General features: G+C 63.7%; 54 protein-coding genes and 1 riboswitch (2 of these 55 running past the window's edge). Of the genes, 35 read left to right on the top strand and 19 right to left on the bottom strand.

The features are described 5' to 3' along the window. The 20 genes from pbpC to IG169_RS08055 all read left to right on the top strand — a co-directional run. Window positions 1-805, top strand: the 3' end of a protein-coding gene (pbpC, locus tag IG169_RS08150; protein WP_428982240.1) for a penicillin-binding protein 1C. Its footprint begins 1283 nt before the window's first position; 805 of the gene's 2088 nt are visible here — the last part of the coding sequence; the start codon falls outside the window, past its left edge; it ends in the stop codon at window positions 803-805. A 442-nt stretch (window positions 806-1247) separates the two neighbouring features. After that, window positions 1248-2372: a transporter substrate-binding protein gene (locus IG169_RS08145; protein WP_193175681.1), complete on the top strand. Its 1125-nt coding sequence runs from the start codon at window positions 1248-1250 to the stop codon at window positions 2370-2372. Next, window positions 2369-2974, top strand: a complete 606-nt coding sequence (locus tag IG169_RS08140; protein ID WP_193175680.1) for an ANTAR domain-containing response regulator — start codon at window positions 2369-2371, stop codon at window positions 2972-2974. Before IG169_RS08145 ends, IG169_RS08140 begins: the two co-directional genes overlap by 4 nt. Further along, on the top strand, window positions 2964-3857 hold the full coding sequence (locus IG169_RS08135; RefSeq protein ID WP_343225624.1) for an ABC transporter permease: 894 nt from the start codon (window positions 2964-2966) through the stop codon (window positions 3855-3857). Before IG169_RS08140 ends, IG169_RS08135 begins: the two co-directional genes overlap by 11 nt. Continuing rightward, window positions 3857-4777 carry an ABC transporter permease subunit gene (locus tag IG169_RS08130; RefSeq protein WP_193175678.1) on the top strand — a complete coding sequence of 307 codons (921 nt, stop codon included), beginning with the start codon at window positions 3857-3859 and terminating at the stop codon, window positions 4775-4777. Before IG169_RS08135 ends, IG169_RS08130 begins: the two co-directional genes overlap by 1 nt. Window positions 4778-4814: 37 nt before the next feature. After that, the gene (locus tag IG169_RS08125) at window positions 4815-6455 is read left to right on the top strand and encodes an ABC transporter substrate-binding protein (RefSeq protein ID WP_193175677.1); all 1641 of its coding nucleotides are present in this window, start codon (window positions 4815-4817) and stop codon (window positions 6453-6455) included. Between the two features lie 3 nt (window positions 6456-6458). Beyond that, window positions 6459-7403 (top strand): acetamidase/formamidase family protein, encoded by a 945-nt coding sequence (locus tag IG169_RS08120; protein WP_193175676.1) that lies wholly within the window; start codon window positions 6459-6461, stop codon window positions 7401-7403. 62 nt (window positions 7404-7465) lie between these two features. Next, window positions 7466-9211, top strand: a complete 1746-nt coding sequence (locus IG169_RS08115) for an ABC transporter ATP-binding protein (RefSeq protein WP_210325912.1) — start codon at window positions 7466-7468, stop codon at window positions 9209-9211. Between the two features lie 69 nt (window positions 9212-9280). Further along, on the top strand, window positions 9281-10447 hold the full coding sequence (locus IG169_RS08110) for an NnrS family protein (protein WP_193175674.1): 1167 nt from the start codon (window positions 9281-9283) through the stop codon (window positions 10445-10447). A 190-nt stretch (window positions 10448-10637) separates the two neighbouring features. Then, complete coding sequence (locus tag IG169_RS08105) at window positions 10638-11687, top strand: bifunctional enoyl-CoA hydratase/phosphate acetyltransferase (RefSeq protein WP_193175673.1); 1050 nt, start codon at window positions 10638-10640, stop codon at window positions 11685-11687. Then, window positions 11684-12814 (top strand): alpha/beta fold hydrolase, encoded by a 1131-nt coding sequence (locus tag IG169_RS08100; RefSeq protein ID WP_193175672.1) that lies wholly within the window; start codon window positions 11684-11686, stop codon window positions 12812-12814. The genes IG169_RS08105 and IG169_RS08100 overlap by 4 nt, the downstream gene beginning before the upstream one ends. A 37-nt stretch (window positions 12815-12851) precedes the next feature. After that, the gene (locus tag IG169_RS08095; RefSeq protein ID WP_193175671.1) at window positions 12852-15299 is read left to right on the top strand and encodes a plasma-membrane proton-efflux P-type ATPase; all 2448 of its coding nucleotides are present in this window, start codon (window positions 12852-12854) and stop codon (window positions 15297-15299) included. A gap of 148 nt (window positions 15300-15447) precedes the next feature. Further along, window positions 15448-16152: an HAD family hydrolase gene (locus tag IG169_RS08090; protein WP_193175670.1), complete on the top strand. Its 705-nt coding sequence runs from the start codon at window positions 15448-15450 to the stop codon at window positions 16150-16152. Beyond that, window positions 16145-17101, top strand: coding sequence for a sugar-binding transcriptional regulator (locus IG169_RS08085; RefSeq protein ID WP_193175669.1), 957 nt, complete (start codon window positions 16145-16147; stop codon window positions 17099-17101). Before IG169_RS08090 ends, IG169_RS08085 begins: the two co-directional genes overlap by 8 nt. Before the next feature lie 169 nt (window positions 17102-17270). Further along, complete coding sequence (locus IG169_RS08080; protein WP_193175668.1) at window positions 17271-18578, top strand: ABC transporter substrate-binding protein; 1308 nt, start codon at window positions 17271-17273, stop codon at window positions 18576-18578. Between the two features lie 147 nt (window positions 18579-18725). Beyond that, window positions 18726-19595: a carbohydrate ABC transporter permease gene (locus tag IG169_RS08075; protein ID WP_193175667.1), complete on the top strand. Its 870-nt coding sequence runs from the start codon at window positions 18726-18728 to the stop codon at window positions 19593-19595. Window positions 19596-19608: 13 nt separating this feature from the next. Then, entirely contained in the window at window positions 19609-20439 is an 831-nt protein-coding gene (locus IG169_RS08070) for a carbohydrate ABC transporter permease (protein WP_193175666.1), read from the top strand. 9 nt (window positions 20440-20448) lie between these two features. Continuing rightward, window positions 20449-21453: an ABC transporter ATP-binding protein gene (locus IG169_RS08065; protein WP_193175665.1), complete on the top strand. Its 1005-nt coding sequence runs from the start codon at window positions 20449-20451 to the stop codon at window positions 21451-21453. After that, window positions 21450-22223, top strand: a complete 774-nt coding sequence (locus IG169_RS08060) for an L-iditol 2-dehydrogenase (RefSeq protein WP_193175664.1) — start codon at window positions 21450-21452, stop codon at window positions 22221-22223. Before IG169_RS08065 ends, IG169_RS08060 begins: the two co-directional genes overlap by 4 nt. Window positions 22224-22228: 5 nt before the next feature. Continuing rightward, complete coding sequence (locus IG169_RS08055) at window positions 22229-23707, top strand: mannitol dehydrogenase family protein (protein WP_193175663.1); 1479 nt, start codon at window positions 22229-22231, stop codon at window positions 23705-23707. Between the two features lies 1 nt (window position 23708). Here the strand turns inward: IG169_RS08055 and IG169_RS08050 are convergent, their stop codons facing one another. The 9 genes from IG169_RS08050 to IG169_RS08010 all read right to left on the bottom strand — a co-directional run bounded on the left by IG169_RS08050 (window position 23709) and on the right by IG169_RS08010 (window position 32250). Beyond that, window positions 23709-23957: a hypothetical protein gene (locus IG169_RS08050; RefSeq protein WP_193175662.1), complete on the bottom strand. Its 249-nt coding sequence runs from the start codon at window positions 23955-23957 to the stop codon at window positions 23709-23711. A gap of 193 nt (window positions 23958-24150) precedes the next feature. Continuing rightward, on the bottom strand, window positions 24151-25296 hold the full coding sequence (locus tag IG169_RS08045; RefSeq protein WP_193175661.1) for an iron-containing alcohol dehydrogenase: 1146 nt from the start codon (window positions 25294-25296) through the stop codon (window positions 24151-24153). Then, entirely contained in the window at window positions 25293-26678 is a 1386-nt protein-coding gene (locus IG169_RS08040; protein WP_193175660.1) for an aldehyde dehydrogenase family protein, read from the bottom strand. The genes IG169_RS08045 and IG169_RS08040 overlap by 4 nt, the downstream gene beginning before the upstream one ends. Then, entirely contained in the window at window positions 26671-27039 is a 369-nt protein-coding gene (locus IG169_RS08035) for a VOC family protein (protein WP_193175659.1), read from the bottom strand. The genes IG169_RS08040 and IG169_RS08035 overlap by 8 nt, the downstream gene beginning before the upstream one ends. 2 nt (window positions 27040-27041) lie before the next feature. Then, on the bottom strand, window positions 27042-28418 hold the full coding sequence (locus IG169_RS08030; RefSeq protein WP_193175658.1) for a glutamine synthetase family protein: 1377 nt from the start codon (window positions 28416-28418) through the stop codon (window positions 27042-27044). A gap of 71 nt (window positions 28419-28489) precedes the next feature. Continuing rightward, on the bottom strand, window positions 28490-29530 hold the full coding sequence (locus tag IG169_RS08025; RefSeq protein ID WP_193175657.1) for a TRAP transporter substrate-binding protein: 1041 nt from the start codon (window positions 29528-29530) through the stop codon (window positions 28490-28492). Window positions 29531-29606: 76 nt separating this feature from the next. Beyond that, the gene (locus tag IG169_RS08020; protein ID WP_193175656.1) at window positions 29607-30932 is read right to left on the bottom strand and encodes a TRAP transporter large permease; all 1326 of its coding nucleotides are present in this window, start codon (window positions 30930-30932) and stop codon (window positions 29607-29609) included. After that, window positions 30932-31438 carry a TRAP transporter small permease subunit gene (locus tag IG169_RS08015; protein WP_193175655.1) on the bottom strand — a complete coding sequence of 169 codons (507 nt, stop codon included), beginning with the start codon at window positions 31436-31438 and terminating at the stop codon, window positions 30932-30934. The genes IG169_RS08020 and IG169_RS08015 overlap by 1 nt, the downstream gene beginning before the upstream one ends. Further along, complete coding sequence (locus tag IG169_RS08010) at window positions 31435-32250, bottom strand: N-formylglutamate amidohydrolase (RefSeq protein ID WP_193175654.1); 816 nt, start codon at window positions 32248-32250, stop codon at window positions 31435-31437. Before IG169_RS08010 ends, IG169_RS08015 begins: the two co-directional genes overlap by 4 nt. A gap of 126 nt (window positions 32251-32376) precedes the next feature. On the opposite strand from IG169_RS08010, the gene IG169_RS08005 reads away from it, so the two are divergent. Then, entirely contained in the window at window positions 32377-33222 is an 846-nt protein-coding gene (locus IG169_RS08005; protein WP_193175700.1) for a MurR/RpiR family transcriptional regulator, read from the top strand. A 13-nt stretch (window positions 33223-33235) separates the two neighbouring features. Here IG169_RS08005 and IG169_RS08000 read toward each other — a convergent pair whose 3' ends face one another. From IG169_RS08000 to gcvT, 5 genes are all read right to left on the bottom strand, one after another. Further along, on the bottom strand, window positions 33236-34174 hold the full coding sequence (locus IG169_RS08000) for a carbon-nitrogen hydrolase family protein (protein WP_193175653.1): 939 nt from the start codon (window positions 34172-34174) through the stop codon (window positions 33236-33238). A 65-nt stretch (window positions 34175-34239) separates the two neighbouring features. Next, window positions 34240-34623, bottom strand: a complete 384-nt coding sequence (locus IG169_RS07995; protein ID WP_193175652.1) for a DUF423 domain-containing protein — start codon at window positions 34621-34623, stop codon at window positions 34240-34242. 104 nt (window positions 34624-34727) lie between these two features. Next, the gene (gcvP, locus tag IG169_RS07990) at window positions 34728-37529 is read right to left on the bottom strand and encodes an aminomethyl-transferring glycine dehydrogenase (RefSeq protein ID WP_193175651.1); all 2802 of its coding nucleotides are present in this window, start codon (window positions 37527-37529) and stop codon (window positions 34728-34730) included. Between the two features lie 7 nt (window positions 37530-37536). Then, window positions 37537-37905: a glycine cleavage system protein GcvH gene (gcvH, locus tag IG169_RS07985; protein ID WP_193175650.1), complete on the bottom strand. Its 369-nt coding sequence runs from the start codon at window positions 37903-37905 to the stop codon at window positions 37537-37539. Window positions 37906-37910: 5 nt separating this feature from the next. Beyond that, window positions 37911-39014 carry a glycine cleavage system aminomethyltransferase GcvT gene (gene gcvT / locus IG169_RS07980; RefSeq protein ID WP_193175649.1) on the bottom strand — a complete coding sequence of 368 codons (1104 nt, stop codon included), beginning with the start codon at window positions 39012-39014 and terminating at the stop codon, window positions 37911-37913. A 155-nt stretch (window positions 39015-39169) separates the two neighbouring features. After that, window positions 39170-39253, bottom strand: a riboswitch (glycine riboswitch). Between the two features lie 1060 nt (window positions 39254-40313). On the opposite strand from gcvT, the gene IG169_RS07975 reads away from it, so the two are divergent. After that, on the top strand, window positions 40314-41492 hold the full coding sequence (locus tag IG169_RS07975) for a porin (protein WP_193175648.1): 1179 nt from the start codon (window positions 40314-40316) through the stop codon (window positions 41490-41492). A 244-nt stretch (window positions 41493-41736) separates the two neighbouring features. On the opposite strand, the gene IG169_RS07970 is transcribed toward IG169_RS07975, so the two are convergent. Continuing rightward, window positions 41737-42633 carry an alpha/beta fold hydrolase gene (locus IG169_RS07970; RefSeq protein WP_193175647.1) on the bottom strand — a complete coding sequence of 299 codons (897 nt, stop codon included), beginning with the start codon at window positions 42631-42633 and terminating at the stop codon, window positions 41737-41739. Between the two features lie 18 nt (window positions 42634-42651). Then, entirely contained in the window at window positions 42652-43248 is a 597-nt protein-coding gene (locus IG169_RS07965; protein ID WP_193175646.1) for a cyclic nucleotide-binding domain-containing protein, read from the bottom strand. A gap of 77 nt (window positions 43249-43325) precedes the next feature. Here IG169_RS07965 and IG169_RS07960 point away from each other — a divergent pair, with 77 nt between their 5' ends. Next, window positions 43326-43910, top strand: a complete 585-nt coding sequence (locus tag IG169_RS07960) for a hypothetical protein (protein WP_193175645.1) — start codon at window positions 43326-43328, stop codon at window positions 43908-43910. 35 nt (window positions 43911-43945) lie between these two features. Here the strand turns inward: IG169_RS07960 and IG169_RS07955 are convergent, their stop codons facing one another. Next, window positions 43946-45964, bottom strand: a complete 2019-nt coding sequence (locus IG169_RS07955) for a lytic transglycosylase domain-containing protein (protein WP_193175644.1) — start codon at window positions 45962-45964, stop codon at window positions 43946-43948. A 198-nt stretch (window positions 45965-46162) separates the two neighbouring features. Between IG169_RS07955 and dapA the strand changes: the two genes are divergently transcribed. Then, window positions 46163-47059 (top strand): 4-hydroxy-tetrahydrodipicolinate synthase, encoded by an 897-nt coding sequence (gene dapA, locus IG169_RS07950; RefSeq protein ID WP_193175643.1) that lies wholly within the window; start codon window positions 46163-46165, stop codon window positions 47057-47059. A gap of 25 nt (window positions 47060-47084) precedes the next feature. Then, the gene (gene smpB / locus IG169_RS07945) at window positions 47085-47564 is read left to right on the top strand and encodes an SsrA-binding protein SmpB (protein ID WP_193175642.1); all 480 of its coding nucleotides are present in this window, start codon (window positions 47085-47087) and stop codon (window positions 47562-47564) included. A 65-nt stretch (window positions 47565-47629) separates the two neighbouring features. Here the strand turns inward: smpB and IG169_RS07940 are convergent, their stop codons facing one another. Together IG169_RS07940 and IG169_RS07935 are read right to left on the bottom strand one after the other, a co-directional pair. Further along, window positions 47630-48286, bottom strand: a complete 657-nt coding sequence (locus IG169_RS07940) for a uracil-DNA glycosylase family protein (protein WP_193175641.1) — start codon at window positions 48284-48286, stop codon at window positions 47630-47632. Between the two features lie 13 nt (window positions 48287-48299). Next, the gene (locus IG169_RS07935; protein WP_193175640.1) at window positions 48300-48896 is read right to left on the bottom strand and encodes a LabA-like NYN domain-containing protein; all 597 of its coding nucleotides are present in this window, start codon (window positions 48894-48896) and stop codon (window positions 48300-48302) included. A 254-nt stretch (window positions 48897-49150) separates the two neighbouring features. On the opposite strand from IG169_RS07935, the gene rpoZ reads away from it, so the two are divergent. The 10 genes from rpoZ to IG169_RS07885 all read left to right on the top strand — a co-directional run. Next, window positions 49151-49531, top strand: coding sequence for a DNA-directed RNA polymerase subunit omega (gene rpoZ / locus IG169_RS07930; protein WP_193175639.1), 381 nt, complete (start codon window positions 49151-49153; stop codon window positions 49529-49531). Window positions 49532-49624: 93 nt separating this feature from the next. Further along, a complete protein-coding gene (locus tag IG169_RS07925) occupies window positions 49625-51889 on the top strand; it encodes a RelA/SpoT family protein (protein ID WP_193175638.1) in 2265 nt (754 codons plus the stop codon). A 25-nt stretch (window positions 51890-51914) separates the two neighbouring features. Next, window positions 51915-52493: an orotate phosphoribosyltransferase gene (pyrE, locus tag IG169_RS07920; protein ID WP_193175699.1), complete on the top strand. Its 579-nt coding sequence runs from the start codon at window positions 51915-51917 to the stop codon at window positions 52491-52493. A 121-nt stretch (window positions 52494-52614) separates the two neighbouring features. After that, window positions 52615-53193 (top strand): DUF2062 domain-containing protein, encoded by a 579-nt coding sequence (locus IG169_RS07915; protein ID WP_193175637.1) that lies wholly within the window; start codon window positions 52615-52617, stop codon window positions 53191-53193. Continuing rightward, a complete protein-coding gene (gene acpS, locus IG169_RS07910) occupies window positions 53190-53588 on the top strand; it encodes a holo-ACP synthase (protein WP_193175636.1) in 399 nt (132 codons plus the stop codon). Before IG169_RS07915 ends, acpS begins: the two co-directional genes overlap by 4 nt. 104 nt (window positions 53589-53692) lie before the next feature. Further along, window positions 53693-54436 carry a signal peptidase I gene (gene lepB / locus IG169_RS07905; protein WP_193175635.1) on the top strand — a complete coding sequence of 248 codons (744 nt, stop codon included), beginning with the start codon at window positions 53693-53695 and terminating at the stop codon, window positions 54434-54436. Next, window positions 54433-55152 carry a ribonuclease III gene (rnc, locus tag IG169_RS07900; RefSeq protein ID WP_193175634.1) on the top strand — a complete coding sequence of 240 codons (720 nt, stop codon included), beginning with the start codon at window positions 54433-54435 and terminating at the stop codon, window positions 55150-55152. Before lepB ends, rnc begins: the two co-directional genes overlap by 4 nt. Then, the gene (gene era, locus IG169_RS07895; RefSeq protein WP_193175633.1) at window positions 55145-56059 is read left to right on the top strand and encodes a GTPase Era; all 915 of its coding nucleotides are present in this window, start codon (window positions 55145-55147) and stop codon (window positions 56057-56059) included. The genes rnc and era overlap by 8 nt, the downstream gene beginning before the upstream one ends. Window positions 56060-56074: 15 nt before the next feature. Then, window positions 56075-56821, top strand: a complete 747-nt coding sequence (gene recO / locus IG169_RS07890; RefSeq protein ID WP_193175632.1) for a DNA repair protein RecO — start codon at window positions 56075-56077, stop codon at window positions 56819-56821. Then, window positions 56821-57171: the 5' portion of a hotdog fold thioesterase gene (locus tag IG169_RS07885; RefSeq protein ID WP_193175631.1), read on the top strand. Its footprint extends 177 nt past the window's final position; the window shows 351 of its 528 coding nt (coding positions 1-351); its start codon is at window positions 56821-56823; the stop codon falls past the right edge of the window. Before recO ends, IG169_RS07885 begins: the two co-directional genes overlap by 1 nt.

Below are 57171 nucleotides of genomic sequence, written 5' to 3'. Positions count from 1 at the left end.
GGTCTTGCCGAAGCAGGAGAAGCCGGGACTGGCGATAGGCCTCGGAGGCGTCGGCCTGTCGCTGGCCGATCTGGTGCAGGCCTATGCGGCGCTCGCCAATGGCGGCAACGCGGTGACGCTGACTGACGGCGTCAACGGGACGCGCGCGCCTTACCGGCTGCGACCGGTGCTGTCCGCAAAGGCGGCCTGGCAGGTGGGCGACATCCTGAGGGGCGTTCCCGCGCCGGCGGCCTCGGCGGCCCGGACCATCGCCTACAAGACCGGCACGTCCTACGGCTATCGCGATGCCTGGTCGATCGGTTTCGACGGGCGCTACGTGCTCGGTGTCTGGGTCGGCCGCGCCGATAATGGCGCCGTGCCCGGCTCGACCGGCGGCGGCACGGCCGCGCCGATCCTTTTCGAGGCCTTCGCGCGCTCCGGGCTTGACCCGGTGTCCTTCGCCGGTCCTCCGCCTGGAACACGGGCGATCGCCAGCGCCGACCTGCCGGAAGGGCTGAAGCGATTTGTGCCGAAGAGCGCGCAACTGGTTCCGGTCGTCGGAACGACAACCGGACCGGAGATCGTCTATCCGCCGCAGGGCGCGCAGGTGGAACTGGCCGGCGCGGCGGGCGAGGGGTTTTCGCCGCTGGTGCTGAAGCTGCAGGGCGGCAAGGCGCCGTTTCGCTGGATCGCCAACGGCAAGCCGCTGGAGGCGCTGTACCGTCGCCGGACAGCAACCTGGACGCCTGACGGCAAGGGCTTCTCCAAGCTGACCGTCATCGACGCGGCGGGCAAGGCGACCACCGTGGACGTCGTGATCCGGTAGAGACGATGTCGCTGCGCTCGGATGATGGCGCTCGGGCTTCGGCCGGTTTTCAATGATTTCGGCGCACTGCTGAACCTTGGAAATTGTTGGCGAAAGAGCCCGCGGCGACAGCCCCGCGCGCATTTCGCGCTCCGCTTTTCCGCAGTGGGTTCAGATAGTTCCCTGAAATTCCTCAATCGACAGCCTGCGCTTTTGCATATCGTTCATTGCGCGGGCGAAATTGCGGAATCGTACTGATAGTGCACGCTCAATTCCGGCACGGATGCACGACATGCAATTTTCTTGGGCATGAACAAAAAACGCGCATGCCCGCTTGACTCCTCCGTTCCATCCAATACGCTGAGTGCAAATACCGGACGTCGTCCGGATGGCATTTGCGCCTCGAATCCGTGCCGGAATACCGGCAGCCGGTTCGGGGCGTTTTCATTTTCAGGAGCGGCGTTTGAGGCAGCTGGTCGAAGTCGGGATTCTCTATTCGCGGTCGGGCGGATACGCCCTGATCTCCAATGCGTGCCGCGACGGCGCCATCGCCGCGATCGCCGATGTGAACGCGGACCCGGATTCGCCGATCCTGTTCCAGGCCGTCGAACGCGACCCGGAAGGCAATGTGGACCGCTATGCGCCGCTCGCCGAGGATATCCTTCGCAACAGCTCTGCGCGCCACATCGTCGGCTGCGTGACCTCGTGGAGCCGGAAGGAAACCATCCCGGTCCTCGAAAAGCTCGGCGGAACGCTCTGGTATGCCTGTCCCTATGAGGGCTTCGAGGCCAACGACCGGGTCGTCTACACCCATGCCTGTCCGAACCAGCATCTGGTGCCCCTCATCGCGTGGGTGGTGCCGCGCCACGGCCCGAATGGCTTTCTGCTCGGCTCGAACTATATCTGGGGCTGGGAAACCAATCGCGTGGCGCGCGACCTGATCGCCGACGCCAATGGCGAGGTCTTCGGCGAACGCTACCTGCCGCTCGGCGAAACGGACGTGACGCGTCTGATTGACGAAATCCGCGCCACCCGCCCGTCCTTCATTCTCAACAATCTGATCGGGCCGTCATCCTATGCGTTCCTGTCTGCCTATGCCGATCTGGCCAGGCAGGATCCGTATTTCGCGCCGGAATCCTGTCCCGTCCTGTCGTGCAACCTGACCGAGTGCGAACTGCCCGCATTAAATGGCAATGCCGATGGTCACCTCGTGGTCGGGCCCTATTTCCGCAACGTGGCCGAAGATCTGGGCTGGCCGCTGGCAGGGGCGCGCCGCTGCGCTTCGTCCTTCGAGGCGGCAGCCTATTCTTCGGTTCGGATCCTGGCCGAGGTCCTGGCGAATGCCGGCGGCGGCGAGGACACCGATTTTTCGGGCGCATTTGCCGGCCATGCATTCAGCACGCCGTGCGGTCCGGTCCGGATCGACCCGCGTACCCATCACGCCTCGCTGCCGGTCGTGATCGGGCGCATCGCCGGCAATGATGTCGACATGCTCGAGGTGCGCGAAAGCGTCGAGCCTGATCCTTACCTTTCGCGCTACGACCGGACGAAAACATTCGGGCGGCCCGCGCTCAGGGTGGTGTCATGAGGCGCAGCTTCCGGATACCCAATCTCGGCGGCGCGACGGCGCTGATCCTGCATCGTCCGCACCCGACGGTTACATCCATCGCCCGGCAACTGGCGGCGATCGACATCACTGCCCGGGAATGCTGGCCGGACCTGCCGCCGGACGGTATTGCCGCCGATTTCATCTTCTTCGACGCCGATCTCGGTCACGACGAGCAATTCCCGTGGAAGCCCGGCGAGGCGCAGATGCCGATGATCGCGCTGATCGGATCGGAGGCGCCCGGCCGCATCGAGTGGGCGCTGCACCAGAACGCCGACGCTCATCTTCTCAAGCCGGTCGGCAATTCCGGCGTCTATAGCGCGCTCCTGATCGCGCGCCGCACCTTCGACGCTCGCCGTCGCCAGAGCGCGGAAATCGACGAGTTGCGAAGCCGTGTCAGCGCGCGGCAAACGATCGTGCGTGCGGTGACGTTGCTGGCCCAGCGCGGCATCGACGAAGAGCAAGCCTATGCGCAACTGCGCCAGCTCGCGATGACCTGGCAGATGAGCATGGAGGACGCGGCGCACCACATCGTCAAATGGTCGCGGGAAGGGAAAGCCGGTGAGCGAACCGATATCGCCTGACCTTGCCGCACCGGTCGTATCGGCGCCGCGCTACGACAGCGCATGGTCGCGTTTGCTGCGCCGGCCGCTGGCGATCCTGGGGCTTGTCATCATCCTGGCGACAGTTCTTGGCGCCGTGTTCGCTCCCTGGCTGACGGCCTTCGAACCCGACGCGCAAATGTTCGACGGGCTGACGATCGAGGGAGCGCCGCTGCCGCCTGACGGCAAGTTCTGGCTCGGGACCGACCTTCTCGGCCGCGATCTTCTGACCCGTATCCTTTATGGCGCGCGCACCTCGCTGGTCATCGGAATTGCCGCGAACGGCACGGCGCTGATTATCGGCACCCTGATCGGCGTCACGGCCGGATTCTTCCGCGGTTTTGTCGGTGCGGTCCTGATGCGGTTCACCGATCTGATGATGGCTTTTCCCGCGCTGCTCCTGGCGATCTGTCTCGCCGCGATTTTCCAGCCCAGCCTGTGGATCGTCGCCATGGTGATCGCGCTGGTAAACTGGGTCCAGACGGCGCGCGTCATCTTTACCCAGACGAGTTCGCTGGCCGAGCGCGAATTCATCGACGCCGAACGCACGCTTGGCGCCGGCAGCGTGCGCATCCTGTTCCGCCACATCCTGCCGCATCTCGTGCCGACGATCATCGTGTGGGGCACGCTCGGCATTTCCACGACCGTGCTGCTGGAAGCGACGCTCAGCTATCTCGGCGTCGGCGTGCAGCCGCCGACACCGTCTTGGGGCAACATCATCTTCGAGAACCAGACCTATTTCCAGGCCGCGCCGTGGCTGGTCTTCTTCCCGGGCATGGCGATCCTCGCCCTTGCGCTCGGCTTCAACCTCGTTGGCGACGCCCTGCGTGACATCCTCGATCCGACGCAGCGGGGGAGGGAGTAGTGGCGGCCTATCTGGTACGACGTCTTTTCCAGGCGATATTCATTCTTCTGGGCGTTTCCGTCATCACCTTCGCGCTGCTCTATTTGTTGCCGGCCGATCCGGTCCGCCAGATCGCAGGCCGCAGCGCCACCGCGCAGACGGTGGAAAACATCCGCCACCAACTCGGCCTCGACCAGCCCTTCATCGTCCAGTACTGGCGTTATCTGACGGGGCTGGTGCAGGGCGATCTCGGCCGCTCCTATCTGCAACGGTCCGAGGTCAGCGAACTCATCGCCGCCCGCCTGCCGGCAAGCCTGCTGCTGATGGCCGGCGCGATCGCCTGCGAACTGGCGATCGGCCTGACCATGGGGCTCGTCGCCGCCGTCCGGCGCGGCACCGTTACCGACCAGACGCTGATGATCGCCTCCTTCGTCGGGGTCTCGGCGCCGCAATTCGTCGTCGGTCTGCTGCTGCTCTACTTCTTCGCCGTCCAACTCGGCTGGTTCCCGATCGGCGGCTACGGCACATGGCGGCATCTCGTCTTGCCGTCGGTCGCGCTCGGCATCCTCGGCGCCGGCTGGTACTCGCGCATGATGCGCTCGTCAATGATCGACGTTCTGCGCCAGGATTACATCCGCACGGCGCGCGCCAAGGGGCTCGCGCGCGGCACAGTCCTGCTTCGCCACGCCTTGCCCAACGCGATCCTGCCGGTCATCGCGATGATCGGGATCGACATCGGCCTCTTCATGAGCGGCATCGTCGTGATCGAAAGCGTCTTCGGCTGGCCGGGCATCGGCCAGCTCGCCTGGCAGGCGATCCAGCGCGTCGACATCCCGATCATCATGGGCGTCACGCTGGTCTCGGCCTGCGCCATCGTGCTCGGCAACCTTCTGGCCGACATCGTCACCCCGTTCATCGATCCGAGGATCAGGCTCCGGTGAACACATGTCCTTCCCATCTACAACACGGAGAATTCCAATGAAGCATTGGCTCTACACAACGGTGGCCGCGACCGCGGTCGCGGTGACGCTGGCGGGCGCGCCCGCTATCGCGCAGGATGCCGCGCTCGACCCGAACGCCACGCCGGGCGGCAACATCGTCATCACCTACAAGGACGACGTTGCCACCCTCGATCCGGCGATCGGCTACGACTGGCAAAACTGGTCGATGATCAAGAGCCTGTTCGACGGGCTGATGGACTATGAGCCGGGCACGACCACGCTGCGCCCGGGCCTCGCGGAAAGCTACGAAATCTCCGACGACGGCAAGACTTTCACCTTCCACCTGCGCAAGGGGGTCAAGTTCCACAACGGCCGCGAGATGAATGCGGACGACGTGAAATATTCGCTCGACCGCGTCACCAATCCGAAAACCCAGAGCCCGGGTGCCGGCTTCTTCGGCTCCATCAAGGGCTATGACGCGATGGCCGACGGATCGGCGGAAACTCTCGAAGGCGTCACCGTGGTCGATCCGTCGACGGTGAAGATCGAGCTGTCGCGCCCCGACGCCACCTTCCTGCATGTCATGGCGCTGAACTTCGCCTCCATCGTGCCGCAGGAAGCGGTCGCCGAAGCGGGCGCCGATTTCGGCAAGAAGCCCGTCGGCACCGGCGCCTTCAAGCTCGCCGAATGGACGCTCGGCCAGCGCCTCGTCTTCGCGAAGAACGAGGATTACTGGCGCAAGGGTCTTCCCTATCTCGACCAGATCACCTTCGAGGTCGGCCAGGAGCCGATTGTCGCGCTGCTCCGTTTGCAGAAGGGAGAGGTCGACGTTCCGGGCGACGGCATCCCGCCGGCGAAATTCCAGGAGGTGATGTCCGATCCGGAACAGAAGGCGCGCGTCATCGAGGGCGGCCAGCTTCACACCGGCTACATCACCATGAACGTGGCGATGCCGCCCTTCGACAACAAGGAAGTGCGCCAGGCCGTCAACATGGCGATCAACAAGGATCGCATCGTCCAGATCATCAACAACCGCGCCGTGCCGGCCAACCAGCCGTTGCCGCCGTCCATGCCGGGCTATGACAACGCCTACAAGGGGTATGAATACAATCCCGAAAAGGCCAAGGAAATGCTCGCCGAGGCGGGCCTTCCGAACGGCTTCGAAACCGAGCTGTTCGTCATGAACACCGATCCCAACCCGCGTATCGCGCAGGCGATCCAGCAGGATCTTTCCTCGATCGGCATCAAGGCGTCGATCCAGTCTCTCGCCCAGGCCAACGTGATCGCGGCCGGCGGCGAGAAGGACCAGGCGCCGATGATCTGGTCGGGCGGCATGGCCTGGATCGCCGATTTCCCGGATCCGTCGAACTTCTACGGTCCGATCCTCGGCTGTGCAGGCGCGGTGCAGGGCGGCTGGAACTGGTCGTGGTACTGCAACGAAGACCTCGACAAGCTGGCGACCGAGGCCGACGCCATGACCGATCCGGCAAAGAGCGCGGACCGGGCGAAACTGTGGAGCGAGATCTACGGCAAGATCATGGAGGACGCGCCCTGGGTGCCGGTCTTCAACGAACAGCGCTTCACCATGAAGTCCGCGCGCATGGGCGGTGACGACAGCCTGTATGTCGATCCGGTCTCCATCCCCGTCAACTACGATTATGTCTACGTGACCGAGTGAGCCATGTGCGTTAATTGCGACTATACGATTCACGGGCGTCAGCACCATTTCGGCTGGGACAATTCCAATGTCCCGGCCGAGACGGTGGCCCCCGGCTCGACAATCCTCTTTCACTGTCATGACAGTTCGGCGGGTCAGCTTGACCCGTCGTCGACGGTCGAGGACGTCAAGACGCTCGACTTCGGCAAGATCAACCCGGTATCGGGTCCGATCTTCGTCGACGGGGCGGAGCCGGGCGACGCGTTGAAGATCACCATCGACAGCTTCAAGCCCTCGGGCTTCGGCTGGACGGCGAACATTCCGGGCTTCGGCCTGCTTGCCGACCAGTTCGAGGATCCGGCGCTGACGATCTGGAAATACGATCCCGACACGCTTGCCCCGGCCATGTTCGGCAAGGAAGCCGCGGTGCCGCTCAAGCCCTTCGCGGGGACGATCGGCAATGCGCTTGCCGAACCCGGCCTGCATTCCATCGTCCCGCCGCGGCGGGTCGGCGGCAACATGGACATCCGTGATCTTGCCGCGGGCACCACGCTCTACCTGCCGGTGGAGGTCGCGGGCGCCTTGTTTTCGGTCGGCGACACCCATGCCGCCCAGGGCGACGGCGAGGTTTGCGGCACCGCGATCGAAAGCCCGATGGATGTTGTCCTGACGCTCGACCTCGTCAAGCAGGCGAACCTCAAGACGCCGCGCTTCACGACGCCGGGGCCGGTGACGCGCCATCTCGACGCTAAGGGCTACGAGGTGACGACGGGCATCGGGCCGGACCTGATGGCGGCGGCGAAAGACGCGGTCGCCAACATGATCGACCTCTTGTGCGCGACGCGGGGCATGGATGCCGTCGACGCCTACATGCTGGTGTCGACATGCGGCGATCTGCGGATTTCCGAGATCGTCGACATGCCGAACTGGGTCGTCTCGTTCTACTTCCCGCGCTGCGTCTTTGAATGAGTGAAACCGCGATCATTGCCGCACCCGGGGCCGAGACCCCGGGTGCGGCCCGGACAGGCGATATGCCCGTGCTCGACGTGGACCGGCTGACCATCGTCGCGCGATCGCCGGCGGGCGACACGCCGTTGGTCGAGGACCTGTCATTCGAACTGAGGCGCGGCGAGACGCTGTGCATCGCCGGCGAGTCCGGTTCCGGCAAGTCGATGACGTCGCTGGCGATCATGGGCCTGCTGCCGCAACCGGCCGTGCGTGTCGCCGCCGGCTCCATCCGCTTCGGCGGCGACGATCTCACCTCGCTCGACGAGCGCGCAATGCGGCGTATCCGCGGCGACCGAATTGCGATGATCTTCCAGGAGCCGATGACGTCGCTCAATCCGGTGCTGAGCATCGGCCGGCAGCTGATCGAGGCGATCGAGACGCATACGAGCGAAACCCGCACGCAGTCGCGTGCCCGTGCAATCGAGGCGCTGAAGGCGGTGCGCATTCCCCAGGCCGAACAACGCATGCGGCAATATCCGCATGAGCTCTCCGGCGGCATGCGCCAGCGGGTGATGATCGCCATGGCGCTCGCGTTGCGGCCCGACATCCTGATCGCCGACGAACCGACAACTGCGCTCGACGTCACGGTGCAGGGCGAAGTGCTGGAATTGCTGCGCGACCTGCAGCGCGAATTCGGCACCAGTATCATCCTGATCACCCATGACATGGGCGTCGTCGCCGAGATGGCCGACCGCGTCATCGTCATGCGGCAGGGCCGCATCGTCGAAGCCGGCGAGGCGATTCCGCTTTTTTCCGCCCCGCGCGAGCCCTATACCCGTGCGCTTCTCGATGCCGTCCCGCGCATGGGCGACGGCATGAAAGGCACTGCCGCAGCGCGGTCTGTCAAACCGGTGAAGCCGATCCTTTCCGTCGACGGGCTGACGGTGCGTTTCGACATCAAGGGCGGGCTTCTCGGCCGGACGACGCATCGCGTCCACGCGGTCGAGAATGTCGGCTTTCAGATCGGCAATTGCGAGACCTTCTCGCTGGTCGGCGAGAGCGGCTGCGGCAAGTCGACGATCGCCAAGGCGCTGACGGGCCTGGTTCCGTTCACGGGCAACGTCCGTCTCGACGGCGTTCCTGTCTCCGGCCTCGACCGCGAGGGCAGGAAACGGGTACGCCGCGATATCCAAATGATCTTCCAGGATCCCTTCGCGTCGCTCGACCCGCGCATGCGCGTCGGCGATCTCGTCGGCGAGCCGATGGTGATCCACGGCATCGGCTCCGCGCAGGAACGGCGCGACCGCGTCGCTGCCCTGTTCGAGCGGGTCGGGCTGACGGCAGACCAGCTCGACCGCTATCCGCACGAATTCTCCGGCGGCCAGCGCCAGCGCATCTGCATCGCCCGGGCCCTCGCATTGCGCCCGAAGCTGATCATCGCCGACGAGAGCGTGTCGGCGCTGGACGTTTCGGTCCAGGCGCGCGTGCTGGAATTGCTGAAGGAACTGCAGAACGATTTCGGCATCGCCTATCTGTTCATCTCGCACGACATGGCGGTGGTCGAGAACATCTCCGACCGTGTCGCGGTGATGTATCTTGGACAAATCGTCGAAATGGGGACGCGCGACCAGATATTTTCCGATCCGCGCCACCCCTACACGAAGCGGCTGATCGATGCCGTTCCGGTCCCCGATCCGTCGCGCAAGCGGCATCGTTTTCCGCGTATGGACAGCGACATTCCGAGCCCCGTCTATCCTTTGGGCACGGGACCGGTTCGCAACGCCCTAGTGGACATGGGCGAGGGGCACCTGGTCGGGGCGGTGTCGTAACCGGCAAGGCCGGCATCCGGAATTGGCGACACTTCCCAAGCTTTGCGGTTTGCGTGTAGTGGTTTGGCCATGGAAACTGATTCCCGACCTGCCGGCAGCGATGTCCCGGTGATCCTGCAACGGGGCTTTCGCGTGTTCTTCCTCGGTGCGGCCGTCTGGGCCGCGCTCGCCATGGCCGTCTATATGGCGTCGCTGTCCGGCCTGCAGGTGATCGCGCCGTCCTTTTCGATCATCGACTGGCATGTCCATGAATTCCTGTTCGGCTATACCGGTGCGGTCATCGCGGGTTTCCTGCTGACGGCGGTGCCGAACTGGACGCGTCGCCCGCCGATCGCCGGTCTCCGGCTGCTGTTCCTCTTCGCCTTGTGGGTCGCGGGACGGCTGGCCATCGCCTGGTCCGGCTATCTCGGCGCCGATGTGGTGGCGGCGGTCGATCTCGCATTCCCGGCCTTTCTGATCGTTTTCATCGCGCGTGAACTGATCGCCGTCGGGAACTACCGCAACTTCCGCGTGCTCGCCCTTCTGGCCCTGTTCATGGCGGCCGACGCCGCCTTTCTCTATGAAGCGGCGCTCGCCGGAACCGGAGCCTATGCGGTGCGCGCGGGGCTCGCCGTGGTGCTGACCCTGATCATTCTGATCGGCGGCCGGATCATTCCGGCCTTCACCCGCAACTGGATGGCGCAGCACCATGAAACGGCGCTGCCGGAGCCGTTCGGCCGCTATGACGGGCTGACGATCGGCGTGTCCGCGCTGGCGCTGGCTCTCTGGACCATCATGCCCTATGGCGCGCCGGCGGCGTGGACGCTGGCGCTCGCCGGCCTGTTGAATATCGGCAGGCTCGCGCGGTGGCACGGCCGGCATGTCCTGAGCGAGGGCCTGGTCGCGATCCTGCACATCGCCTACGCCTTCATCCCGCTCGGCCTCCTGGCGATGGCGCTGTCGATCTACGATTTCTTCCTGATGCCCGCCGGCGCCGCGACGCATCTTTTAACTGCCGGCTCGATCGGCATGATGACCATGGCGGTGATGACGCGGGCGAGCCTCGGCCATACCGGCCAGAAGCTGCATGCCGACCGCACCATATTGGCGATCTATCTCAGCCTCGCGGCAAGCGTCTTCACCCGTTTCGCCTATGCGCTGGAACCGGGATACGCGTTGCTGATGGCGAGCGCCGGACTGTGGATCCTGGCTTTCGTGCTGTTCGTGGTGCGCTTCGGTTTCATGGCGAGGCGATAGCCGCCTGGCGGCGCCTGGACATTGCAAAAATGTAAGAAATCCATCCTTGCGGCTCCATGGGCCCGGGCGTAGCGTTGCGCATGAAATCCGGTCGGCGGCGGTTCCCGGCGCGACCGGAAAGCGATAATTTCAGCCTCTGAAAGTTGTTCGGGAAGGATGGAATTTTATCCGTATCCCGATCCCGTCCGCCATGACCACGCCTAGACACAAACCGGACAGACGATCGCCATCGCGGCCGAAGGACACACGACGCGGGACCGGAAAATCCGCGCCGATACGCCATCATCACATTTTCTCGGCGATCATCGCCCGTGCGGAAGATCTCGAGCCGGTCAGCCTTGCCGTCGTCTATCCGCTGAGCGAGGTTTCGCTTCGCGGCGCCTGCGAGGCCGCCGAGCTCGGTCTGGTCCGGCCGATCCTGATCGGTCCCGTCGCCGAATTGACGGCCTTCGCCGATAGCCTCGGGCTCGACATATCGGATTACGAACTCGTCGCCGCGGACAGCGAGGAGGCGGCGGCCGAGGCCGGCGTGGACCTGTGCCATGCGGGCAAGGCCGAGGCGCTGATGAAGGGAAGCCTGCACACCGACCATCTCATGCACGCGGTGATGAAGGACGGGTCTGGCCTGCGGACCGCGCGCCGCGTCAGCCATGTCTTCGTTCTCGACGTGCCGGCATACCCGCGAATGCTGATGATTACCGATGCCGCCATCAACATCTACCCGACGCTCGAGGACAAGGTGGATATTGTCCGCAACGCGATCGAACTGGCGCAAGTGCTGGGCGTCGAGGAACCGAAGGTGGCGATCCTGTCGGCCGTCGAAACGGTGACGCCGAAAATCGTTTCGACGCTGGACGCCGCCGCGCTCTGCAAGATGGCCGACCGTGGCCAGATCACCGGCGGCATTCTCGACGGGCCGCTGGCCTTCGACAACGCGATCGACCTGAAGGCCGCGCAAATCAAGCACATTCATTCGCCTGTCGCGGGGAAAGCCGATATTCTCCTGGTTCCCGATCTGGAGGCAGGCAACATGCTGGCAAAGCAACTGGAATATCTGGCGCAGTCCGAAGCGGCCGGTATCGTGCTCGGCGCCCGGGTCCCGATCATCCTGACGAGCCGGGCGGACAGCGCCAAGGCCCGGCTGGCCTCTTGCGCGGTCGGCGTTCTGCTCGCCCACGACAGGCGCAAGACGGCCGCTCCGTCGTCGTCATACGCCCTCGCAAACGGAACGCCGACATGAGCGGCACATCCGTAAAGAAGCCCGATTTCGAGCACAGCGTGCCTTGGTTCTGGCCGGTCGCGGCGGCGATCGAGATGGAGGAGGAGGGGCTGCAGCTTTTCCAGGACAATGTGCGTTTCCTCGCCGAAGCCGAAACAATCGAGGCGCCGCCGTCGCCGCAATGGGCGACGCCGAACCGCGTCGTTCTCGATCTCGACACGATGCGGCTGAGGGACTTTTCGCGCCTCGACGCGAAATCGGGCGCGGTGCCGGTGCTGGTCGATGCGCCCTATGCCGGCCACAGTTCGACCATCGCCGATTATGCGACAGGTCAGAGCCTCGTCGAAACCCTGATGGCGGCGGGTCTCCGCCACGTGCTCGCCACCGACTGGAAGACCGCCACCGAGGCGATGCGCGATTTCGGCATCGACAAGTATCTGACCGACATCGATACCGCGGTGGAGCGGCTCGGCGGGCGCGTCAATCTCGTCGGCCTGTGCCAGGGCGGCTGGATGTCGGCGATGTATGCCTGCCTTCATCCCGGCAAGGTCGCGTCGCTGGTTCTTGCCGGAGCGCCGATCGATACCGACGCCGGCAACGGTCCGATCAGGAAGATCGCGCACGAACTGCCGCTCAGCTTCTACGAGGAAATGGTCGCTTCCGGCGGCGGCCGCATGCTCGGCCAGTACATGCTCGCCGGCTGGAAAAACATGCACCCGGGCGAGCAATATGTCGGCAAGTTCATCGACCTCTACGAACACATCGAGGACAAAAGTTACATCAAGCGCACGGAAGAATTCGAGCGGTGGTACGAGAACCCGCTCGATCTGCCGGGCCGCTACTACCTGCAGGCCATTCAACTTCTGTTCAAGGAGAACCGCTTCGCCAAGGGCGAGTTCGTCGCGCATGGCCACACATTGAAGCTGAAGGATATCACCTGTCCGGTCTTTTTGCTGGCCGGCGAGGCCGATGACATCACGACGAAGGAGCAGGTCTTCGCGGCGGAGCATCTGGTCGGTACGCCGCCGGACCGGATCACGAAAAACCTGGTTCCTGGCGGCCATATTGGCCTGTTCATGGGAACCCGCACGCTCGGCGAGGCATGGCCCGGAATTGCCCGCTGGATCGCTGCGAACGGAGGAGCATGAAACGGGGGGAGCCCGATAGCGAAAGAAAGCACATCCAATGTCGAAAGCTCGCGAAGACTCCAATGGCGGCGAAACGCCGCCCGACACGGACATCCACACCGGCCTGACGCAAAAGGAAGCGGCGGAGCGGCTGCAGCGCGACGGTCCGAACGCGCTCAGCGAAAAGAAGACCAGTACGCTCGAACGGCTGGCGCGCTATTTCTGGGGCCCGATCCCGTGGATGATCGAGGCGGCGGCGATCCTCTCGGCGTCGCTCGGCAACTGGGGCGATTTTTCGATCATCATGGTCATGCTGCTGGTCAATGCCGGTGTCGATTTCTGGCAGGAAAACAAGGCCGGCAACGCGATCGAGGCGCTGAAACAGCGGCTTGCCCTGAATGCGCGCGTGCTGCGCGACGGGACATGGCAGACGGTGCCGGCGCGCGATCTCGTGCGCGGCGACGTCGTGCGGCTGCAACTCGGCAACGTCACGCCTGCGGATATGCTGTTGGCCGAGGGCGATTATCTGAGCGCCGACGAATCCGCCCTGACCGGTGAATCGCTGCCGGTCGAGAAAGCCGTCGGCGAGACCGCCTATTCGGGGTCGGTCATCAAGCTCGGCGAGATGACGGGCATCGTCACTGAGACCGGCATGAAGACCTATTTCGGCAAGACGGCGCAACTGGTCCAGTCGGCGCAGACGCGATCGCATTTCCAGCGCGCGGTGCTGAGCATCGGCAATTTCCTGATCATGACGACGCTGGTGCTGGTGTCGATCATCCTGCTGGTTTCGCTTTTCCGTCATACGCCGTTCTGGCAGACGGTGCAGTTCTCGCTGATCCTGACCGTGGCGGCGATCCCGGTCGCGCTGCCGACGGTGTTGTCGGTGACCATGGCCGTCGGGGCGGAAAAGCTCGCCGACATGAAGGCGATCGTCTCGCGCCTCGTTTCGATCGAGGAACTGGCGGGCGTCGACGTACTGTGCGCCGACAAGACCGGCACGCTGACGCGCAACCAGCTGACGATCGGCGAGTTGCGCCCGGCCGACAAGGTCGGTGCAGGCGATCTGCTACTTGCCGCGCGCCTTGCCAGCGAGCGTACCGAGCCCGACGCCATCGACACGGCCGTACTTGCCGCCGGCGACGCGGCGGACGAAGACACCTACGAGATCCGCAAGTTCACGCCCTTCGATCCGGTCTCGAAGCGCACCGAGGCCGAAACCCTCCATGACGGCAAGACCGTCTCGTTCTCCAAGGGCGCGCCGCAGGTGATCCTCGATCTCGTCGCTCCGGAAGCGGCGACGCGTACACGCATCGAGGGCGAGGTGGAGGAACTCGCCGCCGCCGGTTACCGCGCGCTCGGCGCCGCGCGCAGGCAGGGCAACGGTAAGTGGCAGTTCCTCGGCCTGATCCCGATCTTCGACCCGCCGCGCGAGGATGCCGCCGAGACCATCGCCAAGGCGAAAAAGATGGGTCTGTCGATCAAGATGATCACCGGCGACCATGAAGCGATCGCGCGGCAGATCGCCGGCAAGCTCGGCCTTGGCGGCAAGATCCGGTCGGCGACCCAGCTGTTCGAGGACGGCACCGCGGACGTCGCCGAAAGCATCGAAAACGCCGACGGCGTGGCCCGCGTCCTGCCCGAGCACAAGTTCCGGATCGTCAAGGCGCTGCAGGACCGCGATCACATCGTCGCCATGACGGGCGACGGCGTCAACGACGCCCCGGCGCTGAAACAGGCCGATGCCGGCATCGCCGTCAGCGGCGCGACCGACGCGGCGCGCGCCGCCGCCGACGTCGTGCTGACCGGCTCGGGTCTCAACGTGATCGCGTCGGCCATCGAGGAGGCGCGCCGCATCTTCGAGCGCATGACCAGCTACGCGACCTTCCGGATCGCCGAGACGATCCGCGTGCTGATCTTCATGTCGCTGTCGATCCTGATTTTCGACTTCTACCCGGTGACGGCGATCATGATCGTTCTCCTCGCCGTGCTGAACGACTTCCCGATCATGATGATCGCCTATGACAACGCCAACGTCGCGGCGAAGCCGGTGCGATGGAACATGCACCGCGTGCTGACCATCGCCGCCTGCCTAGGCCTGATGGGCGTCGGCGAAACCTTCCTGCTGTTCTGGTATGTCGACACCGTCATGCATCTGCCGCGCGAGACGATCCAGACGATTATCTTCCTCAAGCTGCTCGTCGCGGGCCACCTGACGATCTATGTGACGCGCAACCAACGCTGGTTCTGGATGAAGCCTTGGCCGAGCCTTCGGCTGTTCGTGACGACGGAAACCACCCAGATCCTGGGCACGCTGGTCGCGGTCTACGGCATCTTCGTGTCGCCGATCGGCTGGAAATACGCGCTCGCCGTCTGGGTCTACGCACTTGCCTGGCTGCCGATCGAGAGCGCGGTGGCATTGGCGATACGCCGCTCGCTCGACCTCGGCGCGGCCCGTCAGCGAACCCATCTGAGCCGGGCCGAAACGCCGCTGTCGAACCGCTGATGCGGCGTGGGCGCGGTTTCGCGCCCGCCCGGTCGGCGCGGCATGGCACGGCTTGCCGGCCCGAAGGATATCCCGATTTGACAAAGCGCGGCCGGCAGCGCTCCTATGCCGGTCCCGGCGGCGGGCGAGGGCAGGGATCATTCCGCAGATGGCGATCGAGGACATACAACTGGTTATTTTCGACTGCGATGGCGTGCTCATCGACAGCGAGGTCATCAGTGCGCGCATCCTGATCGAACAACTCGGCCGCGTCGGCGTGCATGTCGATTTCCCCTATGTGCAGAAAAACTTCCTCGGCCGTTCCTGGACGAAGGTCGCCGCCGAAGTGCGCATCTCCTACGGCCTCGATCTCGATTCCGACTTCGAGGACCGCTACCGCAGCGACCTTCTGGCCGCCTTCGAGACCGAACTGCGCGCCGTGGCCGGTGTCGGGGACGTCCTCGGCAATATCGGCGTGTCGTTCTGCGTGGCGACCAGTTCGAGCCCGAAGCGGGCGCGCCGGTCGCTTGAACTGTCCGGCCTCGCGCCGTACTTCGGCGACCGCCTGTTCACGGCTTCGCAGGTTGCCAACGGCAAGCCCGCGCCGGATCTGTTCTTTTTTACCGCCGATTCCATGGGCGTCGATCCGCGCCACTGCCTCGTGATCGAGGACGCCATGCCCGGCGTCCATGCCGCGCGCGCCGCCGGCATGCAGGTCTGGCGGTTCACGGGCGCCAGCCATCTGCGCGGCCTTGACGCGGACGAACTCACCGAGGGCGGCGCGCTGACCACCTTTGACAAATGGAGCCAATTCTTTGAAATGGCTCCACAACTCAAAAGAAGCATGGAAGCGACGTCCGAACGCCATGGCTAGCAAGATCGAAAGCGAAACGAGCCGTCTCGACGACGCGGCGAGGGCCGGCTGGCTCTATTATGTCGCGGGCAACACCCAGGACGAGATCGCGCGCAAGCTCGGTGTCTCGCGCCAGTCGGCGCAGCGGCTGGTATCGCTTGCGGTCAGCGAACGTCTCGTCAAGGTACGCCTCGATCATCCCATCGCCCATTGCATGGAGCTGAGCGCCAGCCTGAAGGAGAAATTCGGCCTGAAAAGCTGCGAGGTCGTGCCGAGCGACCCTGACGCGCCGTCCTCGATCGTCGGCATCGCCCAGGCGGGGGCGGCGGAGATGGAGCGGCATCTCAAATCGCAGCACCCCAAGATCATCGCTATCGGCACGGGGCGGGCGCTGCGCGCCTGTGTGGAGCAATTGCCGCCGATGGATTGCCCGCAGCACTCCGTCGTCTCGCTGCTCGGCAACATGATGTCGGACGGTTCGGCGACGGCCTACAACGTCGTCATCCGCATGGCTGAGCGGGTCAGCGCGAAACATTATCCGATGCCGCTGCCCGTCTATGCGCGCTCGACGGAAGAAAAACGCATCCTCCACAACCAGGAGCCGGTGCACAACATCCTCGAACTCGCGCGCCAGGCCGACGTCACCTTTGTCGGCGTCGGCAACATGGACATGAGCGCGCCGCTTCTCGTCGACGGCTTCCTGACGCGCGACGAAATCCGCGCCTTCAACCGCGCGGGCGCGGTCGGCGAGATCACCTCGTGGGTCTACGACAAGAACGGCCATGTCATCGAGGGACTGGTCAACGACCGCGTCAACAGCGCGCCGCTGGTGTCCGATTCGCCAAACCCGATTTTCGGGATCGCCGCCGGCGAGGCGAAGGTCGAGGCGATCCGCGGTGCCATGATAGGCAAGCTGATCAATTGCCTGATCACCAATGAGCTGACGGCGGAACTTCTGCTCAAGGATTGAGCAAAAAATCTTTTGCCTCTAGTGATCTGATTTTACACCAAAATCTCAATTTTTCCGTGGCCCGCCGGTGCATGCTGGGGGTGCGGCATCTTGACTTGCTTCTTTGTCGATGTGAGTATTTGCTCGTACTTGTAGCAAATGCCCATAGTTTGGCATTGGGAGGAAAATCATGAAAATCTTCGTTCGCGCCCTGCTGGGCGCGTCTGCGCTGTCGCTTGTCTCGTTCGCCGCTTCGGCCACCGACATCACGGTGGCGACCGTCAACAATGGCGACATGATCCGGATGCAGGGGCTGATGGACGATTTTTACGCCAAGCACCCGGACATCAAGGTAAACTGGGTCACGCTCGAAGAGAACGCCTTGCGCCAGCAGGTCACCACCGACATCGCCACCGGCGGCGGCCAGTTCGACGTGCTGACGATCGGCACCTACGAAGTTCCGATCTGGGCCAAGCAGGGCTGGCTGGTGTCGCTGGACAACCTGCCTGCAAGCTATGATATCAATGACCTTCTGCCGCCGATCCGGGCAGGCCTGAGCTATGACGGAAAGCTCTATGCTTCCCCGTTCTATGGCGAATCCTCTTTCGTCAACTATCGGACTGATCTGGCAGAGAAGGCCGGCGTGACGATCCCCGAAAAACCGACCTGGGACGACATCAAGACGGCGGCCGCCGCGATGAACGATCCCGACAATGGCGTCTACGGCATCTGCCTGCGCGGCAAACCGGGCTGGGGCGAGAACACAGCCTTCATCACCACGATGGCCAATTCCTACGGCGCGCGCTGGTTCGATATGGAATGGCATCCGCAGTTCAACACCCCCGAATGGAAGGCGACGCTGGACGATTACCTGGAGCTTCTGACCAAGTACGGACCGCCGGGAGCGAGCGCGAACGGCTATAACGAAAACCTAACGCTTTCGCTTCAGGGCAAGTGCGGGATCCGTATCGATGCGACAGTGTCGGCGTCGTCGCTTCTCGATCCCAAGCAGTCCGAATTCGCCGACAAGGTCGCCTTCGCCCTGGCTCCAGACAAGGGGCTTGGCAAGCGCGCAAACTGGCTCTGGGCATGGTCGCTGGCGATCCCGAAATCGTCGCAAAAGCAGGACGCCGCGAAGACATTCATCGACTGGGCAACCAACAAGGACTATCTGGCCCTCGTTGCTTCGAAGGAGGGTTGGGCCAACGTGCCTCCGGGAACTCGCAAGTCGCTCTACGAGAACCCTGAATACGCGAAGCTTCCGTTCGCCAGGTTGACGCTGGAATCGATCAACTCGGCTGACCCGGATCATCCCACGGTCCAGCCCGTGCCCTATACCGGTGTCCAGTTCGTCGCGATCCCGGAGTTCCAGGGGATCGGTACCTCGGTTGGCCAAGAGTTCTCGGCCGCCCTCGCGGGCCAGGAGACCGCCGATGAGGCGCTCGCCAACGCTCAGAAGCTGACCGATGAAGAAATGAAGGCCGCCGGTTACTACTGAGCCCTGCTCTGACCTGAACGCAGGCCCGGGGCGGCATCGCCCGCTCCGGAGCCAACTTCCGCAGCCGCGCCCCGCTACCGGCGTCTGACCCAGAGGTGGGAGTCAGTCCAGGGCGCGGCGCCGAGCCCCCACCCGCTGGAGCGTCCCATGGCCACGCAAGCCTCTCGGTCAGCCGCACGTTACATGATCTCTCCCTCGGTGATCATGTTGTTCATCTGGATGGCAGTCCCCCTGGGGATGGTGCTGTACTATTCGTTCCGACGGTATCGGCTGCTGAACCCTGAACGCGCGGGATGGGTCGGATGGGGCAACTATTCCAACTTCGTCTTCTCGGGAGACTTCGGCGGCGCGCTGGTCAACACCCTGATACTGGTCCTGGGCGTGCTGATCATCACCGTTGTCCTCGGCATCCTGATTGCAATCCTTATCGACCAGCCCCTATGGGGCCAGGGGCCCGTGCGGATCCTTGTGATCTCGCCGTTCTTCATCATGCCGCCCGTGTCGGCGCTGGTCTGGAAGAACATGTTCTTCAACCCGACCAACGGCCTGTTTGCCGCGCTGTTCGACTGGCTCGGGTTCCAGCCCTACGACTTCCTCGGGCAGTCGCCGCTGACCTCGATCATCATGATCGTCGCCTGGGAATGGCTGCCCTTTGCCACGCTGATCCTGCTGACCTCACTGCAGTCGCTGGACCGCGACCAGCTCGAGGCGGCCGAGATGGACGGCGCGGCGCCACTTGCGCGGTTCTGGTACATCATGCTGCCGCATATGAGCAGGGCGATCACCGTCGTGATCCTGATCCAGACGATCTTCCTGCTTGGGATCTTCGGTGAGATCCTGGTGACCACCTCGGGCGGTCCCGGCACCGCATCCACCACCTTGCCCTTCCTGATCTTCAAGAAGGCGCTGCTCGACTTCGACGTCGGCGCGGCCGCGGCCGGCGGCGTGATCGCGGTCATCCTTGCCAACATCGTCGCCATCTTCCTGATGAAGGCGATCGGCAAGAACCTGGATTGAGGGAGGAACACCCATGGCACGTGCCGCCACACCGGCCCGCAAGACCGTAAACACCATCGCCGCCTGGGTCGTGGCCCTGATCATTTTCTTCCCGATCTTCTGGACGGTGATGACCAGCTTCAAGCCCGAGCCCGTCGCGGTGGCCTTCCCACCGGTCTGGTTCGACTTTCCCTGGTCGTTCGAGAACTATCAGACCGTGATCCAGCTGCGCGGCTACGGCCAGTTCTTCTGGAACTCGGTGGTGATCGCCTTCGGCTCGACCATCCTGGGGATGATCATTGCGATCCCCGCTGCCTGGGCGATGGCCTTCGTCCACGGACCGCGGACCAAGGATCTGCTGATGTGGATGTTGTCGACCAAGATGATGCCGGCCGCCGGCGTCCTGGTGCCGATCTACCTGATCGGAAAGGCCCTTGGCCTGATGGACACCCGATTCCTGCTGACCATCGTCCTGATGCTGATGAACCTGCCGATCATCGTCTGGATGCTGTACACCTACTTCCGCGAAATTCCGGGCGAGATACTGGAAGCGGCGCGGATGGACGGTGCCTCGCTGGCGAACGAGATCATCTACGTGCTGACGCCGATGGCCGTGCCGGGGATCGCCTCGACGCTGCTGCTGAACGTCATCATGGCCTGGAACGAGAGCTTCTGGACGCTGAACCTGACCGCGTTCCAGGCCGCGCCCCTGACCAAGTTCATCGCCGGCTTCTCGTCGCCGCAAGGCCTGTTCTACGCCAAGCTCTCGGCGGCCTCGGTGATGGCGTTCCTGCCGATCCTGATCCTGGGCTGGTTCAGCCAGAAACAACTCGTACGCGGCCTGACTTTCGGCGCCGTGAAGTAGGGGAAGACCATGGGAAGCATTACCCTCAAGCAAGTCACCAAGAGCTTCGGCAGCACGAATGTGATTCCGCCGCTCGATCTTGAGATCCATGACGGGGAGTTCGTGGTCTTCGTCGGTCCGTCGGGCTGCGGCAAGTCCACGCTGCTGCGGCTGATCGCAGGGCTCGAAGATGTCAGCTCCGGCGTCATCGAGATCGACGGCGTCAACGCGACGGAGAAGCCGCCGGCAAAACGGGGCCTCGCAATGGTGTTCCAGTCCTATGCGCTCTACCCGCACATGTCGGTGCGCAAGAACATCGCGTTTCCGCTGAAGATGGCCGGCATCGATCAGGCGGAGGCCGACCAGAAGGTTGCGGCCGCGGCTAAGGTGCTGAACCTCACCGACTATCTCGACCGCCGTCCGGGCCAGCTTTCCGGCGGCCAGCGCCAGCGTGTCGCCATCGGCCGTGCGATCGTGCGGGAGCCGGCGGCCTTCCTGTTCGACGAACCGCTGTCGAACCTGGACGCGGCGCTGCGCGTCGGCATGCGCCTTGAGATTTCCGAGCTTCACAAGCGGCTGAAGACCACGATGATCTACGTGACGCATGACCAGGTCGAAGCCATGACCATGGCCGACAAGATCGTGGTCCTGCATGCCGGCGTCATCGAGCAGGTCGGCTCGCCGCTCGAACTCTATCGCGAACCGCGCAACCTCTTTGTCGCCGGCTTCATCGGCTCGCCGAAGATGAACTTCATCGAAGGCGCGGAAGCCGCGAAACACGGCGCGCACACGATCGGCGTCCGGCCCGAACATATCGACGTGTCAGACACGGATGGTCCCTGGAGAGGCACCGTCGGCGTGTCGGAACATCTGGGCTCGGATACGTTCTTCCATATCACCGGCACCGGACTGGCGGATGCGCTGACCGTCAGGGCAAGCGGCGAGGTAGGGCTCAATCGCGGCGACACGATCTTCCTGACGCCGCAGGCCGACAAGATCCACAAGTTTGACGCCAATGGCCTGAGGATCGAATGAAAAGGCTCGACGGCAAAACGGCGCTGATCACTGGCGCCGCGCGCGGCATCGGCAAGGCGTTTGCCGAAGCCTATGTGCGCGAGGGCGCGACGGTCGCCATCGCCGACATCAATTTCGACGGTGCCGAGGCGACCGCGAAGGAGATCGGCGACAAGGCCTATGCGGTGCATCTCGACGTGACGAAACAGGAGTCCATCGACGCGGCGATAAGGACGGTCGAGGAGAAGACCGGCGGCCTCGATATCCTGATCAACAATGCCGCGCTGTTCGATCTCGCCCCGATCGTCGAGATCACCCGCGAGAGCTATGACCGGCTGTTCTCGATCAACGTCGCCGGCACACTGTTCACGATGCAGGCGGCGGCACGCTCGATGATCGCGCGCGGCAAGGGCGGCAGGATCATCAACATGGCCAGCCAGGCCGGCCGGCGCGGCGAGGCGCTCGTCGCCGTCTATTGCGCGACCAAGGCCGCCGTCATCAGCCTGACCCAGTCGGCCGGCCTCGATCTGATCAGGCACGGCATAAACGTCAACGCGATTTCGCCCGGCGTCGTCGATGGCGAGCACTGGGACGGCGTCGATGCGCTGTTCGCCAGGCATGAAGGCCTGAAGCCCGGCGAGAAGAAAAAGCAGGTCGCCGCAGCCGTCCCCTATGGCCGCATGGGTACCGCCGAGGATCTCACCGGCATGGCCGTTTTCCTGGCCTCCTCGGAGGCTGAATACATCGTCGCCCAGACCTACAATGTCGACGGCGGCAACTGGATGAGCTGAACGCCATGGTTACAAAGCTCTCACTCGACAATCTGTCCGCCATCGGCGCGGACGTCGCCAAGCCCTCCTATGCCCGCGGCGATCTCTCGCCCGGCATCGTCCATATCGGCGTCGGAAATTTTCACCGCGCGCATCAGGGAATCTACCTGCACCGGCTATTCGAATCCGGCCGCGACCACGACTGGGCCATCGTCGGCGCGGGCGTGAAACCCTATGACGATGCGATGCGCGGCAAGCTGGAGGCGCAGGACTGGCTGACCACGGTCGTCGAACTGGATCCCGCCGGCTTCTCGGCAACCGTCAGCGGATCGATGATCGATTTCGCCAGGGTCGATCCCGTCGGCCTGATCGACACGATGGCGCAGCCCGAAATCCGCATCGTTTCGCTGACGGTCACCGAAGGCGGCTACTATGTCGACGCCAAGACCGGCGGCTTCGACGCGTCGCATCCCGAAATCGTCGCCGACCGGGACAGTCCGGATCATCCAAAGACCGTCTTCGGCATCATCATCGCGGCGTTGATGAAACGGCGCGACGCGGGGATCGCGCCGTTCACGGTGATGTCGTGCGACAACCTGCCGGAAAACGGCCATGTCGCCCGCAACGCGGTGCTCGGCCTCGCCGAGGGCAGGGCGGACGACGCGCATGACTGGATCGCGGAGAATGTTGCATTCCCATGCGGCATGGTCGATTGCATCACGCCGGCGACGGGCCCGCGCGAGATCGGCCTGGTGCGCGAGAAATTCGGCATCGAGGATGCCGCGCCGGTTGTCTGCGAACCGTTCCGGCAATGGGTGCTGGAGGACAACTTCCCGCAAGGGCGTCCGGCGCTTGAAACCGTCGGCGTCGAATTCGTCGACGATGTCGCGCCCTACGAGCTGATGAAGCTGCGCATCCTCAATGGCGGCCACGCGACGATCGCCTATCCGGCGGGTCTCCTGGGTATCCATTTCGTTCACTCGGCGATGGAAAACCCGCTGGTGGCGGGATTCCTCGAGAAGCTGGAATTCTCCGAGATCATCCCGACCGTGCCGGAAATCCCCGGCGTCAGTCTGACCGGCTATTACGAAAAGATCGTCGAACGCTTCGCCAATGTCGCCGTCGGCGACACGATCCCGCGTCTTTGCCTCGACGGTTCCAACCGCCAGCCGAAATTCATCCTGCCGACAATCGCGGCCCGCCTCGAAAAAGGTCAGTCCGTCGACGGCCTCGCGCTCGAGGTGGCGCTGTGGTGCCGCTATTGCGCCGGAACCGACGAAAACGGCAAGACGATCACGATTGACGACATCGCCGCGGAGCGGCTCACCCGCCAGGCGCTGGCGGCCCGCGACGATCCGTCGGCATGGCTGGCGATGCACGACATCTTCGGCGATCTCGGCAAGGACGGGATTTTCGCTAACGCCTTCGCCGCTGCGCTGCGTGCGCTCTGGGCCGGCGGCGTACGTGCGACGCTGGAAACCTATTTGGACGAGACGCCCGCCTGAACTACTGCGGCGCCGCGGTTTTCGCTGCCGTTTGCGCCAGCATGCCTTTCAGCACGGCATCGTCATTGTTCCACTCGCCGCACCAGTGCCGGTGCTCGGTCGTCGGGAATTTCTGGATGACGGTGCCGCTTTGCGGATTGACGTAGATACCGGGCGGATAACGGTGGCAGTGCCCTGACTTCGACGTGTCGCTGGTATCGCCGCTCACCCAGTAAATGCAGTGGGAGCACTGCGGCCGCAATATGCTCATGGTCCCCTCCTTGTGTCGCCGCCCTGTAGGCGGATGGCGAGAAGGATACGCGAACTTGTCTTGCGGGAGTGTAAAGGCCTTTTCGGTCGCGCCCGGGACGGCTGTCCCGGGGCCGATGGGCCGGGTGAAAAAGGCGGGGCCGAAAGACCCCGCCATTGCCTGGCATGATGACGGTGCGGGGACCGCCGGACCGTCAGATCGTCGCGAGGAACAGCGCCCTGACGTTTTCCGCCGTCAGCTTGACCGGATTGCCGCCGCAGGACGGGTCGTCGAGCGCCATCGGGACGAGTTCGTCGAGGCGGGACGTATCCACGCCCATTTCCGACAGTTTCTTCGGAATGCCGAGCGAGGCGCAAAGCTCCACGACGAAGGCGCGGAAGCCGTCGAAGCCGCCGGAAATCCCCAGATAGGCGGCGGCGCGCTCGATGCGTTCCTCGATCTCCACACGGTTGAGGTCGAGCACCGCGGCCATCACAACCGCGTTGGTCGTGCCGTGATGGGTGTTGTAGACCGCGCCGATCGGATGCGAGATCGCGTGGATCGCGCCGAGCCCCTTCTGGAAGGCGACGGCGCCCATCGAGGCGGCCGCCATCATCTGGCCGCGTGCCTCGATGTCGGTGCCGTCGGCATAGGCGCGGGGGAGATATTCCTTCACGAGCCGCATGCCTTCCAGCGCGATGCCCTGGCTCATCGGGTGGAAGAACGGCGAGCAATAGGCTTCCAGGCAATGCGCGAATGCATCCATGCCCGTGCCCGCCGTGATCTTGGCCGGCATACCGACGGTCAGCTCCGGATCGGCGATGACGACCGACGGCAGGACCTTCGGGTGGAAGATGATCTTTTTCACATGGGTTTCGGAATTGGTGATGACGCTGGCGCGTCCGACTTCCGAGCCGGTGCCCGCCGTGGTCGGCACGGCGATGTTCGGCACGATGCCGTCCGGGTCGGCGCGGGTCCACCAGTCGCCGATATCCTCGAAATCCCAGATCGGCCGCGTCTGGCCGGACATGAAGGCGACCATCTTGCCGAGATCGAGGCCGGAACCGCCGCCGAACGCGATGACGCCGTCATGGCCGCCGTCGCGAAAGACCTTCAGTCCCGCTTCGAGATTGATCTCGGTCGGGTTCGGATCGACATCCGCGGAGATGGCGCTGCCGAGCCCGGCGTCCGCCATCAGTTTCAGCGTGCGCTGTGTGATTTCCATGGGGGCGAGACCCCGGTCGGTAACGAGCAGGGGGCGCTTGATGCCGGCGGATGCGCAGGCGTCGCCGATCTCGGCGATGCGTCCGGCGCCGAAACGGATTGCGGTCGGATAGGACCAGTTGGCTGTAAGGCTCATTTCGTTTTCCTGAAGTGGTATGATTTCGGCCGGGTCAGATTCTGGAAGCCGATGACGGACAACGCGCCGCCGCGGCCGGTTTCCTTGCAGCCGGTCCAGCACAGCGACGGGTCGAGATAGTCGGCGCGGTTCATGAAGACGGTGCCCGTCTCGATTTGCGCGCCGATGCGGGCCGCGCGCTCCGGATCATTTGTCCAAAGCGAGGCGGTCAGACCGTATTTGCAGTCGTTCATCAGCGCGATCGCCTCCTCGTCGTCCTTGACCGGCATGATGCCGACGACGGGGCCGAAGCTCTCCTCGCGCATGACCTCCATGTCGTGATTGACGTCGACGAGGATCTGCGGCGCGAGATAGGCGCCGCCATCGTCCGCCGGGAACAGAGCCGGATCAACCAGCCCGCGCGCGCCTTTCTTCATCGCGTCCTCGATTTGCGCGCGCACCGTCTCTGCGAAGCGGGTGTTGGCCATCGGGCCGATGGTTGTCTCCGCATCGAGCGGGTTGCCGAGCTTAAGCTTCGAGGCCCAGGCGACGGCCTTTTCGACGAATTCGTCGTAGAGCGTCTCCGCCACATAGATCCGCTCGATGCCGCAGCAGCACTGGCCGGAATTGAACAGCGCCCCGTCCATCAGCGTGTCGACGGCCCAGTCGAGATCGGCGTCGTCCATCACGTAGCCGGGATCCTTACCGCCGAGTTCGAGCCCAAGCGGCGTGAAGGTGCCCGCCGCCGCGCGTTCGATGGCGCGACCGCCGCCGACCGAACCCGTGAAATTGATGAAATCGAAACTCTTCTCCGCAATCAGCGCCTCGCTGGTGGCGTGATCGAGGAAGATGTTCTGGAACAGGTCGGCCGGAATGCCGGCCTCGACAAATGCGCGCACCATCCGCTCGCCGACAAGCAGCGTCTGCGTCGCATGTTTGAGGATGACCGCGTTGCCGGCGATCAGGGCGGGCGAGACCGTGTTGATCGCCGTCATGTAGGGATAGTTCCACGGCGCAATGACGAAGACGACGCCATGCGGTTCGCGTTCGATGCGACGCTCGAAATTCGCGCTGTCCTCGGTAACGATCGGCGCCAGGGCACTTTCCGCGATCGAGGCCATGTAGTCGGCGCGTTCCTTGACGCCGCCGAACTCGCCGCCGTAACGCACCGGCCGGCCCATCATGTGGGCAAGCTCGGTGACGACCTCGTCGCCCATCGCGCCCAGCGCCTCGACACCGGCCTGCACGAGCTTGATGCGCTCGGCAAGCGGGCGCGCGGCCCAATCCTTCTGCGCCGCGCGGGCGCGTTCGAGCATCGCCCTGGCGTCTTCGAGCGAGATGACCGGGCGCTCGGCAAAAACCTTGCCGTCGATGGGAGATATGCAGCGCAGGGTGTTAGTCATATCGGCTGACCTCTATCAAATTGCCGTCGGGATCGTTGAAATAGACTGAAGTGATCGGTCCTTGCGCACCGGACTTCTGCACCGGCCCTTCGCACAGCGCTATGTCCTTTTCGCGCAGGTGTTCAATCACGTCCTGGATCGGCCAGTCGGTGATCAGGCATAGGTCGCCGGAGCCGATGGCGGCATGGTTGCGGGTTTCCTGTCCCAATGTTTGCAGGTTGATTTTCTGCGTCCCGAATTTCAGCGCCTTGCGGCTGCCCGCAAAGGAAATAGCCTGCATGCCAATGGCCTCGGTATAAAAGGCGACGGCGGCGTCTATGTCGCGCACCGTCAACACAACGTGGTCGATATGGGTGATCATGCTCAGGACCGTTCGAAGCCGCGGGCGATTTCCCAGTCGGTAATGCGGCGATCATATTCGAACTGCTCCCACTCGGCGGCGTGGACATAGTGATCCACCACGTCGTCGCCGAAAGCGTTGCGCAGCATCTTAGAACGCTTTAGCGAAGCCGCCGCGTCGCGCAAGGTCTTCGGGATCTCGCGCGCCCGGCGGGCCGAATAGGCGTCGCCGCGGAACTCCGGTTCCAGTTCGTATTTGCCCTCGATTCCCGCGATTCCGGCGGCAAGCTGCGCGGCGAAGGCGAGATAGGGATTGAGGTCGGATCCGCCGACCCGGCATTCGACGCGCACCGCCTTGGTGCCGCCGCCGCAGACGCGGTAGCCGGCGGTGCGGTTGTCGCGGCTCCAGATCGCCTTGGTCGGCGCGAAGGTGCCGGCCTGGAAGCGCTTGTAGGAATTGATGTTGGGCGCCAGGAAATAGGTGAATTCAGAGGCGTGCGCCAGCATGCCCGCGAGATAGTGGCGCATCGTCTGCGACATGCTGTCGGGATCGCCGCCGCCTTCGTCGAAGAATTCCGGCGTCTTGCCGTCGGCCGACCACAACGACTGGTGAACATGCGAAGACGAGCCGGCCGCCGCGTAGTCCCACTTCGCCATGAATGTCGCCGCGCGGCCGTTCGCCCAGGCGATTTCCTTCACCGCGTTCTTGGTCAGGACATGGTTGTCGGCAGCCGTCAGCGCGTCGGCGTAGCGCACATTGATTTCCTCCTGACCGGCCCAGGCCTCGCCCTTGGAATTCTCGACCGGAATGCCGGCGCCGTAGAGCCCGTTGCGGATCGCCCGCATGACGTTCTCTTCCTTCGCCGTCTGGAAGATGTGGTAGTCCTCGTTATAGGCGCTGATCAGGTTGAGGTCGCGATAACCCTTGGCATGCGCCTCCTCGAAGCTCTCGTGGAACAGGAAGAATTCCAGTTCCGACGCCATCATCGCCGTCATGCCCATTTCGCGCAGCCGCACCAGCTGCTTTTTCAGCACCGCGCGCGGCGAAACGGGGATCTGTTCGTGCGTATGGTGGTCGACGAGGTCGCACAACACCAACGCCGCGCCTTCCTGCCAGGGAATGCGGCGCAGCGTCGACAGGTCGGGGATCATGGTGTGGTCGCCGTAGCCCTTTTCCCAGCTGGCCGTCTTGTAGCCCGGCACCGGCTCCATCTCCATGTCGACGGTCAGGAGATAGTTACAGCAATGGGTCTCGTCCTTGGCGCTGTCGAGAAAGTGCTGCACGTGGAAGCGCTTGCCCATCAGGCGGCCCTGCATGTCCGTGTGGGCGGCGACCACGGTGTCGATTTCGCCTGCCTTGGCGGCGGCTTTCAGTTCCTCAAGCGTCAACATGCCCGGCATTTGGGTAAGTCCTCAAAACAGAATGGGGCGGGGCGTCATCGCGCCCCGCCGTAAAGTGTGTACAGGAAGCCTTAGCTGTAGCGGTAGGGCTTGCCTGCCTTGACCATGGTCTCGTTGTACGCCTTGAAGATGCCGACGACCTTGGCCTTCAGTTCGCTTTCGGCCGCGATCTCGTCCCAGAACTTGTGCGCCTCTTCCTCGACCGTGTTCCATTCCTCGTCGGGAATCGTGGTCGACTTCAGCTTGTCCTTGTTGACGCGCAGCGTCGCCTCGCCGTTCCAGTACCAGTGCTGGCGATGGTAGTGCGAGGAGTTGAAGCAGACCTGCATCAGGGTCTTGAGATGATCCGGCACTTCGTTCCACCGGTCCATGTTGGCGAAGAAGTGGCCGATCCAGGCGCCGGAAATGTTGTTGGTCAGGAAGTACTCGGTGACGTTGGCCCAGCCGGACGTGTAGTCCTCGGTGATGCCCGACCATGCGATGCCGTCGAGTTCGCCGGTCTGCAGCGCCACTTCGGCGTCTTCCCACGGCAGCGTGACCGGGATCACGCCGAAGCGCGACAGGAACCGGCCGGCGGTCGGGAAGGTGAACACGCGCAGGCCTTCGAGGTCCTTCAGGCTGGTGATCGGCTTGTGGGTGGCGAAGTTGCACGGATCCCACGAGCCCGCCGAGATGTGCTTGACCCCGACCTTGGCGTATTCTTCCTTCCAGATCTCGTCGAGACCCCAGTGGTTGAACAGCGCCGGCACGTCGAGCGAATAGCGCAGGCCAAGCGGGAAGTAGCCGCCGAAGACGGTAACCTCGGTCGGCGAAGCCATCGAGTCATCATCCGACTGCACCGCGTCGATCGTGCCCTTCTGCATGGCGCGGAACAGTTCGCCGGTCGGTACGAGCTGGTCGGCGTAGAACAGCTCGATCTCCATCTGGCCGTCGGCGATCTGGTTGAACTGCTCGATACAGGGCTTGATCACTTCTTCACCGAGCGCCGGGCCGGCATAGGTCTGCAGCCGCCACTTGATCGGCGCCGACTGGGCATGCACCGCCGGAGCGGCGAGTGTCGCGGCGCCGGCGATAGCGCCGGTCTTGAGGAATTTCCGTCTGGTCGTGGTCATGACTTGCCTCCTTGTTGTGGCCCGCGGGCCGGTGATGTGTGCGGGGGTGGTTCGCGCCGCCCCTCAATGGTGGTTGTCAGCGTTGATAGACATGATGCGGAAGCCACAGGGCGATTTCCGGGAACGCGGTCACGATCACCAGCGCCAGGATCATCACGCCGACGAACGGAATGATCGATCGGTAGATGTCGTGGATGGTGATCTCCTTCGGCGCCATCGCCCGCATCAGGAACAGGTTGTAGCCGAAGGGCGGGGTCATGTAGGCGATCTGGCAGGTGATCGTGTAGAGCACGCCGTACCAGATCAGGTCGAAGCCGAGCGCCCTGACCAGTGGCACGTAGAGCGGCGCGACGATCACCAGCATCGCCGTGTCGTCGAGGAAGGTGCCCATGATCAGGTAGGACAGCTGCATCAGCAGCAGGATTTCCCAGGCGCTGAGGCCGAGCCTGTCGACGAAGAAGCCCTCGATCGACTTGACGGCGCCAAGGCCGTCGAAGACCGCGCCGAAGGCGAGCGCGGCCAGGATGATCCACATGAACATGCAGGAAATCGCCAGCGTCTCGCGCGTCGCTACTTCGAAGACCTCGCGCGTGAAGCGGCCCTTGATCACCGCGGCGAAGACCGAGGCAAGCGCACCGACGACGGAACTTTCGACGAGGCTCGTATAGCCCATCACGAAGGGCACCATCATGGTGACGAAGATGCCGAGCGGCAGGATGCCGGCCTGCAGCAGCCGGATCTTCTCGGCCCGCGGGATCGCGTCGAGTTCATCCTCCGGCAGCACCGGACCGAGCTCCGGCGAGATGCGGCAGCGAATCCAGATATAGGCAATGAACAGGGCCGCCATCAGCAGGCCCGGAAAGACGCCGGCGAGCCACAGCTGGCTGACCGGCTGGCGCGCGATCATCGCATACAGGACCAGAACCACCGAGGGCGGCACCAGGATGCCCAGCGACGACCCGGCCTGGATCACGCCGGTGACCATCAGCTTGTCGTAGTTGCGCTTCAGCAGTTCCGGCAGGGCGATGGTGGCGCCGATCGCCATGCCGGCGACCGAGAGGCCGTTCATCGCCGAGATGATGACCATCAGCGCGATCGTACCGATGGCGAGACCGCCCGGAATCTTGCCCATCCAGACGTGGAACATCCGGTAGAGGTCGTCGGCCAGGCGGCTTTCGGAAAGCACGTAACCCATGAAGATGAACATCGGCAGCGTCAGCAGCGGATACCATTTCATCAGCTTCATCGCGGCGGAAAAGCCGAGATCGGAACCGCCGACGCCCCACAGCAGCACCGAGGCCAGCACCGCGACGAAGCCGATGGCGCCGAACACCCGCTGGCCGGTCGCCATCATCAGCATCATCGTGCTGAACATCAGGATTGCGATCAGGTCATAGGACATTACAGCTCTTCCCCGCGGGCCTTGGCCAAGTCCTTGAAAAATATTGCAAATGCCTGAAGCAGCATCAGAAATATCCCGATGACCATGATGATTTTGATCGGCGAGATATATGGGCGCCATGCCGTCGCGCTGCGTTCGGCATATTCGAGCGAGTAGACCGTACTGTCGACGGCGCCGTAGAGCAGCACGCCGAGATAGAAGATCAGCGCGAAGATCGAGAAGGCGTCGACCCAGGCCTTCTTCTTGTCTGACCAGCGGCCGTAGAGCAGGTCCATGCGAACGTTGGAGTCGAGCTGCAGCGAGTAGGGGCCGCCCAGCATGTAGTAGGCGACCATGGTGAACTGCGCCATTTCGAGCGTCCAGATCGCGTTCTGTCGAATGATGTTGCTGATCGAGGACCACAACAGGATGCCCATCAACACGTAGAGCAGGTACATCGAGAACCGGCCGACCCGGTAATTGATGGCGTCGACAATTCGTACGTATTTCCGTGCGAACGACATCATCCTTGGCGCCTTTCGTTGCGTGTTGCGATGGAGGAATGCTCACATGCTTCCAGACCGCGTTCAATCATCGTGCCGACCTCGCTTGCCGCCCGCTCGATGCCGGCCGCGTCGCTGACGAAATCGTTGCGGATCTCGATCATGACATTGAGGAGACCTGCCGGAAGCGCATGCTCGCGTAGCGTATGCGTGACGCCGTCCGCCGGCCCGTAGGGCTCGTTGAGCGCCGTCTTCATCGGCGTGCAGTCCGGCGCGGCATCCAGTATGGCGCGCGCCAGCCGGTCGTCGGTGTCGTGCAACAGCCCGAGTTCGACGCTCCGCTTCTTGCCATAGAAGACCGGCGTGAAGCTGTGGATGGTGATCAGGGTAGGGCGGGTCTGCGCGCGCGCCGCAAGCGTTTCGCGTAAAAGCCTGCGAAAGGGCTCGTAGATCTCCCGGGCACGCGCGCCGCGTTGCTGCGACGAGAGGTCGGCGTTGCCGGGCGCGACGATCAGTTCGCTCTTGGCGGGGATGGAATCGGCGGCTTCCGGCGGGCGGTTGCAGTCATAGACAAGCCGCGACACGCGCGAGGCGACGAGCGGCGCGTCGAGCGCTGAGCTCAGGCGCTGCGCCACCGCGAGCGCGCCGATATCCCAGGCGGCATGCGAGAGCCGGTCTTCCTCGCGCAAGCCGAGTCCGGAAAGGCTCGCCGGGATGAACGCGCTCGCATGTTCGCAAACCAGCACGATCGGCGCGCGGCCGGCGGCATTCGTGACCTCGGCGGCAGGGCCTTCCGACGGCGCGAGGATCGCTTCTGATCGTGCAGGATCGTTCATAGGTACAATTCATTACAGCAATTATTTTTCTGTCAATATCGTTTCAGTAGACAATGTTACATTTCGTGGGTTACGTGGGCACAAGAAAGGGTTTTCCACGTGGTTGACACGTCCGCATCGGTCAAAATGCGTATCCAGGAACGCATGGAAACGCTCACGCGGTCCGAGCGGCAGCTGGTGAGCGTCCTGTTGCAGGACTATCCGGTGGCCGGGCTCGGCTCTATCACCGAACTGGCGCGCCAGGCCGGCGTCTCGACGCCGACGGTCATCCGCACCGCGCGCAAGCTCGGTTTCGACGGATTCCCGGACATGCAGGGCGCCATCCGCGAGGAGATCGCCGCGCAGATCAAGGAGCCGATCTCGCGCCGCGACGCCGGCCGCGCCAACGCCTCCGACCAGCACACGCTGAACCTGTTCGCCGACGCGGTTTCGTCGAACATTCGCAACACGTTGCAACGGCTGAGCCCCGAGGCGTTCGACGCGGTGGTTTCGATCCTCGCCGATCCGAAACGCCACGTTTATCTGGCCGGCGGCCGCATCACGCGGTCGAACGCCGACTATCTCTTCAACCACCTGCAGATCATCCGCGCGAACGTCACCCTGCTCAGCCAGTCGCCGAATGTCTGGCCGCAATATCTCCTCGACATGGACGAGAACACGGTGCTGGTCCTCTTCGATATCCGGCGCTACGAGACCGACCTGTTGAAGCTGGCGAAGCTCGCCCGCGACCGCAAATGCACCATCGTGCTGTTCACTGACCAGTGGGGATCGCCGATCAGCCGGCTGGCCGATCACGTCTTCCATGCGCTGGTCGAAGCGCCGTCGAGCTGGGATTCGACCATCGCCATCATGCTGATCGTCGAAGCCCTGATCGCCGACATCCAGGCGGCGCGCTGGGAAGAGTCCAAGGGCCGTATCGAGGACCTCGAGGCGATGTTCTCGGCGACGAAGCTGTTCCGCAATCTGAACTGATCGCGACCCTTGCCTATGCGTCGCGGAAGGTCGTCGGTGGCAGCGGCCGTCGGTCGACCGAAAACGAGAAGAGATCCGGTCGCGAATAGTGGCCGCAGACATCGAGGGAGCGGCGGGCGCGCCGCGCCGCCTCGATGTCGATCTCGGCGTACAGGATGGACTTGTCGCGCGTCAGCGGGCCGGCCGCGATGGCGCCCATCGGCTTGACCACGACGGCGTCACCGTCATTGATCCACTCGTCGTCGGTGAACAGTTTCTCCCGGCCCGGGAAGTCCGCCGGAATGTCGCTGCCCTCTAGCGCGGTGGCCGTGCCGATCACCCAGCATCCGCCTTCCTTGGCGATGTGACGCATGGTGGCGATCCAGCTTTCCCCGGCATCCCAGGTCGGCGCGACATAGATGTCGATGTCCTGCGAATAGAGCGCATAGCGGGCCAGCGGCATGTAGTTTTCCCAGCAGATCAGTGCTCCGATGCGCCCGACCGGCGTGTCGACGACCTTCAGGCCGGAGGCGTCTCCCATGCCCCATACCATGCGTTCCGGATTGGTCGGCATCAGCTTGCGGTGCCGGTTCAACAGCGATCCATCCGGTCCGATGACGACGACGCTGTTGAACAGGGTCGTCCCGCTGAAAGTCGAGTCGATTTCGTTGATGCCGAGAACGATCGTTGCCTTGGAACGTGCGGCGGCATCCGTCACCGGCTGGAGATGGTCCTTTTCGAGATCGACCGAATTCTCTCGCAACCGGGCATGGATCTCGCCCGTCAGCGCCATGTCGCCGCCGGGGCGCAGCCGCCATATCCATGTCGGATAACCGGGAACGAAGGTCTCGGGAAACACCATGAGGCTGGCGCCTTCGCCGGCGGCTTCGTCGATCGAGGCGACAGCCGCCTCGATCGTGGCCGCACGGTCGAGCAGGACTGGCGGACGTTGTATGACGGCAATCTTGGACATGCGATACTCCCCCTGAAAAACAAGAGGATAGCACATGGCTGCCGTAACGGCACCGCAACTGCCGGTCAGCGGTCCGGCGACGGGCCGCGCGCGGTGAACGCCGCTACTGCCACGGCGAGCCAGCCGGCCATCATGGCAATGCCGCCGGAAGGCGCCGCCATCGCGAAAAGCCGTCCGTGGCCGAACGCCCGAAGGGCGATATCGGCCGAAAACACTGCCGCGCCGGCGAAAAGCAACAGGGCGGCGAGGCGCAGCATGACATCGCGCCGGCCGGAAAGGCCGAGCGCCAGCAGTGCCGGCGCATGCGCCAGGCACACCAGCGCGACCGCGCCGAGCAAGCGCGGGTCGCTTGCGGCATGCGCGCTGGCCGCGGCAGCGGCGACGCCGCCAATGCCGAGAATGCCGGCGCCGAATACCGCCGCTCGATCCTTGTACGGTTGCTCGCTCATGCTGTTTCCTTTCCGGTAAAACGGATCACGGCGCGTATGCAGAACGCTACGCGCCGTGACAAGCCCGGAAAGGCGGGTGCGGCATAACGCCGGGCCGCGTCATATCAATTGCCGACCGCGTAGGCCTCCATCGGCGGACAGGTGCACACCAGGTGCCGGTCGCCATAGACATTGTCGATCCGGCTGACCGGCGGCCAGTATTTCGACGCCGCGCTGTCGCCGCCCGGCATGCCTGCGAGCTTGCGCGAATAGGGATGCGTCCAGTCGTCGGCCATCACGTCGTCGGCGGTGTGCGGCGCATTGACGAGCGGATTGTCGTCCGCCGGCCATTCGCCCTTTTCGACCCTGGCCGCTTCTCCGGCGATCGCGATCATGGCGTCGCAGAACCGGTCGACTTCGCTCTTCGGTTCCGATTCGGTCGGTTCGACCATCAGCGTTCCGGCAACCGGCCACGACATGGTCGGCGCGTGAAAACCGTAATCGACCAGGCGCTTGGCGATATCGTCGACGGTGATGCCGGCGCTGGTCTTCAGCACGCGCGTGTCGAGGATGCATTCATGCGCGATGCGGTTCTTCCTGCCCTTGTAGAGGACCGGGTAATGCGGTTCGAGCCGGGCGGCGATGTAGTTCGCCGACAGGATCGCCATTTCGGTTGCCCGTTTCAGCCCTTCGGCGCCCATCATCCGGATATACATCCAGGTGATCGGCAGGATCGATGCGCTGCCATGGGCCGCCGCCGCGACCGCATTGTCGGAGCCTTCCGAGACATGACCCGGCAGGAACGGCGCCAGATGTGCCTTGACGCCGATCGGCCCGACGCCCGGACCGCCGCCGCCATGCGGAATGCAGAAGGTCTTGTGCAGGTTCATGTGGCAGACGTCGGCGCCGAAATCGCCGAGCCGGGCGAGCCCGACCAGGGCGTTCAGATTGGCGCCGTCGAGATAGACCTGGCCGCCATTGGCATGGACGATCTCGCAGATGTCGCGGATGCCTTCCTCGAAGACGCCGTGCGTCGACGGGTAGGTGATCATCAGCGCCGCCAGCCGGTCGGCATTCGCCTCGGCCTTGGCTTTCAGGTCGTCGACGTCGACATCGCCGCTTTCGGTGCAGGTCACGACCACGACATCGAGACCGGCCACATGGGCGGACGCCGGATTTGTCCCGTGCGCGGAGGAGGGGATCAGGCAGACGGTCCGGGCCGCATCGCCGCGCGCCTCGTGATAGCGGCGGATCGCGAGCAGGCCGGCATATTCGCCCTGGCTGCCGGCATTCGGCTGCAGCGAGACGGCGTCGAGGCCGGTGATTTCGGCGAGCCAGCTTTCCAGATCGTCGAACATCGCGCGATAGCCCTCGGCATGCGCCTTCGGGGCGAAGGGATGCAAGTTGGCGACCGTGTTCCAGCTGACCGGCATCATTTCCGCCGCCGCGTTCAGCTTCATCGTGCAGGAGCCGAGCGGAATCATTGCCCGGTCGAGCGCCAGATCCTTGTCGGCGAGCCGGCGCAGGAAGCGCATCATCTCGGTTTCCGAGCGGTTTTCGCGGAAGACGGACTGGGTGAGGAACCGGCTGTCGTCGCGCAACAGCGGCATGGCGAAGGGAGCGGTTTCCGGCGCTTCCGCACCGAACAGCGCTGTCAGCGCCTCCAGGTCGGCCTCGGTCGTCGTCTCGTCGAAGGCGATCGAGACGTGATCGGCGCCCAGAACGCGGATCAGCCGTCCGCCGTTCTCTGCGGTCCTGGCGATGTCTGCGGCCTTGCCCGGCACGGCGACTGTGACGGTGTCGAAGAAGCGCGACCCGGCGCTCGAAAGGCCTTTCGCGTCCAGTGCGACGGCGAAACGCGACGCAAAACCGTGCACGGTTTCCGCAATCGCCTTCAGGCCGGCCGGCCCGTGCCAGATCGCATAGGCCGCGGCCATGTTGGCGAGCAGGGCCTGCGCGGTGCAGATGTTCGACGTCGCCTTGTCGCGGCGGATATGCTGTTCGCGCGTCTGCAGCGCGAGTCGGTAACCCGGGCGGCCCTTGGCGTCGACGGATTCGCCGACGAGGCGGCCCGGCAGCATGCGGGTCAGCGCATCCGATACCGCCATGTAGCCGGCATGCGGTCCGCCATAGCCGAGCGGCACGCCAAAGCGCTGCATCGAGCCGACGGCGACATCGGCGCCCCAGTTCGCCGGCGGTTCGAGCAGCGTCAGCGCTAGTGGATCGGCGACGGCGACGACGAGCGCGCCCTTTTCCTTCGCGCTGGCGATGGCTTGCGCATGCTCGCCATAGACGCCGAGCGTATCCGGCCAGGAAACGATCAGCGCGGCCGTGTTGTCGCTGATGGCCTTCGAGATAGTGAGGCCGAGCGCATGGCAGCGCGTCTTGACGACATCGAGCGTCTGCGGATGCGGCGTGCCGGCAAAGACGATCTCGTTGCGCTTGTCGCGGTGGTGGCGCAGCGCGACGCCGACCGCCTCGGCGACCGCCGTCGCCTCGTCGAGCAGCGAGGCGGACGCGACCGGAAGCCCGGTCAGTTCGGCGACGAGTGTCTGGAAATGGAACAGCAATTCCAGCCGCCCCTGGCTGATTTCCGGCTGGTAGGGCGTATAGGCCGTGTACCAGGCCGGGTTCTCGAACAGGTTGCGCTGGATGACCGGCGGCACATGGCAGCCGTGATAGCCTTGGCCGATGAAACTCTTCATGACGGTGTTGCGGTCCATCATGGCCTGCAACTCGCCGAGCGCCGCGTGCTCGCTCGTCGGGGCGGGCAGGTCAAGCGCGCGGTCGAGCCGGATCGCGGCCGGCACGGTCTCGGAGATCAGCGTTTCCACTGATGGAATTCCGATCTTCGTCAGCATGGAACGGATATCGGCCTGGGAAAGGCCGATATGGCGGCGGTCGAAGGGGTAGGCGGCGGAGCTCATCGTGTCCTCACCCAAGCGTTTTCTGATAGGCCTCGGCGTCCATCAGGCCGTCGAGCTGGCTTTCATCGGCAATGGACATGCTCCACAGCCATCCGTCGCTTTCCGCCGCCGAGTTGACGAGGCCCGGTTCGGACGACAGCGCCTCGTTGATGGATTTGATTTCGCCGTCGACCGGCGAGAAGACATCGGAGGCCGCCTTGACGGATTCGACCACGACCAGGGTGTCGCCCTTCGACGCGGAAGTGCCGGGGGCGGGGAGGTCGACAAAGACGAGGTCGCCGAGCTGTTCCTGCGCGTAATTCGTGATGCCGACGGTGGCGACGCCGCCATCGACGCGGATCCACTCGTGGTCTTCGGTGTAATAGGTCTTGCTCAAAGGTCTCATCCTTTTTGGCTGCGTTTGACGATGAAGGGGAGTTTGGCGACGCGCATGGCGACCTGTTTGCCGCGCACGTCCGCGAAGAGCTGGGTATCGGGCCTGGCGAGATCGGCGCGCACATAGCCCATGGCGACGGGGTGGCCGGCCGACGGACCGAAACCGCCCGACGTCACCCGGCCGACGGCATTGCCGGCGGGATCGGTCAGGGTTGCGCCGGCGCGCACCGGCTGGCGGCCCTCGGCCTGTAGGCCGACGCGTTTTTCGTCCGGTCCGGCCGCGATGATTTCGGCGAGACGCTTCGCGCCGGTGAATGGGCCGCCCTGGCGCAGGCCTTTCGGGATTGCCCAGATCAGCCCGGCGCTGACGGGATCGGTCTCCTCGTCGAGATCGTTGCCGTAGAGGCAAAGTCCGGCTTCCAGCCGCAGGCTGTCGCGCGCGGCAAGTCCGATCCATTCGACGCGGGCATCGCCGGCCAGTTTTTCCGCGATTTCTTCCGCATCCTCAATGGGAAGGGCGATCTCGAACCCGTCCTCGCCGGTATAGCCGGATCGCGTCAGGAACCAGCCGGATCGCGGTTCGAAACCGCTCATGAAGGAGAGATGGCCTGCATCGATACCGGCGTCGGCCATGACGGACACCGCCTCCGGTCCCTGCAGCGCCAGGAAGACGCGTTGCAACGGTTCGATAGAGACGTCCATGCCTTTCGCGCGCTCCCTGATCCACGCCACGTCGACGGAAGCGCGCGCCGCGTTGGCGACGATCATGAAGCGTTCGTCCGCAAGTCGGGTCACGATCAGGTCGTCGATGATTCCCGCGTTCTCGTTGAGAAGGAAGGTGTATTTGCTGGCGCCGGCTGCCTGGCTTTCCGCCTCGAGCGGGCAAAGCCGTGCGATCAGGCGCGCGGCATCCGCGCCGTTCAGGTCGATCAGTTGCATGTGGGAAATGTCGAACAGCCCGGCATGCTCGCGGGTGTGAAGATGTTCCTTCAACACGCCCGGCGGATAGGAAACCGGCATCGACCAGCCCGCGAAGGGCGAAAATTTCGCGCCCGCGCGCTCATGCAGCGCCTTCAGCGGCAGTTCCTTGAGTGTTTCGCTCTCGCTCATCGGCTTCCTTTCCGTCAGACAGCACAAACCGGCCGTCGGCGACGGCTGGATGCGCCCCTCTGTCGGAAGCCTGAGAGACTCGCATTCCCGGAACCCTGTCGGGAACACTTACACCTTCGGCGCAGGGCTGATGCCCCGACTTTCCAGAGTGCCTTGACCTGTCAGCGGTTCCATTTGCCTGAGAGATTTCGGGCGATTTCCCCTTCGGCGGCCTTTCGGCTCTCTCCCGCTGACAGACCGGGCCGAAGCCCGAGAGCACGGTGAACCTAGCGCGGCGCGAGATTCGTGTCACGCCGAATGTTTGCGCGTAATGCTTTTTACTGTGGTTGAAACGGCGTTGCGTGGATCGGCACGATCGCCGGTGGTCGGGACAGGCGCGTCCGCGCGCGTCAGGCCGCGTATCGCGCCGCCCGCGCGGTCAGGGGGATTCTGCGGCTGCGTCCGGACTTGGTGATCCGGATAGTCGCGCGGTCATGAGTGACGTCACTCCATTTGAGCCCCAGCGCGAGCGCCGGAGACAGCGACGAGAGCCGCTGCGGAGCCGAGAAGAAGGCTCTTGATTTTCATGGTCTGACCTCCAGTCAGATACGAAAATCAGGGATCGCCTGGCGGCTTATATAAGAAATGAAAGCGACGGCGCTTGAGCGGGGCAGGCTTCCCGTGAAAAGTCGGGCGAGCATGCAAGTCATTGTAAACAGGGAATAAACCCGTCCGGCTTTGATGGCGCGGCCCTGTAGTCCATACGAGACGCCGGCATCCCGTGCCGGGAAAGCCCCCGACAATACCTGGAATCCGGTCGCGCGAATTAATGGCGCATCGGAGATGCGCCTATTTGCGAAAGCGGCAAGCCCCGTCTGTCGCCGGCGTTGGTACTGTGGTGCGCCGCAGACGCACCGGCGGCATCTCGATTCGCCGCTTAACCTGAAAACCCGCCGGGCATAAGTTAACCGGCCCCGCTTAATCGGCCTCCCGGGCAGCCCGATTCTTCCGGATTTTCGTAATGCGATGGTTGTTTTTCGCCTCCGGAACGGCGGATTCGGCCGAATTTCCTAAGGCAAATTAACGTTCGGAGGGTCCCGAGGCCCAAAAACGTGTCTTTTGTGCAACAGCGATGCGCGAACGCGGTTCCAGGGGTGTTCATGCAGGTGGTTGGTGGTTGCGCGGTAACCCCTGTTCGGTATTTATCGTGTCGAGAGATGGGCGCTGCTGTGTGCATCTTTCTTCGGGGATGGGACAGTTCGCTGTCCTTCAGCAAAAAAAGCCCATACCCAATTTTAACTTTTGACTGGAGGTCAGACCATGAAAATTAAGAGCCTTCTTCTCGGCTCCGCAGCGGCTCTCGTCGCTGTCTCCGGCGCTCGCGCAGCTGACGCTGTCGTGATCCCGGAACCCGAAGCCGTCGAATATGTCCGCGTCTGCGATGCAGCCGGCACCGGCTACTTCTACATCCCGGGCACCGAAACCTGCCTCAAGATCGGCGGCTATGTCCGTTACGACATCGGCGCTGGTGACCTGAACGGCATCAAGGACGTTTCGATTCGCGATGCTACCCCGGCTACTCCGTTCGACCAGAGCGATGACGAGCTGGTGATCGGCAACGACACCTGGTTCAAGCGCGCTCGCGCTTCCGTCAATATCGATACCTACCGCGACACCGATTACGGCGCTCTGAAGACGCACATCGAAACCCGCTGGCAGTATGACACCAACGGTTCGTCGCCGTATGCCGCTCGCGGCTTTGCAACCGGCGATTTGGCTTACTCGGGTACTGGCGCAACCGTCCTGACCCCTTACGGCACCGCGGGCGAGTTCTCGATCAACTTCGCCTGGATGGACCTCGGTGGTCTCCGCATCGGTAAGTCCGAATCGCTGTTCACGACCTTCACCGGTTACGGCGGCTCGGTCATCAACGATACGACCGGCGGCGGCTACGGCCCGTTCGATACCAACCTGATCCAGTACACCTTCTCGTCCGGCGCCTTCACCGCGGCCATGGCTCTTGAAGAACAGGCTGGCGGCGTTCTGCTCGACGACTACATGCCGCATGTTGTTGGCGGCGTCGGCTTCGATGCCGGCATGGTCAACCTGACCGCCGTTCTCGGTTACGACACCAACAACGACGCCTATGCTGCCAAGATCCGTGGCGATGTCGACATCACCGACAACGTCTCGGCATTCTTGATGCTGATGTACGGTGAGAACGCAAGCGGCTACAACACTTGGGGCACCGGCCTGTCTACCCAGGACACCTTCTCCGTCATGGGCGGCGCATCGATCGGCCTGACCGACGCTGCGAAGTTCAACACCCAGATCCAGTGGGCTGAAGGCAATGGCGGTTCGGACGTGTGGTCGGCAGTTGCCAACGTCAACTACACTGTTACCCCGGGCTTCGTCGTGACGCCGGAAGTGCAGTACCTGCGTGACAACGCTGGCGACAGCGCATGGGGCGGTTACCTCCGCTTCCAGACGTCCTTCTAATCTCCTGACGCAAGTCAGCTGATGGGAACCCGGCGGGCAACCGCCGGGTTTTTCTTTGCGAGGTTACTGCACTGGCGGTTCGGACAACCGTCCCCGTTTTGCCGTGACCTCCGCGTGACCTTCCGCCGGACAATGTCCTCGCGTCCCGGAACAATCGGGCCGTATCGAGCGGGATAAGCGGGGCAACCTCAGTTCGACCGGTGCGGAACCGGAAAACCGCAAGGAAAAGGAATCCTGATATCCGTCAGCTTTTGATGCCGACCAGGAACTCGGCGATCGTCTGGGGGATGCCGGCCGTGTGCAACATCGGCGCGTGCCCCTGGCCCGCGATGTCGACATGGCGCAGCTTCGGGTGGTGCTCGGCCATTTTCGTGACGGTCTTGTCCGACAGCAGGCTGGAATGCTCGCCATGCAGCACCAGAACCGGCAAATTGCGTAGCCCGAAGAATTGCGGCCACAGCGTCGGCAGCCGGTCGCGCAGATCGATCGAGGTCAGCGTCTTGACCAGCTTGGGATCGTGATCGGGGACGATCTTGCCCTTTACCTCCCGGTACTTGGCGCGAGTTTCGAATTCCCAGTCGGCCTCGCTGAGGGCAGGGAAGGCCTTTGCCATCGTCGCCTTCTGCAATTCCAGCGCCTCGGTCCAGTCCTTCGGCTTCGGCAACCGCGATAGATAGGCGCGGATCTGCGTCAGCCCGTCGCCCTCGATCACCGGTCCTACATCGTTGAGGACCACGGCCCGCATCGCTGCGGGCCGCATTCCGGCAAGCACCATGGCGATCAGGCCGCCACGCGAGGTACCGACGATCGCCGCGTGGGGAATGCCGAGCGCCGTCATCCCGGCGAGCACGTCCTCGGCTTCCCTGACCACATTGTAGTTTTTCCAGTCCTTGTCCCAGTCCGACAGGCCGCGTCCGCGGTAATCGAAACAGACGACGCGGCGTTTTATCGCCGCCCTAGTGCTGAGATAGGCGGCGAGGCCGGCGAAATCGCGCGCATTGCGGCTCAGCCCCGGCAGGCAGACGACCGGCAGCGCGTCGGATTGGCCGCGCCCGTAATCGACGGCGTGGAGCTTCAAGCCGTCGGAGGTGGTGAAAAACACGCTTTCGCCGTGATCGCCCTTGATGTCCGCAGGAAGCATTCGCCGTCTTTTCCCTTGTCACTGTTGCCTGATATCGGCGTTCGGAAGTGTCTGATAGCAGCCGCGCGCCGTTTTCAGGATTTTTCTTTGCGATGTCAGTGTGGCCAGTGCCCGGTAGACAGCTTCGTGTGTCAAGCCGATTTCGGACGCGAATGTCTTGATATCCTTGGTCAGGAGCCCGTCGGCCAGCGCGCAATAGACGCGCTCGCTGGCGCTTCTGATTGCAAGAAGCTCGAGCCGCCGGCGATAGCCCTGAACCTGTGTGGCGAAGCGCTGCGACAGCGCGATGGCGAATTCCGCATCGCCCTGGAGCCGCCCCAGAACCTCCGTGCGAGAGATCTCGACAAGCCCGCTTTCTTCAAGTGCAACCGCGTCGCAGTGATAGGTGGCGGAAAACAGCGACGCCTCGGCAAAGCTCTCCCCCGGCCGTGCCGTATGGATGATCACCGTGGCGCCGTTTTCGGTCACGCGGCGCAATTCGATGCTTCCGTTCGCAACGATAAAGAAACCGTGCGCGGTATCCCCCTGGTGAAAGGCATGCTGGCCTTTCTGCAGCAAAATTCGCCGGCAGGTCGCGCCGGGCATCGAGGAAAATGGTTCGGGCAGATCGGACACGATGCTTCCTTGTGACTGAAATCATATAAGGATGGGTTACGAAACGATAGGCTGAACGCCATTTAACGGAGGCTTCGATGCGGAAACTGCTTCTTGCGATGCTTGTCATCTCTTTCGGCCCGCTTGCCGCGAACGGCGCCGTGGCCGACGACATGAACATGATGAACCATGCTGGCCATGAGGGCCCGGCGATGGGCGTCATGCCGACCGAGCCCGGGCAATCCGCCTTCGCCGCGATCGCGGAAATCGTCGGCATTTTGCGGGCCGATCCCGAAACCGACTGGAGCAAGGTCGATATCGACCGGCTGCGCGAACATCTCGTCGACATGGACGAGTTGACGTTGAATGCGCATGTCGAGACGTCAAGCGATGACCGCCGCGTCACCTTCCATGTCTCCGGCGAGGGGCGCACGCGCCGCGCCATCCAGGATATGGTGCCTGCGCACGCATCCTTCCTGGCTTCGGACATGGCCATGCAAGCACATGCGGAAGTCACCGATGACGGCGCGATTCTGGTCCTGACCGCGGACAATGCGGATCAGCTCAGGCAATACAAGGCGCTCGGATTCTTCGGCGTGATGGCGCTTGGCGCGCACCACCAGGCGCATCATATGGCGCTGGCGAGAGGAATCGGAGACCCGCACTCCCATGGTATGAAATAGCACTAAATATCAGGTAGTTGCAGTCGGAAGTTAATTCATGGCTTCGCGCCGAAACGGAGGTCGTGCGCGATGTCGGAAGGCTCTCCCAGCCGTGCCTTGTAGACCTGCAGGTTTTCCATCACCCGCTGCACGTAATTGCGCGTCTCGGTGAAGGGGATCTGCTCCACCCAATCGATCACCACGTCGAGCGGCTTGCCGCGCGGATCGCCGAAACGCTTCAGCCACTCGCGCGCGCGTCCGGGGCCGGCATTGTAGGCGACGAAGGTGAGGATATAGGACCCGTCGAAACGATCGAGCTGGGAATTCAGATAGGCCGTGCCGAGCGTGGCATTGTAGCCGCCATCGGAATCCAGTTTCGACGGCTGGTAGGCGAGCCCGGCCTGCTTGGCGACTTCCTTTGCCGTGCCGGGCAGGAGCTGCATCAGGCCGAGCGCGTTGGCGTGCGAACGCGCCGCGACGTTGAACTCGCTTTCCTGGCGCGCGATCGCATAGGCGAGCGGGCGTTCTTCCGGCGGGATCGGCGCCGACGACGGAATGGCGCCGATCGGATGGGTCAGCCCGCCGGTTTCGATGCCGCGCCATTGGGCGGCCTTGGCGATGCGCAGCGCGACGTAGCGGTCGTTCTGCTTCTCCCAATGCGCGACGAGCTGGGTGATTTCCGGCGTGTCGTCGAGCGACCAGCCGAGGCCGAGCGCGATCTGCTTGGCCCGTGCCGTGGCGCCGATCTCCTCCAGCCGCCGCATGGCGGCAATGGGTTCGTTCGACTGGAACCGGTCGGCGTCGTCCGGCGTCACCGAGGGGCGTGTAATGCCGTCGAGCGGAAGGCCGAGATGCTGGCGCGCCAGCTGGCCGTAGAAGGTTGTCGGATAGGCGGCGGCGCGTTCGAAGTCGTCCTTTGCTTCCGGCAGGCCCATGGCGTCATGCGCGCGCCCGAGCCAATAGGCGCCGCGCGCCCGGGAGATGGCGCCATTTGCCAGTTTCTCGATCTTCGCGAAATGTGGAGCGGCCCTTTCCGGGTTGCGCAAGCCGCGCAGCGCGTACCATCCCGCATGGAAGGCGGCCTCGATCTGCGTTTCCGTCGATCCGCCGCGTTGCATGGCGGCAATTTTGTAGGCGGTCTCCGTATCGCCGCGCTCGAAGGCATCGCGCGAGACGATACGCCGTTCCACCCACCACTCGTCCGGGTCGACCAGGTCGTGTTCGTCGACCGGCGATTTCAGCAGCAGCTTGGCGGCGTCGCTGTCGCGTTCCATGCGGCGCAGCCAGGTGATGCGGGCAAACAGGTGGTGTGGTGTCTTCTTGAAGTCCTTGTCGGCCTTGTCCAGCAACTTCAGGGCATTGCGTTGCTTGCGGATGGCGGCCGCCCATGGGTCGAGGTAGTTTTTCAGGCCGGCGAGGTCCGCGACACGCTCCGCCGAGCGGATTCGGTCGCGATACATCATGGCGAGGAAGCGCTGGCGGTGGTCGTCCCTGGTCAGCACGCCCGAGAATTCGGCGAGGACCGCCAGTTCGTCCCGGCCGGCAAGCGGTTCGGAATGCCACCACGGCGCGAGCACGGCGTGGGCCTTCTCGTTGTCGCCGAGCCAGCGCCAGGCCCGTGCGAGCGAGACCGCGCCGGTGAACGTCTGCGGCGCGCGGTCCGCATAGGCCTTCACCAGGGCAGGCGGATCGAGTTTCTCGCGCGCAAGCGCCCGTTCGTAATTCGCGCGGATCAGTTTCGCGTCCGGCCAGCCCTTCAGCACCTTCGTGGCCGAAGCGATTTCATCGGCCGTGATCGCCGCGGCGCCGGAGCGGGCTACCGCCCAGGCGAGAATCTTGCGGTCGAGCCCGTCGCGCGCGAGCACATGCCGCAAGTTGCGCATCGTGTCGTAGTCGCCGGCGTCGAGCGCGGCGAGCGCCTCGGAGAGAATGGGCACGGCCGGCCCCTCGCTGGCGATCGAACCCGTCACGCGGCGGTCGATGTCCGCGGGCGCACCGGTGAACACAACGCCGATCACCGCCGCGTGGAAACCCGCGACGGCAGCGGCGATAGCTGAAAGGCGAAGCAAAGACATGGTGGTCCCGCGATACAAGCGCCCCATGGCGGTTTTCGGGCGAATAGTGGCCCGTTTATGGTGAATGCATCGTGAAGAAGGCCGGATTGCGCGACATATCCGCGCTTGCGGCGGTCCGGCCGCGCGATTATGGTGCGCCGAATTTCAAAGATCCGGAAGCGCGGTCAACGCGCGAATGCAGGCGGGAGTTCTGTTTACATGATTGAGCGTTCGGCATTGCGCGGTTCCATGACCGCGCTTGTTACCCCGTTCGACACCTCGGGCGCGTTCGACGAGGCGGCTTTCCGCGCCTTCGTCGACTGGCAGGTGACCGAAGGGACGAAGGGCCTGGTTCCGGTCGGGACCACGGGCGAGTCGCCGACGCTGAGCCATGACGAACACAAACGGGTCATCGAGGTCTGCATCGAGGCGGCCGCGGGCCGGGCGCCGGTCATCGCCGGCGCGGGGTCGAACAACACCCATGAAGCCGTCGATCTCGCCATGCATGCCGAGAGTGCCGGCGCCGATGCGGTGCTTGTCGTCACGCCTTACTACAACAAGCCGAACCAGCGCGGTCTCTACGAGCATTTCGCCGCCGTCGCCCAGGCGATCGACATTCCGATCATCATCTACAATATTCCGCCTCGTTCGATCATCGACATGACGCCGCAGACGATGGGCCGCCTCGTCGCCGATTTCCAGAATATCTGGGGCGTCAAGGACGCGACCGGCAAGGTTGAGCGCGTGTCCGAGCAGCGCATCACCTGCGGTCACGACTTCATTCAGCTGTCGGGCGAGGATGCCTCCGCGCTCGGCTTTCGCGCTCATGGCGGTGTCGGCGCGATTTCGGTGACGGCGAATGTCGCACCGCGCCTGTGTTCGGAATTCCAGGCCGCCTGCCAGGCGGGCGAATTCGCCAAGGCGCTCGAATACCAGGACAGGCTGATGCCGCTGCACAAGGCGTTGTTCATCGAACCGGGCGTGTCCGGCGCGAAATACGCGCTGTCGCGGCTCGGCCGGGTCAAGAACCGGCTGCGCTCGCCGATGGTTCCGGTGGAGGACACCACCGCGCATGTCATCGACGAGGCAATGCGCCATGCCGGTCTCTTGAACTGAGCCGGCGCGTACACACCTTCCGGTCATGGCACAAAAGAAAAAAATAGATCCGGCACGAAAGCTCGTCGCCGAAAACCGCAAGGCGCGCTTCAATTACGAGATCCAGGACACGGTCGAGGCGGGCATCGTCCTGCAGGGGACCGAGGTCAAGGCGCTGCGCAACGGCGAGGCCAATATCGCCGAGAGCTATGTCTCCGAGGAAGGCGGGGAGATCTGGCTGATCAACTCCTACATCCCGGAATATCTCGAGGCGAACCGCTTCAACCACGAGCCGCGCCGCCGCCGCAAACTGCTGCTGCACAAGCGCGAAATGGCCAAACTGGCACAGGCCGCCGACCGCGAGGGCATGACGCTGGTGCCGCTAAAACTCTATTTCAACGATCGCGGCCGCGCCAAGCTGGAAGTCGCCATCGGCAAGGGCAAGAAGCTGCACGACAAGCGCGAGACCGAAAAGAAACGTGATTGGAACCGCCAGAAGGCGCGCCTGATCCGCGAGCACGGCTGAGCCAGAGCAATTCCAGGAAAAGTGGAAGCCGGTTTTCCGTCCGGAATTGCGTAAAACAAAACACTTTAGCCGTCGATACGCCGCCTTACGCTTGTAAAGACCTGCTCGAACATCTCAGGCGTCAGCACGCCCGTATTGGTGTTGTAGCGCGAGCAGTGATAGCTGGATGTGATCGATAATCCGTCGATTTCCGTTGCGACATTGTGCTTGAACGGATGCGCGGCGACGCGGCCCTTCAGCGCGCGAACGGTGGAATCGTGGGCGATCTTGCCGAGCGTCACAATGGCTTCGAGGTTCTCGAACCGCTCGATCGTTGCGGTCAGGAAAGACCGGCAGGTGTTGATCTCGGCAGCGGTCGGCTTGTTTTCTGGCGGCACGCAGCGCACGGCGTTGGTGATCGCCGTCGCCTTCAGTCGCAGGCTGTCGTCCGGGCGCGCTTCGAACTCGCCCTCGGCGAAGCCGTATTTCTTCAGCGTCGCGTAGAGCAGGTCGCCGGCAAAATCGCCGGTGAACGGCCGGCCGGTGCGGTTCGCGCCACGCAGGCCCGGCGCCAATCCCACGATCAGCAACCGGACGCTTTGCGGCCCCTCCGGCGCCAGCCATGTCGGCACGGGCGCGTTGTGCCAGTCCGGCTCGCGCTCCCGCCACAAGGCGATGAAATCATGCAGGCGCGGGCAAAGCGCGCAGTCCCGGACGGGGTCGGCGGTTGTGGGAATGGTCACGGCGGTCGGGCTGTCAGTAATCCAGGTCGTCGTCGTCTTCCGGCGCGGCGGCAACCGCCGCCTGGCGCGGAGCGGGGCGCTCGGACGGCTCGCGCCCGACCTCGTCCCTGAGCGACTTCAGGTCGATGAAATGGTCGGCCTGCCGGCGCAGGTCGTCGGCGATCATCGGCGGCTGGGTCGACAGCGTCGACACTACCGAGACCTTGCGGCCGCGCCGCTGCAGCGCCTCGACCAGCGAACGGAAATCGCCGTCGCCGGAAAAGATCACGAAATGATCGACCGACTCGCCGAGTTCCATCGCGTCGATGGTCAGTTCGATGTCCATATTGCCCTTGATCTTGCGGCGGCCCATGGAGTCGGTGAACTCCTTGGCCGGCTTGGTGACGACCTTGTAGCCATTGTAGTCGAGCCAGTCGATCAGCGGGCGGATCGAGGAATATTCCTGATCCTCGATTAGCGCGGTGTAATAATAGGCGCGCAGCAGGTAGCCGCGCGACTGGAAGGCTTTCAGAAGCTTGCGGTAATCGATGTCGAAGCCGAGCGCCTTGGCGGCTGCGTAGAGGTTGGCGCCATCGATGAACAAGGCAATCTTTTCGCGTGCATCAAACATTTTTTGGCCTCTGGGCGAAATCAATAAAATCGCGGAATGGCGCGCAATGTCATGTACGGTGCGCCAAATCAAACACTGGATGTGCTCTAGGCACGTAAAACCGGCGGTTTTATGGCCCATCGCCTTTTTGACGCCCGATTGGCGTGTATACGGATCTGCTATCGAGTTGCGCTGGGCTGGATAAAAGGTTATAGCGCGCCTGGATATCCGGATGGATGTGATTTTCACACAAATTGACGTAGGGGAAACGCAATATGGCTCGCGTTACCGTCGAAGACTGCATTGATAAGGTCGAGAACCGTTTCGATCTCGTTCTCCTGGCCGCCCACAGGGCCCGCCAGGTCTCACAGGGCGCACCGATCACGATCGATCGCGACAACGACAAGAACCCGGTGGTCGCATTGCGCGAAATCGCCGACCAGACGCTTTCGCCGGGCGATCTGAAGGAAGACCTGATCCATTCGCTGCAGAAGCACGTCGAGGTCGACGAGCCGGAAAGCGAAGTCATCGACACCGCAGAGGCTGCGGAAGGCGAAGAGGCACCCGAGGCAATCACCTTCGACCGTATGTCGGAAGAAGAGCTGCTGGCCGGTATCGAAGGCCTTGTCCCGCCGGAGAAATCCGACGATCTGTAAGCGGTCTGCCGGCCTTCAAGGCCACGCATTAAATGGTTATATTGAAGCGCGCGGACGGTCCTGTCCGCGCGTTTTTTGTGAGGTCAAGCACCGATGATGCGCCAGTACGAGCTTGTCGAGCGCATCCAGCGCTACAAGCCGGAGGTCAACGAAGCCCTTCTGAACAAGGCGTATGTCTACGCCATGCAGAAGCATGGCGACCAGAAACGCGCGTCTGGCGATCCCTATTTCTCCCATCCGCTCGAGGTCGCCGCGATCCTCACCGACATGCGCCTCGACGAGAGCACGGTCGCCGTCGGCCTGCTGCATGACACGATCGAGGACACGACGGCGACGCGCCGCGAGATCGAGGAGATGTTCGGCGACGATATCGGCCGTCTCGTCGAGGGGCTGACCAAGCTGAAGAAGCTCGATCTCGTCTCCAAGCGGGCGGCCCAGGCGGAAAACCTGCGCAAGCTGCTGCTGGCCATCGCCGACGACGTGCGCGTCCTTCTCGTCAAGCTCGCCGACCGGCTGCACAACATGCGCACGCTCGATTTCGTGCCGCCGCACAAGCGCGCCCGCATCGCCGAGGAAACAATGGAGATCTATGCGCCGCTGGCCGGCCGCATGGGCATGCAGGACATGCGCGAGGAACTGGAGGAACTGGCGTTTCGCCACATCAATCCGGAAGCCCACCGCACCATCACCGACCGGCTTGCCGATCTCGGCGAATACAACCGCGAAACGCTCGGCGACATTACCGAGACGCTGAAGAACCTGCTGGTCGAAAACGGCATCGACGCCGAGGTCTACAGCCGGCAGAAGAAGCCGTGGTCCGTCTTCCGCAAGATGGAAGCGAAAGCGCTTTCCTTCGAGCAATTGTCCGACGTGTTCGGGTTCCGCATCCTCGTCGACACCGAGGACGACTGCTACCGCGCGCTCGGTATCGTCCACCGTAAGTGGAACACCGTGCCCGGCCGCTTCAAGGACTATATCTCGACGCCGAAACAAAACGACTACCGCTCGATCCACACGACCATCGTCGGCCCGTCGAAGCAGCGCGTCGAGCTGCAGATCCGCACCCGCAAGATGCACGATGTCGCCGAATATGGCGTTGCCGCGCACGCGATCTACAAGGACAAGTCGGTCGCCGGAAAGGCGAATGGCCACGGCAACGACGCCGACTTCGCGCTGTCGAAGGATTCCAACGCCTACGCCTGGCTGCGCCACACGATCGAATCCCTGTCGGAAGGCGACAATCCCGAGGAATTCCTCGAGAACACCAAGCTCGAGCTCTTCCAGGACCAGGTCTTCTGCTTCACACCGAAAGGCCGGCTGATCGCGCTGCCGCGCGGCGCGACGCCCGTCGATTTCGCCTATGCGGTTCACACCGATGTCGGCAATTCCTGCGTCGGCGCCAAGATCAACGGCCGCATCATGCCGCTCGTAACGCGGCTGCAGAACGGCGACGAGGTCGAGATCGTGCGCTCCAACGCGCAGACCCCGCCGGCGGCATGGGAACATGTCGTCGTCACCGGCAAGGCGCGCTCCGCGATCAGGCGGGCCTCGCGCATGGCCGTGCGCAAGCAATATGCCGGCCTCGGCCACCGCATTCTCGACCGCGCCTTCGAGCGCGCCGGCAAGGAATTCTCCAAGGACGTCCTCAAGCAGGGCGTGAAACGGCTCGGCCACAAGGAGGCCGACGACGTGCTGGCCGCGGTCGGGCGAGGGGAGATCCCGTCCGACGACGTCGTGCGCGCCGTCTTTCCCGACTATCAGGACAACCGCTCCGCCAACGTGCCCGCCGGCGGTGTCGAGGGCGACGGCTGGTTCAACCTCACCAACGCCACCGGCATGATGTTCCGCATCCCCGGCAATACCGGCCCGGAGGAGGATCACGGCGCGGCGACACGCGACGCGATCAACACGGCCATCCCGATCCGCGGCGCGGCGAGCGACATTCCGGTCCGCTTCTCGCCCGAGGGCGCGGTGCCGGGCGACCGCATCATCGGCATTTCGACGCCGGGCAAGGGGATCATGATCTACCCGATCCAGTCGCCGGCGCTCGCCGCCTATGACGACCAGCCGGAACGCTGGATCGACGTGCGCTGGGATCTCGACGGATTGGAGCGGCAGCGCTTCGGAGCGCAGCTCGTCGTGACCGCCATCAACGCGCCGGGCTCGCTGGCCGAGATCGCGCAGATCATCGGCTCCATGGACGCCAACATCCACACCCTTTCGATGGTTCGCACTGCCCCCGACTTCACCGAAATGATATTCGATCTCGAGGTCTGGGACCTGAAGCACCTCAACGGCCTGATCGCGCGGTTGCGCGACGCCGAGGCGGTCTCGACGGTGGAACGCGCGAGTGGATAGACGGGAAAAGGCGATGGCACGGGAAATGACGACCGAAGATGTCCTGAAGGTGTTCGAAAGCGCGGGTGCCGTGCTGCATGGACATTTCATCCTGACGTCGGGCCTGCGCAGTCCGGTCTTCCTGCAGAAGGCGCGCGTCTTCATGCATCCCGACAAGACCGAGATCCTGTGCAGCGCGCTGGCCGACAAGATCAAGGCCGCTGTGCCCGGCCCGATAGACTATGTGGTCGGCCCCGCGGTCGGCGGCATCATCCCGGCCTACGAAACGTCGCGCCACCTCGGCGTCCCGGCGATCTGGGTCGAGCGCGAGGATGGCGTCTTCAAGCTGCGCCGCTTCGAAATCGCCAAGGGCGCGCGGGTGGTCATCATCGAGGATATCGTGACGACAGGCCTGTCGATCCGCGAAACCGTCGAAAGCCTGAAAGCGCTCGGTGCGGACGTGCTGGCCGCCGGTTGCCTGATCGACCGCTCGGCCGGCAAGGCCGATGTCGGCGTTCCGCTGATCGCGCTCGCCGAATACGAAGTGCCGGCCTGGCCGGCAGACAAAATACCGCCGGAATTGGCGGCCATACCGGCTGTCAAGCCGGGGAGCCGGTCACTGTGAGCGGGCAGTTTGCGCTTGTGCTTGATGTGAACCGATCGACTGACTATTTCAAAGGGGTTGGCCCCGCGTTCGGGATTGTCCCTGGCGCAGTGAAGGTCCGTATTAAACGGGTGTTGCCCGAATGATTTTTAGACGCAGGGATCGCGAACACTGGCGCCGCAGGTTGCGGGTTTATCTGCTTCCGCGTCGCAACTATGCGCGATCTTTTCGTTACTACTGGAAGCGGATGCTGCGCATCAAGGCGACCCCGCACGCCATAGCTGCCGGCGTTGCCGCCGGCGCTTTCGCGTCCTTTACCCCCTTCATGGGGCTGCATTTCATCCTCGCCTTCGTCGTCGCCTGGCTTCTTGCCGGAAACATGATCGCCGCGGCATTCGGAACCGCCGTCGGCAATCCGCTGACATTCCCGGCGATCTGGGCGGCCACCCATGGCGCCGGTACGGCCATTCTCGGCATGGCCGAGGCGGGCGCCCACCCGGCGCCGGTAAAGCTTGGCACGCTGTTGAAGCACGGCGAGATCATGTCGGTCTGGGATCCGATCATCAAGCCGATGCTCATCGGCGGCATTCCGCTGGGAATCGTGGTCGGGCTGTTCCTCTACGTGGTGACGCGATTCGCCGTCGCGGCGTTCCAGAACCGCCGCCGCCTGCATTTCGAAACGCACAAGTCTGTCGCTGCAAATCCCGAGGTCGAGGCATGATCATAGGCCTCGGCAGTGATCTCATCGACATCAGACGTGTCGAAAGGTCGCTGGAGCGCTTCGGCGCGCGCTTCACCGAGCGTGTCTTCACAGAAATCGAGCGCGCCAAATCCGATCGCCGGCGTATGCGGGCGGCGTCCTACGCCAAGCGTTTCGCGGCCAAGGAAGCCTGCGCCAAGGCGCTCGGAACCGGCATGGCAAAAGGCGTTTTCTGGCGCGACATGGGCGTCGTCAATCTCCCCGGCGGCAAGCCGACCATGCAACTCACCGGCGGCGCGGCTGTACGTCTTACGGCGATGATGCCGGCCGGCCACAAACCCGTCATCCATCTCACCATCACCGACGACATGCCGCTTGCCCAGGCATTCGTTATCATCGAGGCCGTCCCCGAATAACACCGGCGCGCATCAGCGCGACAATGGGAATTGCGGCCAATCTCCCGAAAGGCTAAGACCGGCCCGCGCACGGCCGGACCGAACTCAAGAACAGGACCTTACTCGTGGCTGAGAAAATCGAGAAAAAGCAAAGCACATTGTCCGAGACCGTCTCGGTCATCGTTCAGGCGTTGATTCTTGCGCTGCTGATCCGAACGCTTCTGTTCCAGCCTTTCTCGATCCCCAGCGGCTCCATGCGTCCGACATTGCTCGAGGGCGATTATCTCTTCGTTTCGAAATTCGCCTACGGCTACTCGCATTTCTCGCTGCCGTTTTCGCCGGACATCTTTTCCGGTCGCATCTGGTCGGCGAGCCCGCAGCGCGGCGACGTCGCGGTCTTCAAGCATCCGGTTTCCCATGTCGACTACATCAAGCGCGTGATCGGGCTTCCCGGCGACCGCGTCCAGATGCGCAACGGCCAGCTGTTCATCAACGACAAGCCGGTGAAGCGCGAATATGAGGGCCAGATCGACAATCCGGACGTGACCGAACGGTTCGGCCCTGTCGACGTCTACAAGGAAACCCTGCCGAACGGCGTCAGCTACGACACGCTCGACCTGTCGCCGAATTCCAGCGCCGACAACACGCGTGAATTCGTCGTGCCGGAAGGCCACTACTTCATGATGGGCGACAACCGCGACAACTCCAACGACAGCCGCTTCGGCGTCGGCTACGTGCCGTTGGAGAACTTCGTCGGCCGCGCCAACATCATCTTCTTCTCCATTGCCGGCGGCGCGTCGCCGCTCGAAATCTGGCGCTGGCCGTCCGAGCTGCGGCTCGACAGGTTCTTCCATTCCGCGATGAAATGACGAAGGGCAAGGCGTCGAAGGACAGGATTTCTCCCGAAGCGGTGCAGCGGCTGGAACAGGCCACCGGACACCGCTTCGCCGATCACGAACGTCTCGACCGCGCCCTGACCCATGCCAGCGCCCGCAACAAGGGCGGCCGCGATTACGAGCGGCTGGAATTTCTCGGCGACCGGGTACTCGGTCTTTGTATCGCGGAGATGCTGTTCGACGAATTCCAGATGGCCGACGAGGGCGAATTGTCGGTGCGGCTGAACCAGCTCGTCAACGCCAACACGCTCGCCGAGGTCGCCGACGAATTGTCGCTGCCGGATTTCATCCGCACCGGCTCCGACGTGCAGCAATTGCGCAAGGCGCATCAGAAGAACCTGCGCGCCGATGTCGTCGAATCGCTGATCGCCACGATCTATCTCGAAGGCGGGCTGGAGGCGGTTCGCCCCTTCATCCGCCGTTACTGGACGAAACGTGCCGCCAATGCCACGGCGGCGCGCCGCGACGCCAAGACGGAATTGCAGGAATGGGCGCATCGCGAATACGCCGTGTCGCCCGTCTACAAGGTCGTCACACGCGAAGGCCCGGACCACGATCCGGTGTTCACGGTCTCGGTCACCGTCGGAAATCTGAGGCCCGAAACCGCCGACGGGCGCTCCAAGCGCATCGCCGAGCAGGCCGCGGCCAACCGAATGCTCATACGCGAAAAGGTACGCGAAAATGAATGATACGCCGCAACCGGCGACCCGCTCGGGTTTCGTGGCGCTGATCGGCGCACCGAACGCCGGCAAGTCGACCCTGGTCAACCAGCTTGTCGGCGCGAAGGTGTCGATCGTGACCCACAAGGTGCAGACGACGCGCGCGCTGGTGCGCGGTATCGCCACCGTCGGCCAGACGCAGCTCGTCTTCATGGACGCGCCGGGCGTCTTCGCGCCGAAGCGCCGCCTCGACCGCGCCATGGTGACCTCCGCATGGTCCGGTGCGCGCGACGCGGACATTGTCCTGGTGCTGATCGACGCGCGCAAGGGCGTTCGCGAGGACGAGGAGCGTATCCTCGAAGTGCTGCCGGACATTCGGCAGACGAAATATCTGGTGCTCAACAAGATCGACACGGTCGAGCCGCCGCGCCTGCTGGAACTCGCCAAGGAGCTCAACGACCGCGCGGAATTCGCCGAAACCTTCATGATTTCCGCGTCGGAAGGATATGGCTGCAAGGACCTTCTGAGGAAGCTGGCGGAGACCGTTCCGGAAGGGCCGTGGTATTACCCCGAGGACCAGATCTCCGACCTGCCGATGCGCCAGCTCGCGGCGGAAATCACCCGCGAGAAACTCTATCTGCGCCTGCATCAGGAACTGCCTTATTCGTCCACCGTGGAAACGGAAAAATGGGAGGAGAAGAAGGACGGTTCGGTGCGTATCGATCAGGTCATCTATGTCGAGCGCGACAGCCAGAAGAAGATCGTGCTCGGGCACAAGGGCGAGACGATCAAGTCGATCGGCCAGGCGTCGCGCAAGGAGATCGCCGGGATCCTCGAACAGCCGGTGCATCTCTTCCTGTTCGTCAAGGTGCGCGAGAACTGGGGCAACGATCCCGAGCGTTACCGCGAGATGGGGCTGGACTTTTCCGCCGAGTAACGCAATCTCCGCGCCATGGAATGGCGGGATCGCGGCATCATCATCGGAACGCGCAGGCATGGCGAGACCAGCCTGATCCTCGAAGTGATGACCGAACAGCGCGGCCGTCATCTCGGTCTGGTGCGCGGCGGCCGTTCGCGCCGCCAGCAGCCGGTTCTGCAGCCGGGCAACGAGGTCGAACTGACCTGGCGCGCGCGTCTGGATGAGCATCTCGGCACATTCCAGGTCGAGCCGCTGGCGCTTGCCGCCGCCCGGTTGATGGAACATCCCTCCGGCATCTACGGCATTCAGCTTCTCGCCAGCCATTTGCGCCTGTTGCCCGAACGCGACCGTCATTTCGAACTGTTCCGCGCCATGGAGGTCGTCATCGAGCATCTGTGCGAGCCGGAGATTGCCGGGCCGCTGATGGTGCGCTTCGAACTGAGGCTGCTGGAGGAACTGGGCTTCGGCCTCGATCTCTCCTCCTGCGCCGGATCGGGACGACGCAACGATCTCGTCTACGTCTCGCCGAAAAGCGGCCGTGCGGTCAGCCGGATCGCTGGCGATCCGTGGAAGGACAAGCTCCTGGCGCTGCCGGCCTTTCTTGCCGGCCAGCCTTCCGTGGTGCCGAACGAGGCCGATATCGCCAACGCCTTCGATCTGACGTCTTATTTTCTGCGCCGCCATGTCTATGAGCCGCGCGCCATCAAGGAGCCGGACGCGCGCGCCGGTTTTGTCGCCGCCGTCAGGCGTGCAATCGCCAACGCAGGGGAGAAGACGTAGTGACGACGGCTGATAACGAGATTTACCCGGGATTGAGCGCACCGTCCGGCTTCGGCATCGTGCCGGGGCAGGCTTTCCACGATCACAGCGGGCTGGAAGTGCTCCGGATGATCATCGCCGGCGAATTGCCGGCGCCGCCGATGTCGAAAACCCTGTCTCTCGGAATTGTCGAGGTCGATGAGGGCAGGGCGGTGTTCAAGGGCATGCCGCGCGAGGAATATCTCAATCCTGTCGGCACGATCCATGGCGGCTGGACGGCGACGATCATGGACTCCGCGCTCGCCTGCTCCATCCAGACCGTTTTGAGGAAGGGCGAGGCCTTCACCACCACGGAGTTCAAGGTCAATCTC

The sequence above is a fragment of the Oricola nitratireducens genome (genome assembly GCF_014904745.1).
In the GTDB taxonomy this organism is placed as follows: Bacteria; Pseudomonadota; Alphaproteobacteria; order Rhizobiales; family Rhizobiaceae; genus Oricola; species Oricola nitratireducens.
Note: the sequence above shows the minus strand (reverse complement) of the source record. Positions and strands in the feature narration are given on the sequence as shown.

What these genes read in the sequence shown, in the direction of transcription:
- IG169_RS08140 (WP_193175680.1), top strand. Translation starts at nt 2,369, where the DNA reads ATGAGGCGCAGCTTCCGGATACCCAATCTCGGCGGCGCGACGGCGCTG.
- IG169_RS08125 (WP_193175677.1), top strand. Translation starts at nt 4,815, where the DNA reads ATGAAGCATTGGCTCTACACAACGGTGGCCGCGACCGCGGTCGCGGTG.
- IG169_RS08120 (WP_193175676.1), top strand. Translation starts at nt 6,459, where the DNA reads ATGTGCGTTAATTGCGACTATACGATTCACGGGCGTCAGCACCATTTC.
- IG169_RS08115 (WP_210325912.1), top strand. Translation starts at nt 7,466, where the DNA reads ATGCCCGTGCTCGACGTGGACCGGCTGACCATCGTCGCGCGATCGCCG.
- IG169_RS08110 (WP_193175674.1), top strand. Translation starts at nt 9,281, where the DNA reads ATGGAAACTGATTCCCGACCTGCCGGCAGCGATGTCCCGGTGATCCTG.
- IG169_RS08105 (WP_193175673.1), top strand. Translation starts at nt 10,638, where the DNA reads ATGACCACGCCTAGACACAAACCGGACAGACGATCGCCATCGCGGCCG.
- IG169_RS08100 (WP_193175672.1), top strand. Translation starts at nt 11,684, where the DNA reads ATGAGCGGCACATCCGTAAAGAAGCCCGATTTCGAGCACAGCGTGCCT.
- IG169_RS08095 (WP_193175671.1), top strand. Translation starts at nt 12,852, where the DNA reads ATGTCGAAAGCTCGCGAAGACTCCAATGGCGGCGAAACGCCGCCCGAC.
- IG169_RS08090 (WP_193175670.1), top strand. Translation starts at nt 15,448, where the DNA reads ATGGCGATCGAGGACATACAACTGGTTATTTTCGACTGCGATGGCGTG.
- IG169_RS08085 (WP_193175669.1), top strand. Translation starts at nt 16,145, where the DNA reads ATGGCTAGCAAGATCGAAAGCGAAACGAGCCGTCTCGACGACGCGGCG.
- IG169_RS08080 (WP_193175668.1), top strand. Translation starts at nt 17,271, where the DNA reads ATGAAAATCTTCGTTCGCGCCCTGCTGGGCGCGTCTGCGCTGTCGCTT.
- IG169_RS08075 (WP_193175667.1), top strand. Translation starts at nt 18,726, where the DNA reads ATGGCCACGCAAGCCTCTCGGTCAGCCGCACGTTACATGATCTCTCCC.
- IG169_RS08070 (WP_193175666.1), top strand. Translation starts at nt 19,609, where the DNA reads ATGGCACGTGCCGCCACACCGGCCCGCAAGACCGTAAACACCATCGCC.
- IG169_RS08065 (WP_193175665.1), top strand. Translation starts at nt 20,449, where the DNA reads ATGGGAAGCATTACCCTCAAGCAAGTCACCAAGAGCTTCGGCAGCACG.
- IG169_RS08060 (WP_193175664.1), top strand. Translation starts at nt 21,450, where the DNA reads ATGAAAAGGCTCGACGGCAAAACGGCGCTGATCACTGGCGCCGCGCGC.
- IG169_RS08055 (WP_193175663.1), top strand. Translation starts at nt 22,229, where the DNA reads ATGGTTACAAAGCTCTCACTCGACAATCTGTCCGCCATCGGCGCGGAC.
- IG169_RS08050 (WP_193175662.1), bottom strand. Translation starts at nt 23,957, where the DNA reads ATGAGCATATTGCGGCCGCAGTGCTCCCACTGCATTTACTGGGTGAGC.
- IG169_RS08045 (WP_193175661.1), bottom strand. Translation starts at nt 25,296, where the DNA reads ATGAGCCTTACAGCCAACTGGTCCTATCCGACCGCAATCCGTTTCGGC.
- IG169_RS08040 (WP_193175660.1), bottom strand. Translation starts at nt 26,678, where the DNA reads ATGACTAACACCCTGCGCTGCATATCTCCCATCGACGGCAAGGTTTTT.
- IG169_RS08035 (WP_193175659.1), bottom strand. Translation starts at nt 27,039, where the DNA reads ATGATCACCCATATCGACCACGTTGTGTTGACGGTGCGCGACATAGAC.
- IG169_RS08030 (WP_193175658.1), bottom strand. Translation starts at nt 28,418, where the DNA reads ATGCCGGGCATGTTGACGCTTGAGGAACTGAAAGCCGCCGCCAAGGCA.
- IG169_RS08025 (WP_193175657.1), bottom strand. Translation starts at nt 29,530, where the DNA reads ATGACCACGACCAGACGGAAATTCCTCAAGACCGGCGCTATCGCCGGC.
- IG169_RS08020 (WP_193175656.1), bottom strand. Translation starts at nt 30,932, where the DNA reads ATGTCCTATGACCTGATCGCAATCCTGATGTTCAGCACGATGATGCTG.
- IG169_RS08015 (WP_193175655.1), bottom strand. Translation starts at nt 31,438, where the DNA reads ATGATGTCGTTCGCACGGAAATACGTACGAATTGTCGACGCCATCAAT.
- IG169_RS08010 (WP_193175654.1), bottom strand. Translation starts at nt 32,250, where the DNA reads ATGAACGATCCTGCACGATCAGAAGCGATCCTCGCGCCGTCGGAAGGC.
- IG169_RS08005 (WP_193175700.1), top strand. Translation starts at nt 32,377, where the DNA reads ATGCGTATCCAGGAACGCATGGAAACGCTCACGCGGTCCGAGCGGCAG.
- IG169_RS08000 (WP_193175653.1), bottom strand. Translation starts at nt 34,174, where the DNA reads ATGTCCAAGATTGCCGTCATACAACGTCCGCCAGTCCTGCTCGACCGT.
- IG169_RS07995 (WP_193175652.1), bottom strand. Translation starts at nt 34,623, where the DNA reads ATGAGCGAGCAACCGTACAAGGATCGAGCGGCGGTATTCGGCGCCGGC.
- gcvP (WP_193175651.1), bottom strand. Translation starts at nt 37,529, where the DNA reads ATGAGCTCCGCCGCCTACCCCTTCGACCGCCGCCATATCGGCCTTTCC.
- gcvT (WP_193175649.1), bottom strand. Translation starts at nt 39,014, where the DNA reads ATGAGCGAGAGCGAAACACTCAAGGAACTGCCGCTGAAGGCGCTGCAT.
- IG169_RS07975 (WP_193175648.1), top strand. Translation starts at nt 40,314, where the DNA reads ATGAAAATTAAGAGCCTTCTTCTCGGCTCCGCAGCGGCTCTCGTCGCT.
- IG169_RS07970 (WP_193175647.1), bottom strand. Translation starts at nt 42,633, where the DNA reads ATGCTTCCTGCGGACATCAAGGGCGATCACGGCGAAAGCGTGTTTTTC.
- IG169_RS07960 (WP_193175645.1), top strand. Translation starts at nt 43,326, where the DNA reads ATGCGGAAACTGCTTCTTGCGATGCTTGTCATCTCTTTCGGCCCGCTT.
- IG169_RS07955 (WP_193175644.1), bottom strand. Translation starts at nt 45,964, where the DNA reads ATGTCTTTGCTTCGCCTTTCAGCTATCGCCGCTGCCGTCGCGGGTTTC.
- dapA (WP_193175643.1), top strand. Translation starts at nt 46,163, where the DNA reads ATGATTGAGCGTTCGGCATTGCGCGGTTCCATGACCGCGCTTGTTACC.
- smpB (WP_193175642.1), top strand. Translation starts at nt 47,085, where the DNA reads ATGGCACAAAAGAAAAAAATAGATCCGGCACGAAAGCTCGTCGCCGAA.
- IG169_RS07935 (WP_193175640.1), bottom strand. Translation starts at nt 48,896, where the DNA reads ATGTTTGATGCACGCGAAAAGATTGCCTTGTTCATCGATGGCGCCAAC.
- rpoZ (WP_193175639.1), top strand. Translation starts at nt 49,151, where the DNA reads ATGGCTCGCGTTACCGTCGAAGACTGCATTGATAAGGTCGAGAACCGT.
- IG169_RS07925 (WP_193175638.1), top strand. Translation starts at nt 49,625, where the DNA reads ATGATGCGCCAGTACGAGCTTGTCGAGCGCATCCAGCGCTACAAGCCG.
- pyrE (WP_193175699.1), top strand. Translation starts at nt 51,915, where the DNA reads ATGACGACCGAAGATGTCCTGAAGGTGTTCGAAAGCGCGGGTGCCGTG.
- IG169_RS07915 (WP_193175637.1), top strand. Translation starts at nt 52,615, where the DNA reads ATGATTTTTAGACGCAGGGATCGCGAACACTGGCGCCGCAGGTTGCGG.
- acpS (WP_193175636.1), top strand. Translation starts at nt 53,190, where the DNA reads ATGATCATAGGCCTCGGCAGTGATCTCATCGACATCAGACGTGTCGAA.
- rnc (WP_193175634.1), top strand. Translation starts at nt 54,433, where the DNA reads ATGACGAAGGGCAAGGCGTCGAAGGACAGGATTTCTCCCGAAGCGGTG.
- era (WP_193175633.1), top strand. Translation starts at nt 55,145, where the DNA reads ATGAATGATACGCCGCAACCGGCGACCCGCTCGGGTTTCGTGGCGCTG.
- recO (WP_193175632.1), top strand. Translation starts at nt 56,075, where the DNA reads ATGGAATGGCGGGATCGCGGCATCATCATCGGAACGCGCAGGCATGGC.